Genomic DNA, 57671 nt, shown 5'->3' on the forward strand with positions numbered 1-57671 from the left:
GCGGTCGGTAGGCTCGCAGGATGAGCGCACCCGGGTCTGACGACGGGCGCCCCGGCGGACGAGGCAGCTACGCGAAGGGCATCGCGCGGCGGCAGGAGATCCTCGACCGCGCGATCGAGGTCTTCGCCGAGCGCGGATCCAAGCGCACGAGCCTGCGCGCGATCGCGAGCGAGGTCGGCGTCACGCACGCCGCGCTGACCCACTACTTCGGTTCGCTCGACGAGCTCCTGGTGGCGGTGTACGTGGAGTCGGGACGCCGCTCCGACGCGCACGATGAGCCCGCCGAGGAGTCGACGCCCGCCGCGACCATGCGCCGCTCCGCGCAGCAGAACCGGAGCATTCCCGGCCTCGTGCAGCTGTACTCGTCGCTGGTCGCGGCGGCGCTCGAAGACGGGCACCCCGCTCCGCAGGAGTTCATCACCACACGATTCGCGCGACTGCGCCGCGAGATGGCGCTGCGGGTGTCGCGTCTGCAGGACGACGGCGTCATCCGCCCCGATGTCGATCCCGCCCTCGTCGCGGCCCTCGTGATCGCCGCATCGGACGGCCTGCAGGTGCAGTGGCTCCTCGACCCCGACGTGGATCACGAGGGCGCGCTGGCGATGCTCGACACGCTCCTGTCGCCGCGCGGCGCCTGAGCGGTCGCCTCAGAGGGTCGCGACGAACGGGTCGAAGTCGTCCGAAAGCAGCGGAACGGGCGCGACCGAGCTGGAGACCGCCTCGGTCACGCCCGACTCCGCGGACTCCTGAGCCGACAGCAGCACATCCAGCACGTGCAAGCCGAGCTCTCCCGAGGCCACGTGGGGGCGGCCCGCGGCGATGGCGCGCACCATGTCCAGCGCCCCGAGGCCGCGTCCGACGGTGAGATCGGGGTGGGGGATGTCGATCCACTCCTGTTCCGTCTTCATCCCGTCGCGCAGCACACCGAGGGGCTCGACGTACGCGATGCGCCCCTCGAACCGGTTCGGGTCGGGAAGGACGATCGAGCCCTCGGTGCCGTGGATCTCGACGACGCCGTGACGCTCGAGGGCGGAGTCGAAGCTCAGCAGGCTCTGCGCCTGCTGTCCCGACGCGAACGCGGTCGCGATCTGAATCGTCGAGGGCACCTCGACGGGGAATCGCTCGCCCGCGCGCGGTCCGGTGTGGATCTCGCGCTCCGCACGGGCCTTCGTGCCGACGGCCGAGACCCGGTCGACGGAGCCGAACAGGCTCACCAGGGCCGAGAAGTAGTAGGGACCCATGTCGAGCAGCGGGCCCGCGCCGTGGGCGAACAGGAAGCCCGGGTTCGGATGCCACAGGTCGGGGCCCTGCGTCTGGAAGGCGGTCTGGGCGAAGAGCGGCCGACCGATCAGGCCCTCCTCGATGGCGCGGCGAGCGGCCTGGAATCCCGGGCCGAGCAGGGTGTCGGGGGCCGACCCCACGCGCACGCCCGCGGCCTCGGCCTCCTGCAGCAGCAGCGCGGCGGCCTCCCGGTCCAGCCCCAGCGGCTTCTCGGACCAGACATGCTTGCCGGCAGCCACGGCGGCGCGGGAGATGTCGACGTGTACGGCGGGGATCGTGAGGTTCACCACGAGGTCCACGCCGCGATGCGCGAGCACGTCTTCGGCGCTCCCGTGCCCCGGGATGCCGTACTTCTCGGCCTGCGCGCGGGCGCGCTCGAGATCCAGGTCGCCGAGGATCAGCACCTCGGTGTCGGGGAAGGCGCCCAGATTCTCGAGGTAGGTGTCGCTGATGACGCCGACCCCGATGATGCCGATGCCGACCGCGCTCATCGGACGAACCCGCCCTCGGTGAGGAACGCGAGGCTGGCGGCGATGTCGTCGAACACGTCGCCGGGTGCGTGGTCGTACTCGATGACGGCGTACTCCAGGCCGTGCGCGGCGCGCAGCGCGTCGGCGAGGGGAACGTCGGCCGTGCCGGCGTGACGCTGATCCAGGCTTGACGACGCGAACTCCGGCGCGCCGGGCGCCCAGGGGTTGGATGCGGGGACGACGCCGTCCTTCACGTGCACCGCGACGAGGCGCTCGCCGAGGCGGTCGACGAGCGAGACGATGTCCTGCCCGCCGGTGAGGGCCCAGAACAGATCGAGTTCGAGCGCGACCCGGGGGTCGGTCTGTGCGACGAAGTACTCGTAGGCGCTCTGCCCGTCGATGTCTGCCACGAACTCCTGTGCGTGGTTGTGGTAGCCGACCGAGAGGCCGAATCCCGCGGCGGTGTCGGCGAGAGCGTTGAGGCGGTCGGCGATGTCGGTGACGCCGTCGCGGGTGCGCCAGCGGTCAGCGGCGACGAACGGGTCGATGACGGTCTTCACGCCGATCGTGGCTGCCGCTTCGAAGACCACCTCGGGTGCGGGAGTCGGGATCGAGCCGTCCGGCGTCCAGAGCTCGTCGGACAGCAGCGGAGCGTGACCCGTGGGAGAGGCGAGCCCCGACGCGTCGAGGGCGGCGCGGACCTCAGCGGGTCGGCGCACGAAGTCGAAAGCCTCGACGTTCCGCAGTCCGAGGGCGGCCAACCGGTCGAGCGAGCCTCCCATGTCGGCGGAGAACTGCTCGGCGAGCGTATAGAGCTGAATCGAGGCGAGCGGCAGGGCCACGGTGACCGTCCTTTCCGTCACCGGGCGGTGTCGACGACGGTGACGACGATGAGGATAACAGAAAAACCTCCATCCGGAGGTTTCTGATCGACCGGTCACCGTGCCGACGGGCGATGGGCGGAACATGAGACGATTCCCGCGATGGACAGCGATACCCGTGGCGAGCTGCACCGCCTCCGCGCGCGAGCCTACGGGCACGCCGCCGACATCCACGATGATCCGGTCGCACTCGCCCGGCTGCAGGAGCTCGAGGAGCTTCACGCGAGTTCCTCGCCGATGCATGAGTCCGAGATCGATTCTGAACCCGTGCCTGAGCGGGATGCCGCCGTGTCCCGCGGTGCGGAGACCGCGGCCGCCGTCGTACCGCCGTCGACGGGAGCGGCCGATGACCGGGGCGAGCTCTCCGAGGCGTCGGAACCGGAGCAGCGGGCACGCACACGGCGCGACCGGCGTCGACCGCGAACGCCGCGCCGGGATCGCCTGATCTGGGCGGCATCCGTTCTCATCGCCGGGAGCGCGTCGGCGGCGATCACCTACGGAGCGGTCGCGATCACTCCGGTGCCGGTCTCATCCGGAGCCCCGCAGATCGACGATCTCGAACCGGCCGACGTCGCACTGCCCGCCGGTTGGATGGGCGCGGGGCCGAGTTCGGCGGTGTTCGAGTTCTCCGGACTGACGGCGTTCGAGACGGCGAGCGGCATGGGATGGAGCAGCGGGACCGGCGAGTGCCTGATGATCGTGCGCGACGACCAGATCCCCGCCGACGACGAGGCCGACGGCGGGTCGTACTCCTTCGAGGGGCCGGTGTACTCGGGGTGCCGCGTCGGCGTGTTCCCGGCGACCGTCGAGGTCCCCCTCGATTCGAACGCGCCGGAGGAGCTCGCCGCACGGTTCCCCGACGGTGTCGCCCTGCAGTTCGTGCTTGACGAGGATCGGCTGGGCGTCTACCTCGACGGCGAATGAACCCGCTTGCGACGTCTCAGTGCTGCCCGGCGGGACCCGCGCCGCGGCCCATGCCGCGCGATGCCAGGCCGCGCCGGCGCGCGAGCTTCGCGACTCCCGCCTTGCGCAGGCGGTCGCCGATGACGACCCCCAGGCCCGCGCCGATCAGACACGAGGCCATCGTCAGGGCGAAGAACGCGATCTGCAGGCCCGGTGCCAGCGACCCGAGGTCGAACGACGCCCAGGACAGCAGCGGGTACACGATGCCGACGACGACCGCGCCGGCGAGGTACTGCCACGTCTTCCAGGATCGGTAGAGCACGGCGAGGAACGGCAGCTCGATGAAGAACGCCCACCACAGGCTCGCGCCGAGGAACGGGAAGGCGACGAGCCCCGACAGCAGCCCGACCAGGATCGCGGTTCCCGGGCGCTCGAGCAGGCGCATGCCGACCGCCGCCGGCAGCAGCCACAGCCCGGCGCCGGCCACCGAGAAGAAGGGCGCCACGGCGAAGACGGCGCTCGAGATCCATCCGGCACCCCACAGCAGCACGCCGCCGGCGACCCCGATCGCCGCGCAGGTGAGCAGGTAGACGGTCGAGACGCGGCTCATTCGTGCGCTTCCGCTGCCGACGCGAGCTGCGCCTTGGGGGTGGGTGAGGATGCGCCGACGCGCCAGTATCCGCAGAAGCTCACGAGATCCTTGTCGAGGCCGCGGTCACCGACCAGATGCCGGCGCGCATCGGTCGGCAGCGCCTGCTCGCCGACGACGTATGCGTGGAACGGCGCAGCGAGGTCGCTCTCGGGCAGCGTGCGCAGGGCCGACAGGGCGAGGGTGCCCGGCTTCTCGTCGCCCTCGCGCACGATCCACCGCACGTCTATGCCGGCCGGATGCGGGAACGACAGCGCATCGTCCTCGCCCGGGATCTCGATGAGCGCGATCCCGGTCGCGTGGGCGGGCAACGACGCGCACACGCCGGCGACGGCGGGAAGCCCCGTCTCGTCGGCGGCCAGCAGCACGCGCTCCGTGCCGCGCTCGGGGTTGAAGGCGAGGCCCTCGTCGATGATCACCACGCTCTCGCCCGGCTCGCAGGTCTCCGCCCACCGTGAAGCGGGTCCGGCGGTGCCGTCGGCCGCCGAGCCGTGCAGCACGAAGTCGACGTCGATCTCGGCGCCTGCCGTCGCGGTCGCCGCACGATAGGCGCGCACGGTGTAGTTGCGCATGACCGGGCGCATACCGTCGGGAATCCGCAGGTAACGCAGATACCCGAACAGCTTGTTGGCCTTGGCGGGGATGCGCTCCAGGCCGTCGTTGCCGCCGAGCGGCAGGAAGATGCGGAACCACTGGTCGTAGCCCATCGGCGTGAACCGGTCGATCTCGGCACCACCGAGCGTCACGCGCACCCAGTGCGGCGAGAGCCGCGCGGTGCGCAGCACGGTGAGGCGGATGAGGTCCTGCGAGGCGGGCTTGACGAGGCGGCCGGCGCGGGCCATGGAATGCTCCGTTCGGTCGGGGCGCTCAGGCGAGCGTCCAGGGCGAGGTGGTGGCGAACACGGCGGTGGACACCGCGAGGAAGGCGAGCACGAAGACGATGTCGCGGGCGCGGAACGGCACGAGATGCCGCTCGGTGCGATCCGGATACGCGCCGAAGGCGCGGGCATCCATCGCCAGAGCGACCCGCTCGGCGTGCCGGATGGCCCCCGCCAGAAGCGGCACGATGTAGCCCGCCCAGCGGTGCACGGCGGCGATCGGCCCGCGGCCGCCGTGGCTGCCCCGCACGCGATGCGCCTGGCGTATGATCTCCAGTTCGTAGCCGAACCGCGGCACGAAGCGGAACGCGGCCAGCGCGGTGTATCCGATGCGATACGGCACCCGGAGCTGCTGCACGCCCGCACGCACGAGATCCGGGCCCGTCGTCGAGAGGCCGACGATCAGCGCGAGGGAAACGATCGCGGCGACCCGGGCGCCGGTGGCCAGTCCCACCAGCATCGCGCCGCCGTACATCGTCCAGCCGCCGATCTGCCACAGGACCACGCTCTGATCCACGCCCGACGCGTCGGTCCAGATCGCGAACCCGACGCCCATCACGAGCGCCGCGACCGGAACGAGCACGAGGAGTGCGACCAGCCGCCGCGTGAACCGCACGCCGATCAGCAACACGATCGCGGTGAGGGCCACGAACGCCAGCGGGGTGGCGAGATCGCGCACGAAGACGAGCAGCACCATCGCCGGCACGGGTGCCAGGAGCTTCGCGAGCGGATTGATGCCGTAGAGGAACCGCACCGGCGACGCGGGGCGAAGCGCGGCGTACGGGTCGACCTGCACCGCACCGGTCTGCGCCTGCGGGATCGTGAGCGGCTCGGTCACCTCTCACCCCCGGGCAGGTCGGCAAGCCGGGCCACCCCGGCGAGGTCCGGGTGCGACGCGAGGCCGTGGAGGGCGCGACGCAGCGGCGGCATCCGGAGCCCGGTGCGCTCGAGGAGCGCGTCGTCGGCGAACACGTCGGCGGTGGCGCCGTCGGCGGCGATGCGGCCGGCGTCGACGACGACCATCCGTTCGGCGTGCTCAGCGACCAGCTGCATGTCGTGCGTCACGACGAGGATCGTCGTGCCGTCCGCGCGCAGCTCGGCGAGCAGGCGCAGCAGCTCGTCCGCACGGGCGCGGTCCTGGCCGAAGGTGGGCTCGTCGAGGGCGAGCACGGGGGCACCGCCGATGAGCGCCGTGCCCACCGACAGGCGCCGCTTCTGTCCGCCCGAGAGCAGGAACGGATGCGCATCCGCTCGCTCGCTCAATCCGAACCGGGCGAGCATCTCGTCGACGCGTTCCCGAACCGCCGCTTCGTCCACGCCCGTTCGGCGCAGGCCGTGCGCGAGCTCGTCGTAGACGGTGTGGGCGATGAACTGGTGCTCGGGGTTCTGGAACACGAACCCGATCCGGGAGGACAGCCGCCGCGGGTCGACGCGCGCGATGTCGGCGCCGTCGACGCTCACCGATCGGCGGGGCGGGCGGATGACGCCGGCGATCGCCTGCACGAGCGTGGTCTTGCCGGCGCCGTTCGCGCCGACGATCGCGACGAACTCGCCGCGTCGCACCTCCAGGTCGACGCCGTGGAGCACGTCGGTGCGGCCGCGTCGCACCTCGAGGCCGCGCACGCGCACCACCGGATCCCCCGTGGCGCGCGTCGCGGCGGGAGCGGATGCCTCGCGCGGCGCGGCGACCGGCGGGGTCGCCTCGAGGGCATCGCGAAGTTCCGCGGGCGTCAGGGGAAGGGGGGCGAGCGCGTAGCCCGCGCGGCGCAGGCGCAGCGCCGCGAGCGCGGAATGGGGGAGCCACACCCCGAGGCGGTGCAGCTCGTCGGCGCGGCGGCGCAGCACGTCGTCGACGTGACCGTCAGCGAGGAGGCGCCCTGCCGCATCCAGCACCACGACGCGATCGACGAAGCCGATGGCGGCGTCGAGGTTGTGCTCGACCAGCACGATCGCCCGGTCGCCGGCCGCGACGAGGTCGCCGAGGGCCGCGTAGACCTCGTCGATGCCGCGCGGATCGAGGTTCGCGGTGGGTTCGTCGAGCACGAGCAGCGGCGAGCCCATCGCCAGCGCGCACGCGATCGCCAGGCGCTGACGTCCGCCGCCGGAGAGCCGGTCGGGGTTCTCCCGGCGCCGGTCCCACAGGCCGACGCGGCGCAGGGCCGCCTCCGCGCGGGCGAGCACCTCGGCGACCGGGAGCTTCAGGTTCTCGGGTCCGAACGCCACCTCGTCGAGGAGTGTTCCGGTGACCAGCTGCGCATCCGGGTCCTGGAACACCATGCCCACCCGCGTGCTGAGCGCGGCCACCGTGGTCGCGGAGGTGTCGACCCCCTCGATGCGCACGGTGCCGTCGACGCTTGCCGGCAGCGCGTGCGGGATGAGGCCGTTCAGCGCCAGCGCGAGGGTCGACTTTCCCGACCCGCTCGGACCGAGCAGCAGCACGACCTCGCCCGGGGACACGTCGAACGTGACCGACGCCGGCGTCGCGACGCGCGCCTCGTCGTGCGTGATCGCGACCTCGTCCAGGTGCGCGAGCGGCTGGCCGACGACCTGTCGGACCGCCGGCGCGGCGGACCGGTCGCTGTCGGCACGGACCACGGGCATCCCCTTCGGGATTCGGGACGTCTTCGACCGCTGCACGGCGAAGTGAGGTCTTCCTAACTTAGCTCACCCTCATCCCATCCCGCTGGGTGCCGGCCGGGCTGGCTCGCGCGAGCGGCCCGTCCCGCGCGAGCGGCCGTCGCGCGCGAGCGGCCGTCGCGCGTTCCCGACGTCGGAGATTCGGCCCGATGTCGGAGAGATCTGCCCGAATCCTCCGACATCGGCGCGATTCTCCGACATCGGCGGGGCTGGATGCAGGTGGCCGGGTGGGGTGCGGGTCGGGTGCGGGCTGGGGCTGGATGCAGGTGCCGGGCGGCGTGAGGGAGGGGCAGGTCAGGGGGTGGGGTGGTCGTGGCGGCGGCGTGGCACGCGAGTGGGCACCGACTCCGCCGCGAGCGGGTCGGTGGATGCGCGCTGCCGCGCCCAGCGGTGATACCGGCGGATGAACGGCACCGACGTGAGGGCGTGAAGGGTGATGCTGAGCGCGATCGTGGTCACGATCGTCGGGATGACGACCTCGTCGTCGGGGACCCCCTCGCCGATCGCGATGAGGAGGAACACGAGCGAGGCGAGCCCGCGGGGTCCGAACCAGCCGATGAAGGCCACCGTGGGCAGTCCGACATGCCGGCCGGCGAGCGCGAGGGCGACCGGCAGCATCCGCACGACCGTCAGACTGAGCACCGCGTACAGCGCCACCTGCCAGGTGATCAACGGGAGCGCCAGTGTGACCGCGACGGCTCCGAAGATCACCCAGGTCGCCGCGGCGAGGAGGTCGCCGGCGCTCTCGGTGAACACGCCGACCTCGGTGCGGGGCGATCCGACGATGCGCCCGAAGGTGAGGCCGCCCACGAACGCCGCGATGAAGCCGCTGCCCCCGAGCGCTTCGGCGATCGCGAGCGCGAGGATGGCGGCGACCAGCGGCAGGATCTGCCGCCACCGGCCGTCGATCCACCCCTTGGCCGAGGCGAGGCGGAACAGCGCCCCGCCCGCGACGCCCGCGATCACGCCCGCGAGAAGTCCCCATCCGATCTGCTCGGCGATGCTCACCGCGACGGCGGACGGGATGCTCGACTCCAGCTCGGCGTTGGCCACCGACACCGCGACGAGGAACAGGGGCACGGCGATCCCGTCGTTCAGTCCGCTCTCCACGTCGAGTGCCTGACGCACCCGGGGCGGGACTGCGCTGTCCTCCACCACGCGCTGGCCGAGCGCGGCATCCGTCGGCGCCAGCATCACGGCGATCATGACCACCGAGATCACCGCGATCTGCGGGAAGAGCGCGAGGCCCACGCCGATGCCGGCGAGCACGGTCAGCGGCAGGCCGACCAGGAGCAGGCGGCTCGGCCACTCGAGCTGGCGGCGCAGCGCCCGCAGGTCGATGCGCATCGCGTCGCTGAACAGCAGCAGCACGAGCGCGATCTCGGCGACGCGTTCGGCCCCGGACGGATCGATGTCCAGATCGAAGGCCGAGGGCAGGGTGAGCCCGGTGACGACCCCGGCGGCAGCCAGGAACAGAGCCGCCGTCACGCCGCGCTTCTGCAGCGGCCCCGACAGCGCGCTCCACACGGCCAGGGCCACGAGCACGACGAGCACGGCGATCACCCTCGGACGCTATCGGACCTCGCGGCGCCCGGCCGGCCGCCCCCGCCGACGTCGGAGAATCACGCCGGTGTCGGAGGATTTCGGGCAGATTCTCCGACATCGGGCCGATTCTCCGACCTCCCGGGGTGCGGATGCGCGGGGCCGGCTGGCGAGTGAGGGTGCGGATGCGCGGGGCGAGGGAAGGGAGGGGGGCGTCAGCGGCGGCGGGCGGTGCGGCCGACGCCGGCGCGGCGGAGGGCCTCGCCGATCGCGACGGCAACGGCCGTCCAGGCGACCGGGCCGACGATGAACATCGCGATGTAGACCACCTGGGCCCACGGGGCGAAACGGCCGAGGTCGGCGACCAGCGCGATCGGCACGGCGAGCACGACGCCGACGATGACGGCCGAGACGAAGTAGCGCCACCTCTCCCAGTGGCGGTACCGCCCGATCGCGGCGATGAGCTCCTGCAGCCCCCCGATGAGGATCGCGGTGCCGATGTAGCGCCCGATCCATGGCGGCACGAACGCGCTTGCGACGAGGGCGGCGAGCACGTGGGAGATCAGCGCGACCCAGGGCATCCGCAGCAGCACCTGGGCGATCACGCCGGGCAGCACGTGCACGCCGAGGACGAGTCCGTAGAGCACCGGCACGGCGGCCGACACGAGTCCGCTGACCGCTCCGGCGCCGGCCGAGACGGCACCGGTCGCGACGCCGATCGCGGCGCAGGTGAGCAGAACGCTCGTCGAGATGCCGGATCGGGGGGACACATGCCCAGCGTAGACCTCTCCTCTCATCGGTTTCTCACGCGACGACCGTTCCCTGGGAGGGAACTGTGAGTTACGTTTGTGCGCACTGCGCGCCGACGATGCCGCGCAGTCCTTCCCATCCCTTCCCCGTTGGGAGCTCACTGCATGAGCCGAAACACCCTGAGAGCGGCCGCGGTCATCACCGTCGCCGCCCTTCTCACCGGAACCACCGTCACGACCGCCTTCGGCGCGACCGGATCGGAGGAGGTGAGTCCGCCCACCCCGATCGACTCGCCGACCGGCACCTACATCGTGCTGCTCGAAGAGGATCCCGTCGCCACCTATGACGGGGGCGAGCCGGGACTGCGCGCCACCACGCCCGCAGACGGCGAGAAGCTCGACACGCAGTCGGCCGAGGTGAAGGAGTACGCCGGCTACCTGCAGGAGCGGCAGCAGGATGTCGCGGCCGAGACCGGCGTCAGCCCCGAAGCGACCTACCAGATCACCCTCAACGGGTTCAGCGCCAAGATGTCGCCGCAGGAGGCCGCGAAGGTCGCCGGTGCCAAGGGCGTCGTCGGGGTGTATCCGGACGAGATCCGCCACCCCGTCGCGGTGCCGTCGACGGAGTTCCTCGGTCTCGAGGGGGCCGGTGGCGTGTGGGAGTCGCTCGGGGGAACGGATGCCGCCGGCGAAGGCGTCGTGGTCGGTGTCGTCGACACCGGCATCGCCCCGGAGCACCCGTCGTTCGCGGGTGAGCCGCTGAGCGCGACACCGGGCGACGAGCCCTACCTCGACGGCGACGACGTCGTGTTCGCCAAGGCCAACGGCGACGAGTTCCGCGCCACGCGGGTGACCGGTCAGGACTGGGGCGTCGAGGACTACTCCACGAAACTCATCGGTGCGCAGTACTTCTCCACCGGTGCCGCGAGCGCCGGATTCGACTTCGGCTCCGACTACCTGTCGCCGCGCGACGGCGACGGCCACGGGTCGCACACGGCGAGCACCGCCGCCGGCAACGCCGGCGTCGACGCCTCGATCGAGGGCATCGACTTCGGTGCCGTCTCGGGTGTCGCGCCGGCCGCGAAGGTCGCGGCGTACAAGGCGTGCTACGTCGGGCCCGACCCGCTGGTCACGACCGACGACATCTGTGCGCTGAGCGACCTGCTCGACGCGATCGACACCGCCGTGAACGACGGCGTCGACGTCATCAACTACTCCATCGGAGGTGGCGCGGCCACCACGACGTGGTCACCCGACGACCAGGTGTTCTTCAACGCCGCCGTCGCCGGGGTGTTCGTCTCGGCGAGCGCCGGAAACTCCGGTCCCGACGCGTCGACCGCCGACCACGCCGCCCCCTGGTACACGACGGTCGCCGCGTCGACCATCCCGACCTGGGAGGGCACGGTCTCGCTGCCCAACGGCTTCCTCGAAGCCGGCGCGTCGGTGACGGTGCCCTTCGGCGAGTCGCTCACCGCCCCCGTCGTCTACGCCGGAGACATCCCGGCGGAGGGGGTCTCCGCCGCCGACGCGGCGCTGTGCTACCTCGACTCTCTCGACCCCGAAGCGGCCGCCGGCGCCATCGTGGTGTGCGACCGCGGCGTCATCGCCCGCGTCGAGAAGTCGCAGGCGGTCGCCGAGGCGGGCGGTGTCGGATCGATCCTGGTGAACGTCACGCCGGCATCCCTCGACAACGACTTCCATTCCGTGCCCACGGTGCACCTGCCCGACACCGTGCGGGAGCCGCTGCTGGACTACGTGCGCAACACCCCCGACGCCGAGGCCACTCTCATCGGGGAGAACACCACGGGCGAGGAGACGCCGGTGCCGCAGATCGCAGGATTCTCGAGCCGCGGACCGATGCTCGCCGACGGCAGCGACGTCATCAAGCCCGACATCGCGGCCCCCGGTGTGGCGATCCTCGCCGCCACCCAGAACGGTGCGACCGAGGACCCGACCTTCGGCATCCTCTCGGGAACGTCGATGGCCGCCCCGCACGTGGCCGGCCTCGCCGCGCTCTACCTGACCGCCAACCCCGGTGCGACACCCGACGAGGTCAAGTCGGCGATGATGACCACGGCGTCGAACACCGTGAACGCCGACGGCTCGGCTAACCTCGATCCCTTCGCGCAGGGCGCCGGTCAGGTGGAACCGACCGACTTCCTCGACCCGGGCGTGCTCTACCTGAACGGCCCGGTCGACTGGGCGGGCTTCGTCGAGGGCACCGGCAACTGGGACTTCGGCGGCATCGATCCGATCGACCCGAGCGACTTGAATCTCGCGTCGCTCGCGATCGGGACGCTGTCCAAGGAGCAGACGGTCACCCGCACGCTCACGGCCACGCGTCCGGGCACCTACACCGTCGAGGCCTCGATCCCCGGGGTCGACGTGTCGGTCTCGCCCGCGAGCCTCACCTTCGGCGCCGCCGGCGAGCAGCAGTCGTTCGAGGTGACGATCAGCAACGCTGACGCTCCGGTGGAGCAGTGGGCGACGGGCTTCATGACGTGGACCGGCGATGACGGCACGACGGCGCGCTCGCCGCTGGCCGTGCGTCCGGTCACCGCCGATGCCCCCGCCGAGGTCTCCGGCACGGGCATCGCCGGATCCACCGAGGTCACCATCGACTCGGGCGTCTCCGGCGAGCTGCCGCTGAACCTGTCCGGCCTTGCTCCGGTCGAGCTGCTCACCGACCCGGCCAACCCGGTCGAGGGCCACACCGGAGACGAGAACTCCGGCGACGCCGACGGCAACGTGTTCTGGTTCGCGGATGTGGCCGAGGGCACATCCCTCGCCCAGTGGACGCTCGACTCGTCCGACGACGCCGGGAGCGACCTCGACCTCATCGTGTACCGCGTGGTCAGTCGGGAGGACACCCGCTACTACGAGCAGTTCGTCTCGGCGACCGCGTCGGCCGACGAGCAGGTCAGCCTCATCGCGCCCACCGCCGGAACGTACCTGATCGTGGCCAACATGTACTCGATCACCCAGCCCCTCACGTGGGACCTCACACAGGCGCTGGTCACTCCGGAGGGCGAGGGTTCGCTCACCGCGACACCGAACCCGCTGCCGGTGACCCGCGGCGAGCAGGCGACGTACGCACTGTCGTGGACGGGACTGCAGGCTGAGACGTCGTACCTCGGCGTGGTGCAGTACGGCGAGTCGCAGGTGCGCACGATCGTGTCGGTGGATGCCGGGGCGGCCGCCCCGGAGGCCGTCACGGCGCCCGAGATCACGGGTACCGCGAAGGTCGGACGCACCCTCGAGGTGACGCCGGGCGAGTGGGACCCCGCCGACGTCGAGCTGACGTACCAGTGGCTGCGAGACGGCACGGCGATCGAGGGGGCGACATCCACGACCTACACGGTGACGCGCGACGACGTCGGCACGGCGCTGTCGGCGCGGGTGACGGCCACCGCCGAGGGTAACGCCAACGCGGGCACCGCGCTCAGCAACGAGGTGTTCGTGAAGGTGGGCTCCGACACCGAGGTGTCGATGAACCGCTACATCGGCACGTCGAAGCACGACTACACCGTGACGGTGGAGGTCACGGTCGATGACGGGTCGGTCGCCGACGGCACGGTGGAGGTGTGGGTCGGTTCCACGAAGCTGACCGGCACGCTCGCCGACGGTGCCGTCAGCTTCGACCTGCCGAAGCAGAAGAAGGGCATCAAGGTCGTGATCGCCACGTACACCGGCAGCGACACCGTCGCCCGCTCGGTCGGGGTGAGCGGCTTCCTCGTGCTCCGCTGACGCTGTCGACGAAGCGTCCGGGCCGAGCGTGGTCCGGGCGCTTCGTCGTCTCCGGAGGTCAGAGGCGCCGGCGGCGGCGGGTGAGCCGCACCTTCGGCAGCGGCGGGGCGGGGATGCGCTCGTCGCCGTGGCCGACGACCTCGCCGAAGCGCTCGCCGTGGGCCTCCCACGCATCGCGGGCCTCGACGATCTCGTCATGACTGCGGCCGACGAAGTTCCACCACATGACGATCTCGTCCTCGAACGGGGCACCCCCGATGAGGAACAGCCGCGCCCCCGCCGCAGAGGCGACGCGCACGTGATCGCGCCGGGTGCCGAGGTAGAGCATCCGCTTGTCGTCGAGCGCGACCGTGTCGGCACCGTCGATGCGCGCGGGGGAGACGTGCACGCTCGCGTCGCCGTCGACCGCGATGAGCGCGTGCTCCCACGCCGCCTCGAGGGGGATGCGCACGGTCGCCCCGGCGGGGATATGCAGTTCGGCGCCGACGATCGGCGTGTAGACGGATGCGGGCGAGGCGACATCGCCGAGGCGTCCGAGCACGACCGTCGCCTCGCCGTCGTCTCCGGTCTCGGCCGCCAGCGGCAGCGTCGGCAGATCCTCGTGACGCTCGAACGCGGGAGCACCGTGGCGACGCGACTCGGGGAGGGCGACCCACAGCTGCAGGGCATCGAGGTCGACGGCGTCGTCGCCGTGCGAGTACTCCGAATGGGCGATGCCGGCGCCGCTGGTCATGAGGTTCAAGGCGCCGCGACGCACCATCACGTCGCTGCCGACGGTGTCGCGGTGGCGCACCTCTCCGACGAACGGCCACGTCACGGTCTGAAGCCCGATGTGCGGATGCGGCTCGACGCGCATCCGCGTGCGCTGCGGCCCGAAGCGGTCGAGGAAGCACCAGGCGCCGACCAGTGGCAGTTCCCGCTGCGGCAGCGCCCGGAAGACGGCCATCGCGCGGACCCCGCCCAGCGGCACCTCGCGCGAGGTCATCACGACGGCGCGCGGCCCGTCGCACTCCGCGGCGCTCTCGGCGACGACCTCGCCGGCATCGTCCAGACGCGTCATGGTCTTCTCAGGCGCCGGGCGCGCCGTGCGGCCAATCGACCGACAGCCCCTCGACGGTGTTCTCGCCGAGGTACTTGGTCACGAACGGGCACCGGGGCACGATCGTCTCGTCGCGGGCGGCGATGTCCGCGAGCGCGTCGGCGACGAGGATCGACGCGAGGCCGCGTCCCTTGAACGCGGGGTCGACCTCGGTGTGAACCATCTGCAGGCGACCGCGGTCGTCGGCCTCCCAGCGGGTGAATCCGGCGAGCACGTCGCCCACGTGGATCTCGTAGCGGGATGCGGCGTCGTTTCGGGTGATGCGCGGGGTCTCGGAGGTGTCGGTCACGGGGGTTCCTTCCGTCGCTGGGACAAACGTACGTCCGGTGCACGCGATTCCGCGAGGGTCGAGATCCACCCGTGAAAGAGTGGGGGAATGTCGTCGCTGCTCGAGCTCGTTCCCGTCGGCGCCGATGAGGACACCGTCTACGACGGCTTCGTCTCGTGGGCGGAAGCCCGCGGCATCCGCCTCTACCCGGCGCAGGACGAGGCGGTCATCGAACTCGCCGCCGGGTCGAACGTGATCCTGTCGACCCCCACCGGCACGGGCAAGTCGCTCGTCGCGATCGCCGCGCACGCGGCCGCCCTCGCGCGCGGGGGCGTGACGTTCTACACCGCGCCCATCAAGGCGCTCGTGAGCGAGAAGTTCTTCGCGCTCGTGGAGGTCTTCGGCGCCGGGAACGTCGGCATGGTCACCGGCGACTCGTCGGTCAACCCCGACGCGCCGATCATCTGCTGCACGGCGGAGATCCTCGCGAACCTCGCGCTGCGCGAGGGCGCGGACGCCGACATCGACCAGGTCGTGATGGACGAGTTCCACTACTACGGCGATCCCGACCGCGGCTGGGCGTGGCAGATCCCGCTGCTGCTGCTCCCCCGCGCGCAGTTCCTTCTCATGTCGGCCACCCTCGGCGACGTCACCGACCTCGCCGCCGACCTGGAGCGGCGCACCGGGCGCCCGGTCGCGCGGGTGACCGGAGCCGTGCGGCCGGTGCCGCTGCACTACTCCTATGAGCGCGTCCCCGCCCACGAGCTCGTCACGAGGCTCCTCGACGAGCGCGAGGCCCCGATCTACATCGTGCACTTCTCGCAGGCGGCCGCGGTCGAGCGTGCGCAGGCGCTGTCGAGCGTGAAGGTCATCACGCGCGAGCAGCGGGATGCGATCGCCGACGCCATCGGAGGGTTCCGCTTCACGACGGGGTTCGGCAAGACCCTGTCGCGGCTCGTGCGCGCCGGCATCGGCGTGCACCACGCCGGCATGCTGCCGCGTTACCGACGCCTGGTCGAGACGCTCGCCCAGCGCGGACTGCTGCGCGTCATCTGCGGCACCGACACGCTCGGCGTCGGCATCAACGTGCCGATCCGCACCGTGGTCATCACGGCGCTGGCGAAGTTCGACGGCACCAAGATGCGTCAGCTCAGCGCGCGGGAGTTCCACCAGGTCGCCGGGCGCGCGGGGCGCGCGGGCTACGACCCCTACGGCAACGTCGTGGTGATGGCCCCCGACTGGGAGATCGAGAACGAGGCGGCGCTGCGCAAGGCCGGGGACGACCCCGCCAAGCGCAAGAAGATCGTGCGCAAGAAGGCGCCGACCGGGGTCGTCAACTGGGGCCTCGGGTCTTTCGAGAGGCTGGTCGAAGCCGAGCCGGAGCCGCTCACCTCGCACCTGCAGCTGACGGCGGCGATGCTCATCAATGTGATCGGGCGCGGCGGCGACGTGTTCGGGAACATCCGCTCGCTCGTCTTCGACAACCACGAGGCGCCGGCCCGTCGCTACGCTCTCGCGCGGCGCGCCCTCGCGATCTTCCGCACCCTCGTGGCGGCCGGCATCGTGCAGGTCGACCGCGAGGATGCCGCCGCACCGCGCATCCGGCTCACCGTCGATCTGCAGCCGAACTTCGCCCTCAACCAGCCCCTGTCGCCCTTCGCACTCGCCGCGATCGGCCTTCTCGACCCGGACGACGCACCGGGCGCGGCCGGCACGGGGCACTACGCCCTCGACGTCGTGAGCGTCATCGAGGCGACGCTCGACGATCCGCGGGCGATCCTGTCGCAGCAGGAGTACAAGGCGCGCGGCGAGGCGGTCGGCGCGATGAAGGCCGAGGGGATCGAGTACGAGGAGCGCATGGAGCTGCTCGAGGAGGTCACGTACCCGAAGCCGCTCGCCGAGCTGCTGGGCGAGGCGTTCGAGACGTTCGCGTCGAGCCAGCCCTGGGTGCGCGATTTCGAGCTCGCCCCCAAGTCGGTCGTGCGCGACATGTTCGAGCGCGCGCTGTCGTTCGGCGAGTTCGTCTCGCTCTATCAGCTGGGCCGCAGCGAGGGTCTCGTGCTGCGCTACCTCAGCGACGCCTACCGGGCCATCACCCAGACGGTGCCGATGGATGCCCGCACCGACGCGCTGCTCGACGTCATCGAGTGGCTCGGCGAACTCGTGCGACAGGTCGATTCGAGCCTCGTCGACGAGTGGGAGGCGCTGGTGAACCCCGCCGCCGATCCGGAGGCGCCCGTCGTGCCGCCCGCGCCCCCGTCGGTGCTGGACAATCGTCGCGCGTTCGTGGTGCTGGTGCGCAACGAGCTCTTCCGCCGCGTGCAGCTGGCGGCGCTGCAGCGCGACGACAATCTGGTCGAGCTCGACCCCGAGGTCGGCTGGCCGGATGTGCTCGACCGCTACTTCGCCGAGCACGACGAGCTGCTCACCGGCGGCTCGGCGCGGTCGCCGCGCCTCGTGACGATCGACGAGCAGCCCGCTGAGGGGGTGTGGCGCATCGAGCAGACCCTCGACGACCCCGCCGGCCACCACGACTGGCGCATCCGCGCCCACGTCGACCTCGCCGCCTCCGAGGAGACGGGTTCGGCCGTGGTGATCGTCGACGAGGTCCTCCGCCTCTAGCCCCGTCCCGCCCCGCCCCGCCCCCCGTCCCGCTCCGCCCCGCCCGGGTCCCGCGCCGCCGTCCCACCCCGCCCGGGCCTTGCCCCGTTTCGGTTCGCCTGTCACCGGATGCCGGAAACAGCGCCGGTGGCGACATCCTGTGACAGGTGACCGCGATGTGTGCCCGCTCGCGGGCCGGGGGAGCGCAGTGTCAGAGTGGACGAGTGACGACGTACATGGCGTTCCTCCGCGCGGTGAACCTCGGGGCGACGCGGAAGTTCCCGAAGGACGCGCTGCGCGCCGCCGTCGAGTCGTGCGGCTTCGAGGGGGTCGCCACGCACGGCAACACCGGCAACGTGCGCTTCGGGTCGGGGATGCGTTCGCGGCCGCGCATCCAGGAGCAGCTCGAGCGCGCCTTCCTGGCCGACCGGGGATTCGAGGTGCCGACGATCGTCTTCTCCGTCGCCGAGTTCGCCGCGATCGCGGCCGAGACGGCGAGGCTGTCGGCCGAGAACCCCGGGTTGGCGCGTCACTACGTCTACCTGCTCAAAGACGAGCTCGACACCGCTCAGCTCGAGGCCGTGGCCGCCGCGGCGTCCGACCGGGGCCGGATGGTGGTTCACGGTCGGGTCGCGCACGCCCTCCTCGAACCCGGGTACGAAGACGGCGTGGTGGATCCGCTCGGCGCGGCGAAGCACCTCGGCGTCGGCACCAACCGCAACGCGACGGTCATCGCGAAGCTCGCCTCCCTCTGGCCCGGCTGATCCGCGCGCCCTCCGGAACGCTCGACGTTCACAACTCCTTAGATCCGGCGCCGCGGTGCCGCGAATCGGAGGATTCGGCCGGTTGCCGACGCCTGGTTGAGGAGTTGCGAACGAGCGGGAGGGTGCACCCCCCGCGGCTGTCCACAGCCTCGGCGGACGTCGGATGCCGCGGCTACCCTGGTCGGGTGAGTGATCCGCAGGCCGACCCGTACGCCGCGTGGGATCCCGACGCCTTCGCCCCGCCGCCCGACGACGAGTTCGCCCCGCCGCCGGAGGAGGAGTGGATGCCGCCGCCCGAGCCCGAGGCGACGGTGGCGGCATCCGCGCACCGGGACTTCGCCGGTGCCGACCCCGCCGCGGTGCTGCACGAGGTCTACGGCTACGACGCGTTCCGCGGTGAACAGGCCGACATCGTCTCGCACGTGATCGCCGGCGGCGACGCGGTCGTGCTGATGCCCACCGGCGGCGGCAAGAGCGTCTGCTACCAGGTGCCCGCGCTCGTGCGGCCGGGAACGGGCCTGGTCGTCTCGCCCCTCATCGCCCTCATGCATGACCAGGTGGATGCCCTCGTGGCCAACGGGGTGGCTGCGGCCTACCTGAACTCCACGCAGACCCCGGCCGAGCGGTCGGCCGTCGAGCAGGCGTATCTGCGCGGCGCCCTGGATCTCCTCTACATCGCCCCGGAGCGCCTGTCGCTGCCGCAGACGACGGCCTTCCTGCAGCGCGGCCGCCTCAGCGTGATCGCGGTCGACGAGGCGCACTGCGTCAGTCAGTGGGGCCATGACTTCCGCCCGGACTATCTGGCCCTCGGCGACCTCGACGAGCGCTTCCCGGGCGTTCCGCGCATCGCGCTGACGGCGACGGCCACCCCCGCGACCCATCGCGAGCTCACCGAGCGCCTGCGGCTTCCGCGGGCCCGTCACTTCGTCTCCAGCTTCGACCGGCCGAACATCCAGTACCGCATCGAGCCGAAGGTCGACCCGCGCCGCCAGCTCGTGACCTTCATCCGCTCCCAGCCGGAGGGGGCCGCCGGCATCGTCTACGCCCTCAGTCGCAAGTCGGTCGAGCAGACCGCGGCGTACCTCGCCGGCCAGGGGATCGACGCGCTGCCGTACCACGCGGGCCTCGACGCGTCGGTGCGGTCGGCCAATCAGTCGCGCTTCCTGCGCGAGGACGGCGTGGTCATGGTCGCGACGATCGCCTTCGGCATGGGCATCGACAAGCCCGATGTGAGGTTCGTCGCCCACATCGACCTCCCGAAGTCGGTCGAGGGCTACTACCAGGAGACCGGACGCGCCGGCCGCGACGGCGACCCCGCGATCGTGTGGATGGCGTACGGCCTCGGCGACGTCGTGCAGCAGCGGCGCATGATCGACCAGTCGCCCGGCGACCGCACCTATCGCATGCGACTCGGACAGCATCTCGACGCGATGCTCGCGCTGTGCGAGACGGTCGAATGCCGCAGGCAGAATCTGCTCGGCTACTTCGGCCAGGAGTCGCAGCCGTGCGGCAACTGCGACACGTGCCTCACGCCGCCGGAGACCTGGGACGGACTGGTGGCGTCGCAGAAGTTCCTCTCGACCGTGGTGCGGCTGCAGCGCGAGCGCGGCCAGGCGTTCGGGGCGGGGCATCTCATCGACATCCTGCGCGGCGCGTCGACCGACCGCATCCGCCAGCAGGGGCACGACCGGCTCGCCACGTACGGCATCGGAGACGACCTCAGCGATCAGGACTGGCGCAGCGTCGTGCGCCAGCTGCTCGCGCGCGGCATCCTCGTGGCGCAGGGCGAGTACGGCACCCTCGCGCTGGGTGACCCGGCCGCCGCGGTGCTGCGCGGCGAGGCTCCGGTGCCACTGCGGCGGGATGTGCTCGGTCGCGGCGCATCGGGCGGCGCGTCGCGGCGGCGCACCTCCGCTGCGTCCGACGCGCTCGCCGACGGCGACCGCGGCCTCTTCGAAGCGCTGCGGGCGTGGCGCGCGGGCGTGGCACGCGAGATCGGCAAGCCGGCCTACGTGGTGTTCAACGATGCGACGCTGCGGGCGCTCGCCGAGCACCGCCCGGGCAGCATGGCCGACCTCGACGGCATCACCGGCATCGGCGCGACCAAGCGCGACGCCTATGGCGAGGCCGTGCTCGAGGTCGTCGCCGCCGAGGGGTGACCGTGAATATCGAGTGATGTTCGGTTTATCCTGGTGCGAGACCCGCACGAAGGAGTGGTGACCGTGGCTGCCGAGACCGAACGCCCGTGGCTGAACGCCGACCTGTCCGTCGAGGAGCGCGTCGAGCTGCTCCTGTCGGCGATGACCATGGCCGAGAAGGCAGGACTCTTCTTCCACACGATGATCGCCATCGGCGACCTCGACGAGGACAACCCCGCGTTCGGTCTGCCGGCACCGCGAGAGCTGGTGGCCGGACGGCACATGTCTCACTTCAACCTGCTCGGCGCCGCGCCGACGGGTCGGCAGATGGCCGAGTGGCACAACGCACTCCAGGAACTCGCCGCATCGACTCGTCTCGGCATCCCGGTGACGCTGTCCACCGACCCGCGCCACTCCTTCAGCGACAACCCGGGTGCGGCGATCATGGCGGGGCCCTTCTCGCAGTGGCCCGAGACGATGGGGCTCGCCGCGATCGGCGACGAGGAGCTGGTCGAACGGTTCGCCGACATCGCGCGGCAGGAGTACACGGCCGTCGGCTTGCGGGTCGCCCTGCATCCGCAGGTCGATCTCGCGACCGAACCGCGCTGGGCTCGGCAGACCGCGACGTTCGGTGAGGACGCCGATCTCGCCGGCCGCATGGGCGCCGCCTACATCCGCGGCTTCCAGGGGGAGGCCTTCGGGGTCGGCTCCGTCTCGACGATGACCAAGCACTTCCCCGGCGGCGGACCGCAGAAGGACGGCGAGGATCCGCACTTCGCCTACGGCCGCGAGCAGGTCTACCCCGGCGGCATGTTCGAACACCACCTGAAGCCGTTCGAGGCCGCCTTCCAGGCGGGCACGCGCCAGGTCATGCCGTACTACGGCATGCCGGTCGGCACGGAGCACGAGGAGGTCGGCTTCGGTTTCAACCGGTCGGTCATCACCGGCCTGCTCCGTGAGCGGTACGGCTTCGACGGCCTGGTGTGCACCGACTGGGGTCTCATCACCGACGCCGAGATCCTCGGCACCCCGTTCCCGGCTCGCGCGTGGGGCGTCGAGCACCTCACGCCGTCGGAGCGGATGATGAGGGTGCTGGATGCCGGGGTCGACCAGTTCGGCGGCGAGACGTGCACGGCGCTGCTCGTCGAGCTCGTCGCCGCGGGCGAGGTCGCCGAGGAGCGGCTGGATGTCTCCGCGCGCCGCATCCTGCGTGAGAAGTTCGAGCTCGGCCTGTTCGAGCAGCCCTTCGTCGACGTCGCCGCCGCAGACGAGATCGTCGGCCGGGCCGACTTCCGCGCGGCCGGGGAAGCCGCCCAGCGCGCGGCGATCACGCTGCTCGCCGACAGCGGTGTGCTGCCGCTGCCCACCGGCCGCCGCCTGTACGTCGAGGGCGTCGACCCGGAGATCGCCGCGCGCTACGGCACCGTGGTCGCCACGCCCGCCGAGGCCGACGTGGCGGTGCTTCGCCTCCGCGCGCCGTTCGAGGAGCGCGGGTCGACCTTCGAGAACTTCTTCCACGCCGGCTCCCTCGCCTTCCCCGACGACGTCATCGCCCACGTCCGCGAGGTCGCGCAGGCGGTGCCGACGGTGGTGGATGTGCTCCTCGACCGCCCCGCGATCCTCACGCCGATCGTCGAGGATGTCGCCGCCCTCACCGCCAACTGGGGTGCGAGCGGCGCGGCGCTGTTCGACGTGCTGACGGGAGTCGCCGAACCCCAGGGGCGACTGCCGTTCGATCTGCCGCGCTCGATGGCGGCCGTCGAACGCTCCCGCCCCGACGTGCCCTTCGACACCGTCGATCCCCTGTTCCGGTTCGGCCACGGACTCTCGATCGCGCTGGTCGTCGCGGCTGAGGGCTGACCGCCCGGGTCGCAGGATCGCGGAGGTGTGGGGCGCGCACAATCGTCACGGGTGACCTCGGGCGGTGTCGTTGTGTGGATGCTGCAAGGGGTTTGCCGCATGATTGTGGGACACCTACTGTCAATGGTGTCCGCATCCGATGCGGGCGCCACCCCTCCGACGCCGAAAGGTGATGTCATGGCAGACGTTGCTGTCCGTTCGTCCACGCCCGCAGAAGACAAGCGCACACCCGAGGGCGGTGCGCCGACCGCGCCGCACACCGCGGACGAAGCCCACGAGGCACGGATCGACGTGCCGGCCGTCACGAACGCGCTGCTGGGCACGTGGCGCGAGACCCGCCGGGAGGTGCGCGAGCTGATCAAGGACCCGGTGTTCTGGCAGGAGCCGGGTCAGTCCATGGCGGAGCACCGCGCACGCGTGCTGGAGCAGCTGCACCTCCTCGTCGACAACGACGGCTCGCGCCGTGCCTTCCCCACCGAGTACGGCGGCCTCGAAGACAACGGTGCGAACCTCGCCGGGTTCGAAGAGCTCGTGCTCGCCGACCCGAGCCTGCAGATCAAGTCCGGCGTGCAGTGGGGCCTGTTCGGCTCCGCGGTCTACCAGCTGGGCACCAAGAAGCACCACGATCTGTGGCTTCGCGACATCATCAGCCTCGATCTGCCCGGCGCGTTCGCGATGACCGAGACCGGCCACGGCTCCGACGTCGCCGCCATCGGCACCACCGCGACCTACGATCCCGAGACCGAGGAGTTCGTCATCCACACGCCGTTCCGCGGGGCGTGGAAGGACTACCTCGGCAACGCCGCGCTGCACGGCAAGGCCGCCACCGTCTTCGCCCAGCTGATCACCGGCGGCGTGAACTACGGCGTGCACTGCTTCTTCGTTCCGCTGCGCGACGACGAGGGCGCATTCCTCCCCGGCATCGGCGGAGAGGACGACGGCGTCAAGGGCGGGCTCAACGGCATCGACAACGGCCGGCTGCACTTCGACAACGTGCGCGTGCCGCGCGAGAACCTGCTCAACCGCTACGGCGATGTCGCTCCCGACGGCAGCTACACGTCCGACATCGACAGCCCCGGTCGTCGCTTCTTCACGATGCTCGGCGCCCTGGTCCAGGGCCGCGTGTCCCTCGACGGTGCCGCCACGACCGCGACCGCCCTGGCGCTGAACATCGCGATCACCTACGCCAACCAGCGGCGTCAATTCGACTCCGGCGCCGGAACCGACGAGGTCGTGCTGCTCGATTACGCCAAGCACCAGCGCCGGCTGCTGCCGCGCCTGGCGCAGGTCTACGCCCAGTTCTTCTCGCACGACGAGCTGCTGAGGAAATTCGACGGCGTCTTCTCGGGTCGCACCGACACCCCCGACGAGCGCGAAGACCTCGAGACCCTCGCCGCCGCCCTGAAGCCCCTGTCGACGTGGAACGCGCTGGACACCATCCAGGAGAGCCGGGAGGCGTGCGGCGGCCAGGGGTTCCTCGCCGAGAACCGCATGGTCGACCTGCACCGCGACCTCGACGTCTACGTCACCTTCGAAGGTGACAACAACGTGCTCCTGCAGCTGGTCGGCAAGCGCCTGCTCGGCGATTTCGCCAAGCAGTTCAAGGGTGCGGATGCCGCCACGCTCGCCCGCTTCGCCGTGGGCCAGACCGCGGGCAAGGTGTTCCACGGCGCCGGACTCCGCCAGCTCGGACAGGCGGTCACCGACTTCGGCTCCACCGCCCGCTCGGTGGAGCTCGGGCTGCGGGGCGACCACCAGCAGGAGCTGCTCACCGACCGCGTGCAGCAGATGATCGCCGACATCGCCGGCCGGCTGCGCCCGGCATCGAAGCTGCCGGCCGGCGAGGCTGCGGCGCTGTTCAACGAGAACCAGTCGCAGCTGATCGAGGCTGCCCGCGCGCACGGCGAGCTGCTGCAGTGGGAGGCGTTCACCGACGCGGTGAACAAGACCGCCGATGCGGGCACGAAGCAGGTGCTCACGTGGCTGCGCGACCTCTTCGGACTGTCGCTGATCGAGCGCCACCTCGCGTGGTATCTCATCAACGGCCGCCTGTCCGCGCAGCGCGCGAGCGCCGTCTCGCGCTACATCGACCGGTTGAGCGCGCGCCTGCGTCCGCATGCGCAGGATCTCGTCGACGCGTTCGGGTTCGCCCCCGAGCACGTGCGGGCCCCTATCGCCTCGGGCGCCGAGCAGGAGCGACAGGATGCCGCCGCCGCTCACTTCGCCGCCGAGCGCGCATCCGGTACCGCCCCCGTCTCCGAGAAGTCGCTGCAGAAGAAGAACAAGAAGTAGCCCGGCGCTGTCGTACCCCGAGGCGATACTGGGGGCGTGGCGGAGAGTGTGCGTACCGGTGAAGACGGCATCGTGCGGTGCGGGTGGATCGGCGACGATCCCGAGTACCGTCGCTATCACGACGAGGAGTGGGGCCGGCCGCTGCGCGGTGACCGCCCGCTCTTCGAGAAGATGAGCCTCGAGGGGTTCCAGGCGGGCCTGTCGTGGATCACCATCCTGCGCAAGCGGCCGCGCTTCCGCGAGGTCTTCGCCGGCTTCGACCCGGTCGCGGTGGCGGCGTTCGACGGCGACGACGTCGAACGCCTGATGGCCGACCCCGGCATCATCCGGAACCGCGCGAAGATCCTCGCGACGATCGCGAACGCGGCGATCGTCCGCGACATGGCCGAAGGAGAGTTCGATTCCCTGATGTGGTCGTTCGCGCCGCCTCCGGGTCCTCGCCCGCGGACCTTCGCCGAGGTGCCGGCGACCACGCCGGCGTCCGACGCGCTCAGCCGCGAGCTGCGGCGTCGGGGCTTCCGCTTCGTGGGCCCGACCACGATGTACGCGCTGATGCAGTCGGCCGGCATGGTCGACGACCACGTCGAGGGATGCTTCCTGGCGGCGTGATCCGCGACGCGCCGTGTCGGCCGCATGCGCCACACTGAGGGGGTACCGGGAGGAGCCCGCATGTCCGAGGTCGACGCCACACCGCACATCGCCGACTCCCACGACGTGATCCGCGTCGTCGGAGCGCGGGAGAACAACCTCAAGAACGTCTCGGTCGAGATCCCCAAGCGACGTCTGACGGTGTTCACCGGCGTGAGCGGCTCGGGCAAGTCCTCCCTGGTCTTCGCGACGATCGCGAACGAGTCGCAGCGACTCATCAACGAGACCTACCCGACGTTCGTCCAGCAGTTCATGGGACAGCTCAGTCGCCCCGAGGTCGACGCGCTCGAGAACGTCAGCCCCGCGATCATCGTCGACCAGGAGCGCATGGGGTCGAACTCCCGGTCGACCGTCGGCACGGCCACCGACGTGCACGCGATGCTCCGTCTGCTGTTCAGCCGTCTCGGCACCCCGCACGTCGGCTCGCCGCAGGCGTTCTCCTTCAACGTCCCTTCGGTCTCCGGCGCGGGGGCGGTCACCGTGCAGGTCGGCAAGGACAAGGGCAAGAAGGAACGCCGCTCGTTCGAGATCACCGGCGGGATGTGCCCGGACTGCGAGGGGCTGGGTGAGGTCAGCGACATCGACCTCGACGAACTGTTCGACCGCACCAAGTCCCTGCAGGACGGCGCGATCACCGTTCCCGGATACACCGTCGACGGATGGATGGTGAAGGCCTTCACCGAGTCCGGCTTCGTCGACCCGGCCACGCCCATCCAGGACTACACCGAGACCGAACGGCACGACTTCCTCTACAAGGAGCCGACGAAGGTCAAGGTCGGCGGCATCAACCTCACCTACGAGGGGCTCGTGCCCAAGATCACCAAGTCGATGCTGCAGAAGGACCGCGATGCGCTGCAGCCGCACGTGCGCGCGTTCGTCGAGCGCGCCGTGAAGTTCAGCGCCTGCGCGGCCTGCGGCGGCACCCGTCTGAACGAGGGGGCGCGGTCGTCACGGATCGGCGACGTCAACATCGCCGAGGCGGCGGCGATGCAGATCACCGACCTCGCCGCCTGGCTGCGGACGATCGACGATCCCGCCGTCGCGCCGCTGCTGTCCTCGCTGCGTCAGACGGTCGACTCGTTCGTCGACATCGGCCTCGGCTACCTCTCGCTCGACCGGTCGTCGGGAACGCTGTCGGGTGGGGAGGCGCAGCGCACGAAGATGATCCGCCACCTCGGCTCCTCGCTCACGGACATCACCTATGTCTTCGACGAGCCGACGGCCGGACTGCACCCGCACGACATCGCCCGTACGAATCGGCTGCTGCGCCGGCTGCGCGACAAGGGGAACACCGTTCTGGTGGTCGAGCACAAGCCGGAGGTCATCGAGATCGCCGACCACGTCGTCGATCTCGGCCCCCGCGCCGGGCGAGCAGGCGGCGAGGTGCAGTACACCGGAGATGTTGCCGGCCTCCGGGAATCGGACACCCTCACCGGCCGCCATCTGGATCATCGCGCCGCCCTCAAGAGCACGTCGCGACCCCACCGGGGCGCCCTCGAGATCCGCGGGGCGACCCAGCACAACCTCCGAGGGGTCGACGTCGACATCCCGCTCGGCGTGCTCACCGTCGTCACCGGCGTCGCGGGGTCGGGCAAGTCGTCTCTGATCCACGGCAACCTGCCCGCGTTCGACGACGTGGTCGTGGTCGACCAGACGCCGATCAAGGGGTCGCGCCGCAGCAGTCCGGCCACCTACACCGGCATCCTCGACACGGTCCGATCCGCCTTCGCGAAGGCGAACGGGGTGAAGCCGTCGCTGTTCAGCGCGAACTCCGCCGGCGCCTGCATCGCCTGCAAGGGTCTCGGGGTGATCATCACCAACCTCGGGTTCACGCAGAGCGTCGAGACGCGGTGCGACCTGTGCGAGGGAAGCGGCTTCAGCGACGAGGTGCTCGCCCACACCCTCGACGGCAAGAACATCCACGAGGTGCTGTCGATGTCGGCGGCCGAGGCCGCCACGTTCTTCCCCACGGGCGCCGCCCACACCACCCTCGCGCGCATGGTCGACGTGGGCCTGGGCTACCTGACCCTCGGGCAGGCCCTGAACACGCTGTCCGGGGGCGAGCGGCAACGGCTCAAGCTGGCGATCTCGATGGCGAAGAAGGGAGCCGTCTACGTGCTCGACGAGCCCACGACCGGGCTGCATCTCGTCGATGTCGACACCATGCTCGCGCTGCTGGACCGCCTGGTGGAGGCGGGGAACACCGTCGTGGTGATCGAGCACCACCAGGCGGTGATGGCTCACGCCGACTGGATCATCGACCTCGGCCCGGGCGCCGGGCACGACGGCGGTCAGATCGTGTTCGAGGGGACCCCGGCCGACCTGGTCGCGTCATCGGACACGCTCACCGCACAGCACCTGCGCACCTATGTCGGCAGGTAGCGCCTCCGCGGGATCAGCGTCCGGGCGCGAAAAGGTGGTGACCGCCGTGGCTCAGCACCTTCACGACCACACCGCGGCGATGGAGCTCGGCGACGGTGCGGGTCTCCTCGTCGATGTCGCGGCCGAGGGCGTGCACGTTCGCGACGACGAGCACGTCGCCGCGGGTGAGCGTGCCGAACAGGCGCACGAGACGCTGCTCCCAGCTCTCGAGCGTCTCGGGCGCCGGATGCCGGAAACCTTCGATCGGCACGCCGAAGCGGGTCAGCTCCTCGCGCTGCTCCACGACGGAGGGCATGTCCTCGCGGGAGATGACGAGCCCGACGAGCTTCGAGCCGATCGGCCGCGCCTGCCACCAGTGACGATCCTGCTGCAGCTCGGTGAAGCACTTCGGACACTCCGCGGCCGTGTGCGGCAGGTGCAGCGGTGCCGTGTCGGTCCCGTTCACCGCGGATTCGCGGTGCGGGGGGCGCGACAGTCCGGTCGTCGACGCGTCGGCGATCTCGCTCATGGCCTGCTCCTTCGCGACGTCGCGAAGATGCGCGGCGTCGACATCCATTCTCGCCGATACGCCGCGATTTCGCGCACCGTTCTCAGTCTTCGTCGTCCAGGCGCAGTTCCAGGCTCAGCTGATCGGCGTCGAGTTCGGCGAGCGCGTGGCGGAGCGCTGCGGTGCTGAAGCGTCCCGAGTGCGACATCTGCTCCAGGCGCCGGCGCATCACGTGAATGACGGCCAGGCGCAGTTCGAGCCGGTCAGCCAGGCGCGGAGCGCCGCCATCATCGGGCGGCTGCGCCATGCGCGGTCCCATCTCGGCGAGGAAGGAGTCGTCGAACGGCGTGCCGTCGCGGCGCTTCACGCGGGCGCCGGACACCGCGTCGGCCGCGGCCTCGCGCAGCTCGTCGTCGAGCGCATCCTGCTCCGATCGGGTCACCTGTTCGTCGACACGGGGCATGCGCAGCAGCTTCACGACGCTGGGAAGGGTGAGGCCCTGCAGCATGAGGCTCCCGACGGCGACGAGGAAGGCGACCAGCACCACGAGCGAGCGTTCGTCGGCGTCGCGGGGGAGCGTCTGCGCGGCCGCCAGCGTGACCACACCGCGCATGCCCGCCCAGACGATGACCGTGCCGTGCTTCCACCCGAGCGGAGAGGCGGCGTAGTAGTCCAGGTCGGCGTAGGCGCGGCCGATCCTCGCGCGGGCCTGGGCCACGCGCGAGCGGTGTCGCGGCGAGACCTCGGCTTCCGGCGGCGGGTCGGCAGGATGAAGGAGGTCGATCCGTGCGGTGAGCGCGTCCAGACGTGCGCGCTGGATCCGCCGCGCGCGCGAGCTCTGCAGACCCACGAGAAGCGCGACGTACACCGCGCGCACGGCCAGCACGATCGCCAGGGCGACGGCGGCGAGCGTGGCGGCCGTGCCCAGTCCGTCACCGGCGTTGTCGAGGAGCACGTCCTTCAGCTCCAGCCCCATGAGCAGGAAGACGGCCCCCTCGAGCATCAGCTCGACCGTGCGCCAGTTCAGCTCGTCGGACAGGCGCTGTTCCGGCGTGAAGCGGCGGGCGGCCCCCTGACCGGTGACGATGCCGGCCACGACGGCGGCGACCAGGCCCGAACCGCCAAGCTCCTCGGTGGGGAGGTAGGCGAGGAACGGGACCGTGAACCCGACCGCGGTGTTCGCCGCTGAGTGCGAGATGAACGACCGCACGCGCAGGTTCACCCACCCGATGAGGCCGCCGATGACGACCGCGACGACCACGCCCCAGAGGAAGGACAGCGCGAACTCCCCGAAGTGGAGGGAGCCGACGCCGACCGCGGCGATCGCGGTGCGCAGGAGCACCAGCGAGGTGGCGTCGTTGAGCAGGCTCTCGCCTTCCAGCAGCGTCACGACGCGTCGTGAGATCCCCAGTCGCTTGGCGATCGCGGTGGCGACCGCGTCGGTGGGGCTGAGGATGGCGCCGAGCGCGAGAGCGAGGGGGAACCCGAGCCCGGGCAGAGCCCACAGGAAGAACAGGGCCAGCACGAACGAGCTGATGAGGACGAGCAGCACCGACAGGCCGGCGATCGGCCGCAGATCGCGACGGAACTCGATGGCCGGCAGGGAGACCGCGGCCGAGTACAGCAGCGGCGGGAGCACGCCGACGAGGATGATCTCGGGGTCCACCTCGACCAGCGGCACGAACGGCAGCATGCTCACGCCCAGTCCGATGGCGACGAGGATGAGGGGGCCGGCGATGCGCACCTTGGGGGCCACGGTCGTCGCGGCGGCGATCACCACGATCGCGCCGACCGCGATGACGAGGATCTCCACGCCGCTCACCGGCGCCGTCCAGGAGCGGACGCTTTCGTGCGCGACACGTGCATGCTGCGAGCCTATTCGCGCCGTGATCGTCTCGCCGCACCGCGGTAATGCGCGTCTCGCGGCCCCGCAGGCGCTAGCGTGTGCGCATGGCGTTCGACAAAAGCCCCGGTCGTCGGGGCGAAGAGGCACCCGCGGGGGTCCCCGTCGCGCTCGCCGAGGGGAGGGGATCGGCCATGAACGAACACCTCGACGACATCCTCTATCCCGAGATCGAGCCGTACGCGACCGGCGAACTGATCGCGGGCGAGGGCAATCGCCTCTACTACGAGCAGTGCGGAAACCCCGAGGGCAAGCCGGTCGTGTTCTTGCACGGTGGTCCCGGCGCCGGCACGTCGTCGTGGCACCGCCGCTTCTTCGATCCCGAGCGCTATCGCATCATCCTGCTCGACCAGCGCGGATGTGGCCGTTCGACGCCGCACGCGGCCGATGTGGAGGGCGACCTGCGCCACAACACGACGTGGCACCTGGTCGCCGACCTGGAGCTGCTCCGGCGCAATCTCGGTATCGAGACCTGGATGGTCTTCGGCGGGTCCTGGGGGAGCGCCCTCGCCCTCGCCTACGCCGAGACCCATCCCGACGCGGTGTCCGAGATCGTTCTGCGGGGGATCTTCACGCTCCGCGCCCACGAGCTCGAGTGGTTTTACGAGGGCGGTGCGTCGGCGATCTTCCCCGATCGGTGGGAGAAGTTCCTCGGTCCGATCCCGGTGCTCGAACGCGGGCGCATGATCGAGGCGTACCACCGCCGCCTGGTCGACCCCGATCCGGCCGTGCACGTGCCGGCTGCCGTCGCGTGGACGACGTGGGAGGCATCCACCCTCACCCTGCTCCCGGACGACGACCTCGTGCAGGCGATGACCGATCCGCGGGCGGCGACCGCGTTCGCGCGCATCGAGAACCATTACTTCCTGCACCGCGGCTTCTTCGACGAGGGGCAGCTCATCGCCAACGTCGACGCGATCCGCGGCATCCCCGCCGTGATCGTGCAGGGGCGTTACGACGTGTGCACTCCGCCGATGACGGCGTGGGACCTGCACCGGGCGTGGCCGGAGGCCGAGTTCGTGATGGTTCCCGACGCCGGACACGCCGCGTCGGAGCCGGGCATCGCGCGCGCTCTGCGCGACGCCGCCGACCGCTTCGTCGCCGAGGGCTGACGAGCGCTCAGGCGCGAAACGCCCGCCAGAGCGTCGGGATGAGGGCCCGCAGGCCGCCGCCGGCGCGGTAGCGCGTGAGGCCGGCGCTGACCGATGCCCCCGTGCGCGCCGTGACGAACCACGGTGGCGTGGGCAGGAGGGAGAACCGGCCACGCGACCCGGCGCGCAGCGCGAGGAGCGAGCGCGGAAACGGGCGGAAGGGGCCGCGCACGACCGCACGGTCGATGCGGTCGAGCAGGAGGGCGTTGTGCACGACGCCGATCCCGCTCGGCGCGTCGGAGAGCGTGCCGCCGGGATACGCGCCCCACGGCAGCGCCGGCGGCAGGAAGCCGATCGCGGTCCACGCGTTGACCGCGATCGTGCCGTAGCGCAGTCGCTCGAGGGTGTGCTCGAAGCCGTCGGCGAGGCGTGTCTGCTCCACGGGATCGATGAGGACGTTCGCTCCCAAGGTTCCGATGAGGTGCTCGTTCGCGTAGTCGACCGCGGCGTCGACGAACGCCTGGCCGGTGCCCGGGAGCGAGACCACCCCGAGTACGGGGGCGAACTGCTCGACGACCTCGAGGTCGTGGTCGCCGGCGTCGATCTCGATGACGGCCCGCCGGCCGCCGTCACTCCACGCGGCGTCGGGGTGCGCGGCGCGCACCGCGCTCAGGCGGTCGCTCGACCCCGGGTACCAGACCTCGCGCGAGGGCGTGGCTGCCATCGCACGACGCAGGTGGCCGAGGAACGCCTCGCGCTGCGGCCAGTCTCGGCTCACGACGACGACCTGGCCCGCGACGCAGTTGTGTCCGGCGTTCTGCAGCCGCATGGTCGCGACGTGCTCGGCTTGGAAGGCGAGGTCGGCCTCGGTCCAGGGGCCGGGCACGACGATCACCGGGGACACGCCACCCAGCTCGGCGGTGATCGGCTTCGTCAGCAGCGGCTCGTCGGCCGCCTTGCGACGGACGGCATCGTCTCCGGATCCCCACACGATCGCGTCGAACGTGCGCTCCGAGCCGGTGATGTGCACGTGGTCGATGCGCTCATGGCGTGAGAGGTAGGCGCCCACCTCGCCACCGCCCCGCACGATGCGCAGCAGACCGGCCTCCACGAGCGGGGCGAGTGCGCGCTCGAAGACCGGCACGAGCGCATCCTGCGTGGGGTTCACCTTCAGCAGCGACACCCGGTTGTGAGCGATCAGCTCGGTGAGCACATCGGCGACGGGGATCGACGTCACGTTGCCGGCGCCGAGCACGAGGCCCACGCCGCCCGAGGCCGCCGGGGTGCGCTGGCCGAGCCCGGCGGCGGCTCGGGCACGCGCGACGGTGACGTCGCGGTCGAACCACACCTCGCCGGTGAATCCCGACGCGATGATCCGATCCGACGCGTCGCCGGGGAACACCCGCGCCCGCACCCGGCCGTCGGCGGTGACGTCCATCGGCACCCCGTCGAGGGGATTTCCGCCGCGCGCGAGGTTCCGCATCGTGCGGGCCAGCCACTCGGTCGAGACGAGGGTCATGTACGGACCCGTGAACCACTCCTCGCCGCGAAGGGGATGGCCGGGCGGCAGACTCTTCGAGACAGCCGCCGCGTCGGCCCATTCCTCACTCACCGCGGCGGTGCTCGCGTGGATGCTCTCCAGGAGCGTCGCCCGCTGATCGAGCGAGAGCCGCGTCCACAGCCGCGCGCCGCGGTGCAGTGCGTCGATGTCGGCGTCGAGTGCCTCGCGGGTGTCGGCGGCGAGGTCGATGGGCGCGGTTGTCACGGGGTTCCTCCCGGGGTCAGTCGGCCGGGATGAGGCGAAGGAGCGTGTCGCGCACGGCCAGCAGTCCGGTCAGCGTCTCGGCGAACGACGTCGACAGCGGAGACAGGCCGATGCGCAGTCCGTCGGGGTCGCGGTAGTCGGGGATCACATCTCGCCGCCAGAGCGCTGCGGTCACCTGTCTCATGAGCGGATGCCGCAGCGTCACGTGGCCGCCGCGCGAGGCGGCTTCGATCGGCGACGCGACCTCGACGCCGAGCGGGGCGAGTTCCTCCACGACGACCTCGAGTGCGAACGTCGTGAGCTCGATCGACTTCTCGCGGATCGCCGGCATCCCGGCATCGTCGATGAGGGCCAGCGTGTCCTCGATCGCGAGCATCCCGAGGATCGGCGGCGTGCCCGACAGGAATCGCCGCATGCCGTCGGCGGGGCGATACTCGGGCCCCATCGCGAAGACGTCGGCGGCGCCCATCCACCCCTGGACCGGTTGGGTGAGCGAGGCGTGGTGTCGGTTCGCCACGTAGGCGAACGCGGGCGAGCCCGGACCGCCGTTGAGGTACTTGTACGTGCAGCCGACGGCGGCGTCGAATCGCCAGGTATCGGCATGGATCGGCACCGAGCCCACCGAATGCGACAGGTCCCAGACGGTGAGGGCGCCGGCGGCGTGCACGATCTCGGTGATGCGCGCCGCGTCGGCGAGGTGCCCGGAGCGGTACGCGACGTGGCTGACCACGACGACCGCGGTGGTCTCGCCGACGGCGGCGGCGACACCCTCGGCGGTGACGCCGCCGGCGCGGTCGACGTCGATCCAGCGCACGCGCGCACCCCGCTCGGCGGCGATTCCTTCGACGACGTAGCGATCGGTGGGGAAGTCGTCCGTTCCCACCACGATCTCCACACGGGCGGAATCCCGAGCCATCTGAGCCTCGAGGGCCGCCCGGATCAGCTTGTAGAGCAGCACGGTGGTGGAGTCGCCGACCACGGTCTGCCCGGGAGCGGCGCCCAGCGCGATCCGGCCGATCTCGTCGCCGATCGCGAACGGCAGATCCATCCACGACTCGTCCCAGCCCCGGATGAGCCGACCGCCCCACTCGTCGCGAACGAACCGCTCCAGGCGCCCCGCCGTCGATGTCAGGGGCCGGCCGAGGGAGTTGCCGTCGAAGTACACCAGCCCCGTGCCGGCGGCGACGAACAGATCGCGGAACGCCCGCAGCGGGTCGGCCGCGTCGAGGGCGTCGGCCGTGGCCGCCAGGTCAGGGTTCATCGCGGCTGATCTCGTCGATCGGCACCGTCGAGGCCGTCGCGAGCCATGCGCCGAGGTCGCGCTCGTCGCCGGGCGGACGGCCGGGAACGAAGGTGCACACGCCCGGGACCGCATCCGGGAACGGCCACGGGTCGGCGAGCGCCGCCACGACCGCAGCGGCGTTGAAGCCCGCCGCCACGAGGGCGGAGATCTCGCGGGGGTCGACGCCCACGGGCAGATCGCCGTTCCCGAGATCGGTGCCGTAGAGTGTGCGGCCGCCGGCGGCGTGGAACCTCGCGAGGTTCGTCTCCGCCGTGCGGGCGAGATCCGGTGTGTCGCGGTGGATGTCGAGCGTCGAGATCCAGATCTGTTCCGCCGTGACCGCGCGGGCGATGTCGGCCTCGTCGAGGATTTCGGTGAAGGTGGTGTGGGCCAGGGCGTCGATGCCGGCATCGAGCGCCCGTGCGAACATGCCCGTTCCCTGCACGTGAGCGACGACCGGCACGCCGCGGTCATGGGCGTGCGCCACGATCGCCTCGAGGACCGGGGGCTCCGGAGTCGGACCCGCCTCGGCGTTCAGGGCGACCTTGATCACGCGCGCACCGCACTCGATCTGCTCGTCGACCGCCGTCGCCGCGCCCCCGGCGACACCGGGATGCCGGGACGGGTCCGTGACGTGGCGCACGATGGCGTCGGGTGCCCAGGGGCGTCCGGTCGGATAGCCCCCCGGGGTGGTGAGGAAGGCGCCCGCGTATGCGGGTCGCGGCACGGCGTGCGGATCTCGGCGAGCGAGGGCGTAGGGGTCGCCGCCGAGGTCGACGACGCCGGCGATCCCCCGCGCGGCGAGGGCGTGCTCGGCGAAGAGGGCGAGATGCACGTGGTGGTCGGTGAACGTGGGGAGTACGACGCCGTGTTCTCCTGTGAGGGCGAGGTGGCCGACGTCGGCTCGCGGACCGAAGCGGGCGGCGATCACCGCGGGGTCGAGGTTCGTCATGGCCGTCTCCTTCGGCTTCAGGCTACGCTCCACGCTCGCCGGCGCGCATCCCGCCCACCGCCCATCACGAGAAACGCCGAACGCCGCGAGAAACACCGCAATGCGTGGTGTCCCGCGGCGTTCCGCGTTTGTCGGCGGAGATCGCGACGCCCGCGCTCAGATGAGGGAGAGCTCGCGGAGCTTGGCCTCGACGTCGGCGTTGGTCGGCTCGACGTGGTGGGACGCGTCGGGGTAGACCACGACGGGGATGTTGGTGCGACCCGAGATGTCGCGAGCGACCTCCGCGGCGTCGGGCGTCGCGACGAGGTCGACGTACGTGTACTCGACGCCGAGGCCGTCGAGCTGCGCCTTCGTGCGGATACAGTCGCGGCACCAGTCGGCGCCGAACATCGTGATCGTGGCGGAATCGAGGGGAGAAGTCATGGCATCCAGCGTAATCGCGCGGCAACGCGGGGGCGCCGGCCGTGGGACGATGGACGCCGGATGCAGCTCTCGATCATCGTGCCGACCTTCAACGAGGCGCCCAACATGGCGGAACTCGTGGGGCGCATCGCGCATGCCGTCCGGGGAATCGATGCGGAGATCATCGTCGTCGACGACAGCACCGACGACACCCCCGAGGTCGTGCGCTCTCTCGCCGAGACGACCCGAGTGCCGCTGCGCATCATCCACCGCGACGAGCGAACCGGCGGACTCGGCGGTGCCGTGGTCGAGGGGTTCGCCGCGGCCCGTTCGGATGCGTGTCTCGTGATGGACGCCGACCTGCAGCATCCGCCCGAGGACATCCCGGCGCTGTGGGAGAGGTTCTCGGTGGGGGATGCCGATGTCGTCGCCGCCTCGCGTTACCAGGCAGGTCAGGCCGATGCCGGCTTCGCCGACAAGACCCGCGTGCTGGTGTCGAAGGTGTCGACGGCGGTGACGAAATCGATGTTCCCGGTGCGGCTTCGGGATGTCTCCGACCCGATGACGGGGTTCTTCGTGCTCGATCGGCGCGCGATCGAGGCGGACACGCTGCGTCCGCGCGGGTTCAAGATCCTGCTGGAGATCCTTGCGCGCAAGCCCCTGCGCGTCGCGGAGGTGCCCTTCACCTTCGCCGACCGGCACGCGGGCGACTCCAAAGCGTCGGTGCGTCAGGGCATCCACTTCCTCTCGCAGCTGACGGCGCTGCGCTTCGGCAAGATGTCGCTGTTCGCCATCATCGGCGGACTCGGCGCGATCGCCAACCTTGCGATCGTCTGGGCGCTGACCGCGCTCGGCGTCGACTACCTCATCGCCGCGATCGTCGCCGCGGAGGCGACGATCATCGGCAACTTCCTGCTCATGGAGCGCTTCGTCTTCCAGGACATGAAGGGCGCCGCATCGGGCGGGTGGGTGCGCTTTGCGAAGTCGTTCGGCTTCAACAACGCCGAGGCGATCGTGCGCATCCCCCTCGTCGCGCTGCTGGTGGAAACCGGGCACGTCTCCGCCGTGCTGGCCACGGCGATCACCCTCGTGCTGGCCTTCTTCGTGCGCTTCGTCTTCCACTCGCTCGTCGTCTACGCACCGCGCAAGGCAGGCGAGCCGTCCAAGGCGCGACAGGTCGTCGAGGAGATCGACGACCTCGCGTCCGCTCCCGGCGAGCTGTGAGGACGCACCTCACCCGCAGTTCGGCGGTGTCGGGTCACCCGTTGGGGGAACTCCCTGGATCTCGCCCCACGCGTACCCGCTGACCTGCTCGCCGTCGAGGGTGCCCTCGTAAACGAAGAGCCCCTCGTACACGGCCCTCTTCAATGCGACGAGCTCCTGGTTCTCGCTGGCCGCGCGGAAGGTGAGGTCGGCGGCGGGGCGCGTGCCCGATGCCGAGAGCGTCACGTCGTACTCCAGGTGGTAGAGGTAGCAGCTGCCGGGTGAGGTCCACGTCTTGGCGGTCGGGGTGATCTCGATCGCCCCCTGCGGCCAGTTCGCCGTCGGTCGGAGCGTGCCGTTCGCTGCCTGGGTCGAGCCCGCGCCCCCGATCATCGCGTAGTGGAGGTCGCCGACCTCCGCCTGGCCCGTGGTCGCGATCAGCATGCCCTGGCGGGTTTCGGGCAGCTGCACCGAGAACTCGGTCCACTCGTAGCCGTTCTTCACCACGTACTGCGCCGACTCGTTGTAGGTCTCGGTGAGGTTGTCGAAGAAGAGCCGGCCCTCCGTGCCGCCGGCGACGTAGGAGGCGCCGATCCGGATCGACCACTCGGAGACCTCCACGAGGGGCATGGAGTAATACTGCGATCCCTGGCCGGTCATCGGGTCACCCGTCGCTGCCAGGTAGGAGCCGATGTCTCCGCCGTAGGTGTCGGTGATCGGTGTGCGCTGATCCTGGGTCGGAATGGCACCGCCCTGCGCGGGAAGCGGCTTGCCATCGAACATCCACAGCGGGAAGAACCCGTTCGGGCCGTACCCCCACTGGATGATGCCGGTGCGGTCCTGCGCCGTGACAGAGAGCTCAGCCCACTGCGCCGTGCTCGCGCCCGGCACCTCGACCTCGACCCCGACGGTGAGTTCGTACTCGGCACCGACCGCGCCGACAGTGCCGGAGACCACGCGCATGTCGATGACCTGTGTGGGCTCGTCCGCAGTGGCCTTCTCGACGTGGATGTTCCACGGGTCGTAGGCGATCGAAACGGGTGCCGACAGGTTGGCGAGCCCGTAGATCCCGCCGAAGGCGGGCCCGTCGTCGAGGGACAGGCGGTTGTAGATCAGGCCTGCCTCCTCCACCGTCAACCACGGCACCTGGAGGCCGGGAACGACGGTGTTGCCCTGCGACATCAGCGCGATCGAGTTGACGTCGCCGTCGGCCTCCACGAGGTGTCCGAAGAACTCGAAGGACTGGGAGTCGTACTGCGGGAGACCCGTCGAGAGGAATGCGCGGAAGCCCGTGCAGTCCTCGCCTTGGGCGTTCGGCGTGGTCGAGTACTCGGCGATAGAGCCGAAGTCCATCACGGGGATGCCCGGGTCCGTCGGGTCCGTGGCGCATGCCGGCGGCACGGCTGGGGTCGGGCTCGGTGTGGGTTTCGGGGTCGGAGAGGATGTGGGGTGCACCGTCGGTGCGGGCCGGGACCCACCGCCGGAACCGTGCGTTCCGCCGGAGCCCGTGGAGCCGCCGGCTCCGCCCGATCCGCCCTGAAAGCCGTCGCCAGAACCACCGCTCTCGGCGGCGGGTGGAGCGCTGGAGGGTGACGGTGACGGCGACACCGAGGACCGCGGCGTATCAGTCGGCGTCGCGGAGGACGACGGTGCCGGGGCGGCGGGCGCTGCGGCTGTCTCGGAGGGTTCTGGATCAGGCTCGCCGAACGTGCAGGCGCTCAGCCCGAAGAGGAGCAATGCGGTGACAGGAGGGGCGGCGGGGACTCGGCAGGGCCTCACGCGGGGAGTCTTCCACAGTGCCCGCGAGCGGCGCATCTCGCCGCGGGTGGGCGTGCCCTCCTGCCGAGCCATCCCTCTTTCGCCGAGCAGTCCCTTTCGCGTCCGCAGGAGAGGGGTGGCTCGACGTGAAAGGGGTCGCTCGGCGGACCGGCGGAGACGCGGAAACGGACGCTTGAGGCGGCCTACTCCACGGTCACGAGCACGCGCTGCCACCCGGATGAGCCGTCCGGGGCGATGGGGGCGCGCTCCTCGATCTGCAGATCACCGTCGGCGTTGACCGCGCGCACGGCGACGTAGTGCGTGCCCGGCTCCGCCTCCCACTCGAGGTACCACTGCACCCAGGTGTCGTCATTGATCGGGGGCGACAGCGTCGCCTGCTGCCACTCGCCGTCGTCGATGCTCACCTCGACGCGCTCGATCCCCACCGTCTGCGCCCACGCCATGCCCGCGATCGGCACCGTTCCCGCCGGAACCGGCGTGCCGGTGCGCGGGGTGTCCACGCGCGAGGAGAACTTGATCGGCGCCTTGGCGCTGTACCCGCGCGGTGTCCAATAGGCCTCGTCCTCGGCGAAGGTCGTCACCTTCAGCTCGGTGACCCACTTCGTCGCCGACACGTAGCCGTACAGCCCGGGCACGACCATCCGCACGGGGAAGCCGTGCTCGACCGGGAGAGGCTCGCCGTTCATGCCCACGGCGAAGATCGCGTCGAGACCGTCGTCGGTGAGCGAGGCGAGCGGGGTGGATGCGGTGTAGCCGTCGACGCTGCGCGAGAGCACCATGTCGGCACCGTCCTGCACGCCCGCCCGTGCGAGCACGTCGCGGATCGGCACGCCCAGCCACACGGCGTTGCCGACCAGGCCGCCGCCGACCTCGTTGGAGACGCACGTGAGGGTGACGGCGTACTCGTCGACACCCATCGCCAGCAGGTCGTCGAAGCTCATCTCGATTCGCTCGTCGACCATGCCGTCGATGACCAGCCGCCACGTCGCCGGGTCGACCGTCGGCACCGTCAGGGCCGTGTCGACGCGGTAGAAGTCCTCGTTCGGCGTGATCAGCGGTGACAGGCCGTCGATGTCGAACTCGGCCCCTTCCGGGATCGTCACCGTGCTTCCCGGCTCGGGGAGGGCGAGCTCCTCGCGGATCGCCCCGAGCGAGGAGGTCGCCGCGCTGATCGCGCGAGCCCCCACGCCGACGATGACCGCGGAGACTCCCGCGATCGCGCCGAAGCGAAAGAACCCGCGACGGTCGACGCCTCGCGCATCCGCGGATGCGGGTTCGTCCGTCGCCGAAGACGAGGTGTCGGTGGGGGATGCCTGCAGCGCCCGGTCGGGATTCAGCCAGCGCCGGAGCCGGTTCACGAGGAGCATCAGCATGACGGCGCCGGCGATCGTGCCGACCACGGGCGGCAGGGCGCTGAGCACCGTGGCGCCGGCGCGGGTGACGGTCGCGGCCGTCGCCAGGATGCCCGCGAGCACGAAGGCGGCGACGCCGAGCGGCGCGCGCACGTACTGCAGCACGCCGGCCAGGGCGGCGGCGATGGCGACGGCGAGCCCGATGCCGATCAGCAGCACGAGCTTGTCGGCCTCGCCGAAGGTGGCGATCGCGAACTCCTTCAGCGGCTGCGGCACCACGTCGACGATGAACGAGCCGACCGCGAGCACGGGGCTCGCTCCGCGGGCGACGAGAAGCGCGACGAGTTCCGCCGCGGCGAGAAAGGCCGCGCCGCCGATCAGCCCGGACAGTGCGCTCCACAGCCAGGCGCGCGCCGACATTCGTGTCGCTGCCATGCTCGTCCCCTCATCCCGGGGTCGTTCCCCGCTGAAGGTTGTTCGGAGCGGCGCTCGCCGCGGATGCATCCGGATGTGCGACGCGATCGGGAGCGGGCGACGACGACCTCGGTGTCGCAACCGGCACCCGAGCAGTAGCATCGAGCCCGTGACCGTGCTCGTGCTCACCATCGTCGGCGATGACCGCGCCGGTCTCGTCGCGGCCGTCTCCCGATTGGTCTCCGATCACGGCGGCAACTGGGAGCGCAGCGAACTCGCCGAGCTCGCGGGAACCTTCGCCGGCGTCATCGAGGTCGTCGTGCCAGACTCCGCAGCGGACGGGCTGCGCGAAGCGCTCGCCACGCTCGAGGGCACGCTCGCGGTCGCGGTGCACGAGAACCCGCGCGCTTCCGAGCGCACCGGCGTCGAGCTCGAGCTCACCGTGCTCGGCAACGACAGCCCCGGAATCGTGCGCGAGCTCGCATCGACGCTCGAGCTGCACGGTCTGAGCATCGACCACCTGTCGACCGAGACCCGGGATGCCGCCATGTCGGGCGGGCGACTCTTCGAGGCCACGTTCACGGCCCGGATGCTCGGCGGCGGTGATCCCGGTGATGTGCGGCTCGCCCTGGAGAAGATCGCCGCCGAGCTCCAGGTCGACGTGACCGTCGCTCCGCCCGGTCACTCGTAGCGCAGGCTCGCCACCGGGTCGGCCGCAGCGGCGCGCGCCGCCGGCAGCGTGCCGGCGAGAAAGGCGATGAACATCACCACCGCGGTGGTCAGCACGATCGACAGCGGATCGAACGCGAACAGCTCCAGGCCGGGCAGATCCGCGAGCAGGGTCGCTGCGAGTTGACGGCTCACCGTGGTGCCCAGGGCGATCGCCGCGGCAGCCCCCAGCGCGCTGCCGAGGAATCCGATGAACATCGCCTCGAGGCTGAACAGAGCGAAGACCCGCCCCGATCCCATGCCCATGGCCTTCATGAGCCCGATCTCGCGCGTGCGTTCCTGCACCGACATCAGCAGCGTGTTCACGATGCCGAGCGTTGCGGCCACGAGCGCGATGATCGCGAAGGCGTTGAGGATGAGCACGATGCCGTCGATGACCGCGACGAACGCGCCGAGCTGGTCGGCGATCGACTGGCCGGTGTAGCCGGCATCGTCGAGGCGCTCCTTGAGCGCCTCGACCTCGGCATCCGTTGCCTCGGGGTCGAAGAACACGCTCGCCGTCGCGTATCGGTCGAGGTCTTCCTCGGGCACGCCGGTGTTCTGCAGGGCGAAGAGCTCGTCGGTGGCGGCGGAGTTGGGGATGGTCGTCGTGCCCGCGCTGAAGGTCTCCTCGACGACGCCGGTCACGGTCGCCTCCAGCAGGTGCTGCGTGCGGGAACCGTCGGTCACGGCGATCGTGACGATCTCGCCGATCGCGCTGTCGGGATCGGCGAAGCCGAGCGGCTCGACGAGGGAGACGGGGATCGCGACCTCGGGCTCGTCGGATGAGCCCGACGGCTCCGATCCGGCGGCCATCTGCAGTTTCTGCCCGGGCACGGTGTTCTCGACCGCGGTCACGTACGGGGTGCCGTCTTCGCCGTATCGGATGAAGTCCGCCGAGACACCCTTGGTCGGTTCGACCCGGTCCACGCCCTCGATCTGCTCGAGCTCGGCGATGTCGTCGGGCGTCATCGCCACGACACCGGTGGTGGCCCCGGGTGCTCCGTCGGGTGCGCCGGGCACGGTGGTGTCGACCACATCCGGATCGTATTCCAGCGGCTCGTCACCGAAGCCGGTCGGCGCGGTCTCGCTCGCCTTGGTCGCGGTCAGCACCCCGTCCGCGCCGATCGCCGCGACGGTGTCGTCGATGAACCGGCCGACCCCCGTGCCGAGGCCGTTGGTCACGGTGAGGGTGAAGGCGCCGATGAACACGGCGAGCACCGTGAGCAGCGTTCGGGTCTTGGCGCGGAACGAGTTCTGCACCGCGGACGAGATGAGGCTCGACGTTCTCACGTCATCGCCTCCGCGTCGTCGAAGACCCCGTCGCGGATGTGCAGGCGCCGGTCGCAGCGGGCGGCGAGATCGTGATCGTGCGTCACGAGGATGAGGGTGATCCCGTGCCGCCGGTTGAGGTCGAAGAGGATGTCGGCCACGATCCCGCCGGTCGCCGAGTCGAGGTTGCCGGTGGGTTCGTCGGCGAAGATGATGCGAGGATCGTTGACGAGGGCTCGCGCGATGACGGTCCGTTGCTTCTGCCCGCCCGACAGATCCGTCGCCCGGTTGCGGGCCTTGTCGTCGAGTTCGAGCTGCGACAGTGCGGCCATGCCCCTGCGCCGCCGCTCGCGTGCGCCCACGCCGGCGATCTTCAGGGGCAGGGTGACGTTCTCGAGCACGGAGGCGTTCGGTGTCAGGAAGAACTGCTGGAACACGAAGCCGAAGGTGGTGTTGCGGGTGCGGTTCAGTGCGCGGCCGCGCAGCGCGGCGGTGTCCCGGCCGTCGAGGTGCACGGTTCCCGACGTGGGGGCATCCATGAGGGCGAGCACATGCATGAGGGTGGACTTGCCCGATCCGCTCTTGCCGACGATCGCGACGCTCTCGCCGGCATCGATGTCGAGGCTGACGCCGCGCAACGCCTCGAAGCGTGCGGTTCCGCGACCGTAGGACTTGTGCACGCCGCGGGCCGACACGACGGGCCGACGCTCTGTCATGCAGCCACTCTGGCCGAGTGTGACCGGGCCTGCATTCCCCTTGTGCGAATCCTCAGCGCGGCGTATCCGGGCGATGCGCCGGCGCAGAGGCGGTCCTACGTCGCGGGGTACTCGTAGACGCGCACGAGGTCGCCCTCGTGCACGAACAGCAGGACGCTGTCGGGATAGGCGACGCTGGTCTCGGCGGGAACGGTGGAATCGACGTCCATCGCGACACTCGCCGGGATCGGGCCCGCCGCGCATCCGGTGCGCCAGCGTCCCGTATAGATGCCGTCGTCGCCGTCGACGACTCCCGTGGCGACGATCATCAGGCAGGAATCCGTTCCGAAGCTGGCGGCCCACCGGTCGTCGACGGCGATCGGCGTCAGGCCATGGAAGTCCTCGAAGCCTTGGGCGCCGTAGCCTCGGGTGCCGAAGATCTCCGAGGGGTCGAAGCTCGGGTCGGGAGCCAGCACCGCGACGGGCGTGCCGCCGTCGGGCGCCGCGGTCGGCGGCGAAGATGCGGTCGAGGTGACGATCGCCGCGAAGACGGCCGTGATCGCCAGTGACGCCGCCCAGAGGGCTGGCACGAGCCAGCGGGGTCGCCGTCTCGTATCCGGCGACGATGACCAGACGGCAGGATCGCCGTCGGCGACGGGCGCCGCCTCATCGACGAGCGACGCGTCGATCATCGACGCGTCCGCGGGGGCCTTGGGGCGTGGGTCCGAGGGGTTGTCGCGATGGGGTTCCGGCGCGGGCGTGTCCGAAGCATCCCCCGTGCCGGCGGCTTCGAGTTCGGTCAGTCGAGCCATCGCGGCGGGGTCGCGGTCGATGTCGGCGGACGGTCCGTAGGCGCGCAGACGCAGGCGACGGAGTTCCTCCTGCTCGAGCGGCCCCATGTCCCCAGCCTCACACACTCACGACGTCGTGGCGTCGGGGATGTCCGGGGTTCCATGGCGCTCCGATAGCGCGTGCTCGATGCGTTGGAGGCGCACGATCGTCTCCGCTACTTCTCGGTCGTCGAGAATGCCCTCCAGGAGCCGGTTCCACGCGGCGTCCAGGCGTTCGATGTTGTCGGCCGCCTTGTCCGTGGGGTAGAGGCGCACGGTACGCGCTACCTCGCGCGATCAGACCGGCGCAGCCGCGTCACGTCTCAGCCCGCCGATAGGCGGTGAAGGTGAAGATGACAGGAGATTCTGCCGCGCAGCGGCGGGGTCGCGAGCTTTCGCGGCTTCCGCCGTCGAATCTCCTGTGCTGTTCACGGCCGGCGCGCCCTCTGACCGGGCAAAGCGAAACCCCCGCGATGTAGAAGCTACGCGAGGGTTCCTGGGGTGACTGTAACGATCACCCGTGTGGCTCCGACCGGCATCGATCCGGTGACCTTTCGATTTTCAGTCGAACGCTCTACCAACTGAGCTACAGAGCCGCGCGACATGTCTGCCGCGTCCTAGACGAAAGGCCTCCTCGAAAGAAGGCCCGTCGCTCGGAGCGACCCTGACGGGACTTGAACCCGCGACCTCCGCCGTGACAGGGCGGCACGCTAACCAACTGCGCTACAGGGCCATGATTGTTGAGTTGTGTCGGAAAGAGTGACCCCAACGGGATTCGAACCCGTGCTACCGCCGTGAAAGGGCGGCGTCCTAGGCCGCTAAACGATGGGGCCGAATGAACCCCTGATCTTGCGACCCGGTGCTCACGCTTACCGACGCTCAAGCATAAGAGAGATTCCGTGGAAACGCCAATCGGCCCCCGTATGACCGTTCTCGCGGCGCGCCGACGGCGAACAGCCCATCGGGGAGGGGATCGTTCATCGTGCGGAAATCGGTCCGCACCTGTTGCGGTTGTGACTCGTGTTGCTACTGTGATCAACGTTGACTGCCCCTGCGAGGAGGATCCGTGGACGCCCAGCACAGCGACCTCGATTGCGGCTGCGCGCCCACCGAAGCGGAGAAGAAGCGGCTCTGGCCGTCGGTGAACCGCCGCTCGGCGATCGGCATCGGCGCACTCGGCGCCCTGGGATTCCTGACCTTCTCGTCGCTCGCCTACTCTCCGGGTGCGATCGCCATCGAGGGCTACCCCTCGTGGGATGAGGTCGAAGCCGCCAAGGCGAACGAGGCGGCGAAGGCCGCCGAGGTCTCCAAGATCCGCAACCTCATCTCGAGCCTGCAGGCCGAGGTCGCGCGCACGCAGGCAGAAGCCGAGGCCGCATCGAACGAGTTCTACGAGGCGCAGCAGGCGTTCTTCGAGGCGTCGTTCAAGGCCGACGAGCTTCAGGCACAGGCCGACGAGCAGGCCGAGGCCGCCAACGAGGCGGCGAACAAGGCCGGGCGCGTGGCGGCGCAGCTGTATCGCAACGGCGGCGACGACACCTCGCTGGAACTGTTCTTCTCGGGCTCGGCGGCGACCGCCGACGACCTGCTGTCGCGCCTGGGCACGATGGACAAGCTGCTCGAGCGGAACCAGACCGTCTACAGCGAGGCCGTCACGGCGCGCGACGCCGCGCAGAGCCTCTCCGACCAGGCCGAGGTGGCTCGCCAGGAGCGGGATCGTCTGCAGAAGATCGCCGAGGAGAAGATGGTCGAGGCGCAGGAGAAGGCAGAGGCCGCTCAGGCCGCCCTCGCCGCGCAGGAGTCCAACCTCTCCACCCTTCAGGCTCAGCTCGCGGCGCTCGAAGACGAGACCGCCCAGACGATCGCCGACTACAAGGCGGGCGTCGAGGAGGAGAAGCGCCGCAAGGCCGAAGCCGCCGCCCGGGCCAAAGCGGAGGCCGAGCGCCTCGCCCGCGAGGCCGCCGAACGTGCGAAACAGGAGCAGCAGAGCTCCGGCGGCGGATCCTCCGGCTCCAGCAGTGGCGGGTCGTCCGGTTCCAGTGGCGGCAACGGCGGTGCCGTCGTCGGATCCGGATGGGCGCGGCCCGGTTCGGGGTACCGATCCTCGGGCTACGGATGGCGCACGAGCCAGTGCGGCCCGAGCTACTGCTCCTCCAGCTTCCACGCGGGCGTCGACCTCGCGGCCGGCTGCGGTTCCGCGATCTACGCCGCATCAGCCGGAACGGTCGTCTACGCCGGATACAACGGCGGCTACGGCAACTACATCAAGATCGACCACGGCGGTGGCATCGGCACCGGGTACGCCCACATCCAGAACGGTGGGATCTGGGTGGGCTACGGCCAGCGCGTCAGTGCGGGGCAGGCCATCGCCGCCGCGGGCAACACCGGCAACTCCTTCGGCTGCCACCTGCACTTCGAGACCTACATCAACGGCTCTCCCGTGAACCCGATCAACTTCATGGCGGCGCGCGGCGTCAGCGTCTGAGCGCCGATCAGGCCGACGACGCGCGTTCGAGCGTGGCCCTGGCCTGCTGAGCGGCCGCGGCCAACCGGTCGCGTTCGACCGCATCGAGATCGGATGCCTCGAGCGACGCCTCGATGCGCTCCAGCTGCTGCGAGAGGGCGTCGCGCTGCGCGGCGTGCTGCACGTGCCACGCCACGTCGTCGATCGTCCAGAGCAGCCGCTCCAGCACATCCGGTGCGCCGGCGCCGTAGCGACGGATCGGTGAGATCGCGACATCGAGGAGTTCGGCGAAGTCGTCGCCGCACGGGACCAGGCGCGCGACGCCGTCTCGCGATGCGTACGCCTCCGGGCGCGGAGGCTGGGCCGCCAGGTCGCACAGGAGCGCGGAGATGTGGCTGAGCGCGTGGACGGCTGTCGTCGGATCGTTGACGCCCGGGGACAGGGCGCGACTGGCGACGTCGACGAGCTGCCGCAGCCCGAACCCGACATCCTGCGCGGGCGTGCGTTCGTAGTCGGCGCTGAAACACGCGGCGATCTCATCCGCGATGCGCTCGTCGGTTCGCCCGGGGCCGTCGATCTGGGCGGGATGCCACCATCGTGCGAGCGGCGTGCCCGCGATGATGCTGCAGCCCACGGGGCGCAGCTCGCGCACCACGATGTCGTGCGCGACGGCGAGATCGATCAGCTCGCCGCGGTCGACGCCGGAGACGAACCCCGACGTGCGCGCGAACACCGTGTGCCCGCGGTCGGGCTCGATCGGTGCCGGGGCGGGGGTTCCGGGTGGCGCATCCGCGAGCAGCGCGATGGTATGCGCCGCCTCACGGTGCACATCGCGCATCATCGTCTCCACCCGGAGCTGACGGGCGAGATGAGCGAGGAAGAAGGTCAGCACCACGACGCTCACCAGGGTGAGCACCGAAGCGACGGTCACCGCGATGCGCGGCACGAAGGCGTCTGCCTCGTCGGTGGCGTTCTCGACCGTGCGCAGCACCGTGAGCGCATACGCGAACGTGCCGAGGAAGACCGCGAGCGTGCCCTGGACCATGGGATCCGAGGCGAACATGCGCAGGAGCCGCGGAGACGCCTGGCTGCTCGCCAGCTGCAGGGCCACCACCGTCAGCGAGAACGTCAGCGACGTGGCCGTGATGAGGGATCCGGCGATCGCGGAGAGGACGGCGCGCGCCGCATCGGTCCCGCCGGAGAAGATGAACGCCGTCACCGTGTCGGCGAGGGACGCATCGACGGAGCGGTCGAGCTCCGGCAGCGCCAGGCCGATGAGCACGGCGCCGATCACCGCGATGAGCGGCACGGGCCACAGGCGCGACGCGACCGCGTCGCTGATCACGGCGATGCGCCGTCGCACCGCACCGCGTCGCGCCATGTAGTTCCCCGTCCGTATCAGCGGGTGCTGGGGGCTTCGCCCTCACCCTGCGTGCGGGTCTCGCCCTCGTGCTCCTCGAACCGTGCGAAGGCCTCGTCGACGAGGCGTTCGGCCTCGGCGGCATCCGCCCACTCGTCGACCTTGACCCACTTGCCGGGCTCGAGGTCCTTGTAGTGCTCGAAGAAGTGGTTGATCTCGTTGCGCGTCCACTCGTCGATGTCGGAGACGTCCTGGATGTGGTTCCAGCGGGGGTCCTTCGCGAGAACCGCGACGACCTTGTCGTCGCCGCCGGCCTCATCCGACATCTTCAGCACGCCGACGGGCCGCACCTTCACGAGCACGCCCGGCATGATGTCGCGGTCCAGCAGCACGAGCACGTCGAGCGGGTCGCCGTCTTCGCCGAGGGTGTTCTCGAAGAACCCGTAGTTGGAGGGGTATCCCATCGAGGTGTACAGGATGCGGTCGAGGTAGACCCGGCCGGTGCCGTGGTCGACCTCGTACTTGATGCTGCTGTTGCGAGGGATCTCGATGACGGCGTCGTACGCGCCCATGCTTGCTGCTCCTTCGGAAGACGTGCGGATGCGCGACCAGCCTAGTTGCACGCCGGCTCCCCGTGAGGCGCCCCGATGCGCGCGGTACCGTGGCCGCATGCCGCACCGCCCGAGTCTGGATCCCGCCGTCGCCGACGTGCGTCGCGCGGTGCGCGGCGCCCTGGCCCGCCTCGCCGCCGACGCTCCGCTCGTGGTGGGCCTGTCCGGTGGCGCCGACTCCCTCGCCCTGGCCTCGGCGGTCGCCTTCGAGACCCGGGGTGCGGATGCATCCGCGACCGCCGTCGTGGTCGACCACGGGCTGCAGGAGACCTCCGCCGTGGTCGCACGGGGCGCGGCCGCCGCCGCGTCGTCGCTGGGACTGGCCGCCCGCGTGGTCGAGGTGGATGTGGACGCCGGCGGCGGACTCGAAGCGTCGGCCCGCGACGCGCGATACCGGGCGCTGCGTGCCGTCGCGCGCGAGACCGGCGCGGCGGCCGTGCTCGTGGGGCACACCCTCGACGACCAGGCCGAGACGGTCCTGCTCGGACTGGCACGCGGATCCGGTGCGGCGAGCCTGCAGGGCATGTCGCCGGTGTCGGACCTCGACGGTGTCGCGCTCGTGCGGCCGATGCTGGCGCTGCGGCGTTCCACCACGCGCGCAGCGTGCGCGGCCGAGGGACTCGAACCGTGGGACGACCCCCACAACGACGATCCCCGCTTCGCGCGAGTGCGCACCCGCAACACCGTGCTCCCGATGCTCGAGCGCGAGCTCGGACCGGGCGTGGCGGAGGCGCTCGCGCGCACGGCCGAGCAGCTGCGGGAAGACGCCGAGGCGTTCGACGAGATGATCGAGGAGACGATCGAAGACATCGTCGAGCACGCCGAAGCCGGCATCTCCGTCTCGGTGCCGGCCCTCGCAGCGAACCCCGCGGCGGTGCGGCACCGCATCATCCGACTCGTCGTGTCGAGCGAGTTCGGCGCGAGCCTCACCCGCGTGCAGACCCTCGAGGTCGCCCGGCTCGTGACCGACTGGTCGGGTCAGGGGCCGATCGATCTGCCCGGATGCCGCGCCCGCAGGGTCGGCGCGCGCGTGGAGTTCACCGCCGCGTCGTGAGCCTGCGCACGACCGAACCCGTGACGGGAGGGGGCCGCGCTCGTTAGGGTGGCGCACGTGAAGGTCATCGCGGTGTACAGCGTCAAGGGCGGAGTGGGCAAGTCCACGACGGCGGTGAACCTGGCCTACGAGGCGGCGAAGGACCAGCGGGTTCTGCTGTGGGACCTCGACCCGCAGGCGGCCGCTACCCACATGCTCGAGGTCAAGCCGAAGCTCAAGGGCGGCGCCGAATCGATCATCGGCGGCAAGGGCAAGATCGGCCGGGCTGTGCGGGAGACGGCCTATCAGGACCTCCACGTGCTGCCCGGAGACGACAGCTACCGGGATCTCGAGCTCGCCCTGGATGCCGCCAAGCACTCCACGCGCCGCATCCAGCGTGCCCTCGGGCCGCTCTCCGACAACTACGACGTCGTGATCCTCGACTGCCCTCCCGGTGCGTCCCTTCTCGCGCAGAACGTCATCCGGGCCGCCGATCTCGTGGTGCTCCCCGTGGTCCCGACGCCGCTCGCGCTGCGATCGCTGCAGCAGGTGCGCGATGTCATCGCGGCGGAGTCGAAGCCGGCGAAGATCGTGTCGTTCCTGTCGATGGTCGATCGCCGCAAGAAGACCCACCGCACCGCGGTCGAGGAGCTTCCGACCGACGAGCCCGACATGTGCAAAGTCGTCATCCCGGCGACGGTCGTCGTGGAGCGCATGGGATCGGAGCGCAAGCCCGTCGCGGCATATGCGCCGTCGTCCGAGGCTGCGCGGTCCTTCGCGACGCTGTGGAGCATCGCATGGGTGGCGGCGCGAGACCGCAAGAAGTGATTCGCCGCCGACGCTCCTAGACTTCCCCCATGCGCGCCGCCGACATCAGAGACGACCTGACCGACATCCTCGTCACCGAGGAGCAGATCCAGGAGAAGCTGCAAGAGGTGGCCGCGCAGGTCGCGACCGACTACGAGGGCAAGGACCTGCTGCTTGTCGGTGTGCTCAAGGGCGCCGTCATGGTCATGGCCGACTTCGCACGCGCACTGCCGATGCACGCCGCGATGGACTGGATGGCGGTGTCGTCCTACGGTGCGTCGACGAAGTCGAGCGGTGTCGTGCAGATCCGCAAGGATCTCGACACCGACCTCCACGACAAGCACGTGCTGATCGTCGAGGACATCATCGACTCGGGCCTGACCCTGCACTGGCTGCTGGCGAACTTCGCCTCTCGCGGCGCCGCGTCCATCGAGATCTTCTCGCTGCTGCGCAAGCCGGATGCGGCCAAGGTCGAGGTGCCCTGCAAGTACGTCGGCTTCGACATCCCGAGCGACTTCGTCGTCGGTTACGGCCTGGACTACGCCGAGCGCTATCGCAACCTGCGCGACGTGGCGGTGCTCGCGCCGCACGTGTACGCCTGAGCGCGCGCGTCGGCGTGCATTCCGCCGTGGGCGAATGCACAGTCGGGGCATAGCCGGCCCGCGATACCCTGTTCGGACCGCCTTGGCGGCGCTGCGCCGCCCGGTGGCCGCTGACGAAAGGGATCGGGCCGCGCCCGCACCATGAACATCAAGAAGATCACTCGGAACCCGCTCTTCTACATCGTGCTGATCGGCGTGATGCTGATCGTCGGGTTCTCGTTGATCTCGAGTCTCGGCGGCGCGAAGCAGGTCTCGACCCAGGAGGGTCTCGAGCTCCTCGACGGCGGCACGGTCACCGAGGTGACGAACACCGACGGCGACCAGCGCGTCGACCTCACGCTGTCGGAGGCGTACGAGGGCGCGACCGACGTGCAGTTCTACTACGTCGACGCGCGCGCGGAAGAGGTCGTGCAGGCCATCGACGCGGCGAACCCCGCCGACGGGTTCAACGACGTGGTGCCGCAGCCGTCGTGGTTCGACGGGTTCCTCTCGCTGATGATCCCGCTGCTGCTGTTGGGCCTGCTGTTCTGGTTCCTGCTCTCCTCGGCGCAGGGCGGCGGCAGCAAGGTCATGCAGTTCGGCAAGTCGCGGGCGAAGATGGTCACCAAGGAGACCCCCACGGTCACCTTCCAAGACGTCGCCGGCTCCGATGAGGCCATCGAAGAGCTGGACGAGATCAAGGAATTCCTGAAAGACGCCGCCAAGTTCCAGGCGGTCGGCGCCCGCATCCCGAAGGGCGTGCTGCTGTACGGCCCTCCCGGCACGGGAAAGACGTTGCTCGCACGCGCGGTGGCCGGCGAAGCGGGCGTGCCGTTCTACTCGATCTCGGGATCCGACTTCGTCGAGATGTTCGTGGGCGTCGGCGCGAGCCGCGTGCGCGACCTGTTCAACCAGGCCAAGGAGAGCTCGCCCGCCATCATCTTCATCGACGAGATCGACGCGGTCGGCCGCCATCGCGGCGCCGGCATGGGCGGCGGGCACGACGAGCGGGAACAGACGCTGAACCAGATGCTCGTCGAGATGGACGGCTTCGACCCGAAGGTGAACGTCATCGTCATCGCGGCGACCAACCGACCCGACATCCTCGACCCTGCGCTGCTGCGCCCCGGCCGCTTCGACCGTCAGATCGGCGTGGACGCGCCCGACCTGCAGGGCCGCAAGCGCATCCTCGAGGTGCACGGCCGCGGCAAGCCCCTGGCCGACGGCGTCGACCTCGAGGTCGTCGCCCGCAAGACCCCGGGCTTCACCGGCGCAGACCTCGCCAACGTGCTGAACGAGGCGGCCCTGCTCACCGCTCGCTCGAACGCGCAGCTGATCGACAACCGCGCGCTCGACGAGGCCATCGACCGCGTGCTGGCCGGTCCCCAGCGTCGCACGCGCGTGATGAAGGACAAGGAGAAGCTCATCACGGCCTACCACGAGGGCGGTCACGCCCTCGCCGCGGCGGCGATGAACCACACCGACCCCGTCACGAAGGTCACGATCCTCCCGCGCGGCAAGGCCCTCGGCTACACGATGGTGCTGCCGCTCGATGACAAGTACTCCGTCACCCGCAACGAGCTGCAGGATCAGCTGACGTACGCGATGGGCGGCCGCGTCGCCGAGGAGATCGTCTTCCACGACCCCACCACCGGTGCCTCCAACGACATCGAGAAGGCCACCGACATCGCCCGCAAGATGGTCACCGAGTACGGCATGACCACCGATGTCGGCCCCGTCAAGCTCGGTCAGTCCTCCGGCGAGGTGTTCATGGGTCGCGACATGGGTCACGGCCGCGACTTCAGCGAACGGGTGGCGGAACGCGTCGACCAGCAGGTGCGCGGCCTCATCGAACAGGCGCACAACGAGGCGTACCAGGTCATCAACGACAACCGCGACGTGCTGGACAAGCTCGCCCTCGCCCTTCTCGAGAAGGAGACCCTCGACCACCTCGAGCTCGCCGAGATCTTCACCGACGTCAAGAAGCTCCCGCCGCGCCCGCAGTGGCTCTCCAGTGAAGAGCGCCCGGTCTCGCAGCTGCCTCCGGTCGACGTGCCGGTGCGTCAGCCCGCCGTCGGCGTGGCGGCGGCCACCGCCGCCGACGCGGAGACGGTGACCGAGTCGGCGCCCGAGCGGCGCCCCTCCGGGCGCGCGCGGCCCGCAACCGCGTAGGCTCTCGTCCGTGGCCGTCGACCGTGATCGTGTCGCCGCGCTCGTGCGACAGTTGCTCGAGGCGATCGGCGAGGACCCCGAGCGTCCGGGATTGAAGCTCACCCCGGACCGGGTCGCCGACGCGTATGTCGACTTCTTCGCGGGGGTCGGCGAAGACGCCTCGGCGCCGCTCGCCCACACGATCAGCGTCTCGCAGGGTCCGGCGCCCGAGACGCTGCCGTCGGGCGCTGTGATGCTGCGCGACATCCGCTTTCGCTCGATGTGCGAGCATCACCTGCTGCCGTTCCGCGGACACGCCCACATCGCCTATCTGCCGGGCGAGCAGGTCGTCGGTCTCGGTGCGCTGCCGAAGGTCGTCGACGTGCTCGCGGCACGACCGCAGGTCCAGGAGCGGCTCGGCGAGCAGATCGCGGACGCCATCGACGACGCGCTCGATGCACGCGGTGTTCTGGTGGTGCTCGACGCGGTGCACGAGTGCGTCACGATGCGCGGGGGTCGGCAGCCCGATGCGGCCACGCTGACCGTAGCCGCGCGCGGCGCCTTCACCGACCCAGCGCAGCGGGCCGAGCTGTTCGCGCTCCTCGGAGGACCGCGATGACGGCCGTCATGGGCATCGTCAACGTCACGCCCGACTCGTTCAGCGACGGCGGCAGATACATCGACCCGGATGCCGCGATCGCGCATGCGCGATCGCTCCGCGCCGCCGGCGCCGACCTGCTCGACGTCGGCGGCGAATCCACGCGGCCCGGCGCCGAGCGCATCGATCCCGACGAGGAGCGCCGCCGGGTCATCCCCGTCGTCACGGCGCTCGCGGCGGAGGGACTCGCCGTCAGCATCGACACGATGAACGCCGCCACGGCCACCGCCGCCGTCGAGGCCGGCGCGGTGCTCGTCAACGACGTCTCCGGCGGACTGGCCGACCCCGACATGCTGCCGGCCGTCGCCGCATCCGGAGCGGACATCGCCCTCGGCCACTGGCGCGGCCCCTCGTCCGACATGTACGCCCGAGCACATTACGGCGACACCGTGCGCGAGGTCGTCCGCGAGCTGGCGGACCGCGTGAGCGCGGCGAACGCGGCCGGCATCGCCCCCGCGCGCATCATCGTGGACCCCGGCTTCGGGTTCGGCAAGCAGGGAGCGCAGAACTGGGCGCTGCTGCGCGGCCTGTCGCACGTCGTCGACCTCGGGCCTCGAGTGCTCGTCGGCACCAGTCGCAAGCGATTCCTCGCCGAGGCCCTCGGCGAAGGCGATCCGGCGCGACGCGACCTCGCGACGGCCGTGACGAGCGTGCTGGCGGCGCAGGCGGGTGCCTGGGCGGTCCGCGTGCACGACGTCGCCACGACCCGCGATGCCCTCCGCATCGCCACCTACCAAGGAGAGTGACCGGCATGGATGCCCCCACCGACCTCAGCGGCACCGACGAACTGACCCTCACCGGGCTGCGCGTCTTCGGTCACCACGGCGTGCTCTCTCACGAGCGGCGCGACGGCCAGGAGTTCATCATCGACGTCGTCATGCACCTCGACGTGCGCGAGGCGGCCGGAGCCGACGACGTCGACAAGACCGTGCACTACGGCGAGGTGGCCGAGCATGTCGCCGGCCTCGTCGCGCACGACCCGGTGGATCTCATCGAGACGGTGGCGGCGCGGATCGCCCGCGATCTTCTGGCCCGGTACTCCCGTCTGCGCCGCGTGACGGTCACGGTCCACAAGCCGAACGCCCCGATCCCCGTGCCCTTCTCGGATGTCTCGGTGCGCGTGACCCGTGCGCGGTCGGGACGATGAGCCGACGACTGGCGCAGGGGATCGGCGATCCGCCGTCGCGCGAATCGCGCGCGACGGTCGAGGCCGTCGTGGCGCTCGGGGCGAACCTCGGCGACCGGGAGGAGACGCTGCGGGAGGCCGTGCACGATCTTGCGCGCCTGCCGCTGGTCGACGAGGTCCGCGCCGCCGAGCCGATCGAGTCGGTGGCCGTGAAGCCGACCGGACCCGACGAAGACGCCCCGGCCTACCTCAACTCCGTCGCTGTGCTCACTACGCGCCTCTCGCCGGCCATCCTCCTGTCCTACCTCCACGCCATCGAGGCGCGGCACGGTCGGGAGCGCCACGAGCGCTGGGGTGACCGCACCCTCGATCTGGACCTCGTCTCGTACGGCGACCTGGTCTCGCGCGAGCCTGCCCTCACCCTCCCGCACCCCCGCGCGGCGGAGCGGGAGTTCGTGCTGGCGCCGTGGCTGGCGATCGATCCCGACGCCGAGCTGGCCGGGCACGGCCGGGTGGCCGACCTGCTCGACCGGCTGCGGGGCCCCTCGTGAGGCGCACCGGCGCGGGCGTGCTTCTGGTATGCGCCGTTCTCGGCGTCGGCGCGGGGTTCCTCGTCGACCAGGTGCTGACCGCGTCGGGGCGGCCGACCTTCACCCCCGCGGTGATGCTGCCGATCCTCCTCGTGCTGCTGGGCGGCGCGGTCGTGGCCCTCGCCGTGCCGGTGCGCCGCGCCACACGTGGCACCGGCGCCTCGCCGAACCCGTTCCAGGCACTGCGGATCGCGATGCTCGCCAAGGCCTCCTCGATCGTGGGCGCCCTCACCGCCGGATTCGCCGTCGGACTCGCACTGTTCCTCCTCACCCGGCCGGTCTTCCCCTCGGTAGGCTCGTTGGGGGTCGTGCTGGCGACCGTCGGCGGCGGGGCGGCACTCGTCGCCGCGGGCCTGGTCGCCGAGCACCTGTGCACGATCCGGAAGGACGACGATGACGAACACCCCGGAGGTCCCGACACCGGAATCGGAGCCGGCGGCGTCTGAGGCGACGCTCCCGACGACCGGGACCGGCGACCACGCGGCCGCCGCGAGCCCGCACCGCGTCGCCGCGCTCGACGACGGCACGTTCGCGCACATCCGCGAGCCGAAGGGCGAGGCGCGCCTTCCCCTCGGCGACGGCACGTGGCACCAGCTCGCACGGCCGTACGTGTGGGTCCAGCTCATCTCCGGCGGCTTCTTCTTCGCCCTCGTGCTCGCGGTCGCCGTCGTGATGACCGTCGTGCTCGGACAGTGGTGGATCTGGATCCCGGCCGGCGTGGTCCTGGTGGTCACCGGGATCGGCCTGATCATCACGCCGCGCCAGGCGCGCGCCGTCGGGTATCAACTGCGACGCGATGACCTCGTCTTCCGCAAGGGCATCCTGTGGCAGCGCGTGGTGGCCGTGCCTTACGGGCGCATGCAGCTCGTGGACATCACCCACGGTCCGCTCGACCGGGGCTTCGGCATCGCGCAGCTGAAGCTCGTCACCGCCGCGGCTTCGACGGGCGTCGTCATCCCCGGGCTCAAGCAGGCGTCGGCCGAGGTGCTGCGCGACACGCTGATCGACGTCGCCGAGACCCGTCGGACGGGACTGTGACCGAGCTCCCTCCCACCTCCCCCGTTCCCGGGGGACCGCATCCGGCGACCGGAGCCACGCGATCGCCGCTGAGTGACGGCGACTGGCACCGGATGCATCCGCTGACCCCCGTGTTCCGGGGCGGCCTCGTGCTCGTGGTGGTGGTGGGCATCATCGTCGCGAACCTGCGCGACCGGGTGATCGCGTTCTTCTTCGACGGCGTGATCCCAGGTGGCTACAACGCCGGCCAGGATCCGGTGGACTACGTGCTCGGCCACGGGCTGGTGCTGGTCGTGCTGCTCGGTGTGCTCGGCGTGCTCCTGGTCGTGCTCGGGATCTTCTACATCACGTGGCGGTTCCACACGTTCCGCATCACCGGCGACGACGTCGAGGTGCGCTCCGGCGTGCTCTTCCGCACCCACCGCCGTGCACCGCTGGACCGCGTGCAGGGGGTCAACCTCACGCGGCCGATGATCGCGCGGCTGGCGGGCATGGCCAAGCTCGAGGTGGTCGGGGCCGGTCTCGACGCGAACGTCAAGCTCGAGTACCTCTCGACGACCAACGCCGAGGAGGTGCGCGCCGACATCCTGCGCCTCGCGTCCGGGCGGCAGCTCGCCGAGGCGAGCGTGCGGGCTGAGCGTGTGCACGGCCGCGCGGCGAGTGATCTGGCAGCCACGGCGGCGTCCACGGTCTCATCCGGCATCGACGGGCTCGTGCACGGGGCGGAGGACCCTGCCGACGAACCGGAGTCGGTCGTGCGCATCCCGCCCGGCCGGCTGATCCTCTCGCAGCTGCTCAGCGGATCGACGATCGCCCTGGTGCTCGGCATCGTCGCGGTCGTGCTGGGCGGTGTCTACGGCACGCCCTGGGTGCTGTTCGCGATGCTCCCCGTGCTGCTCGGGTTCGGCACCTACGCCTTCCGGCGGATCACCCGTTCGCTGCGGTACTCGATCGCGCCCACCCGCAGCGGCGTGCGCATCACCTTCGGGCTGTTCACCACCGTGACCGAGATCGTGCCGCCGGGCCGCGTGCACGCGGTCGAGGTGTCGCAGTCCATCTTCTGGCGACCGCTCGGCTGGTGGTCCGTGTCGCTCAACCGTCTGTCGGGTCGAGGGGCGACCGACACGAGCACGGATCAGTTCGCCACCGTGCTGCCCGTCGGTGACCGCGACGACGTCGCCCGCGTGCTCGGCCTCGTGCTGCCGCACCTGACGCCGGAGCAGTGGCGCGCGATCTTCGAGGACGGTGTGCTCGGGCCGCAGTCCGAGGATCCGTACACGACCACGCCGCGTCGCGCGCGCCTGTTCCGCCTGCTCTCGTGGAAGCGCAACGGCTTCCAGCTCACCGAC

Annotated in this window: 49 protein-coding genes and 3 tRNA genes (1 of these 52 cut by a window edge); 25 read left to right on the forward strand and 27 right to left on the reverse strand. The window is 70.8% G+C overall.

What is annotated here, in order from left to right:
- Window positions 1–20 precede the first annotated feature (20 nt).
- The gene (locus B3S45_RS04055) at window positions 21–638 is read left to right on the forward strand and encodes a TetR/AcrR family transcriptional regulator (protein ID WP_286717529.1); all 618 of its coding nucleotides are present in this window, start codon (window positions 21–23) and stop codon (window positions 636–638) included.
- Between the two features lie 9 nt (window positions 639–647).
- Here the strand turns inward: B3S45_RS04055 and B3S45_RS04060 are convergent, their stop codons facing one another.
- Both B3S45_RS04060 and B3S45_RS04065 read right to left on the reverse strand, forming a co-directional pair.
- Window positions 648–1772 carry a Gfo/Idh/MocA family protein gene (locus tag B3S45_RS04060; protein WP_194384336.1) on the reverse strand — a complete coding sequence of 375 codons (1125 nt, stop codon included), beginning with the start codon at window positions 1770–1772 and terminating at the stop codon, window positions 648–650.
- The gene (locus B3S45_RS04065; RefSeq protein ID WP_194384337.1) at window positions 1769–2593 is read right to left on the reverse strand and encodes a sugar phosphate isomerase/epimerase family protein; all 825 of its coding nucleotides are present in this window, start codon (window positions 2591–2593) and stop codon (window positions 1769–1771) included. Before B3S45_RS04065 ends, B3S45_RS04060 begins: the two co-directional genes overlap by 4 nt.
- Before the next feature lie 141 nt (window positions 2594–2734).
- Here B3S45_RS04065 and B3S45_RS04070 point away from each other — a divergent pair, with 141 nt between their 5' ends.
- Window positions 2735–3556 carry a hypothetical protein gene (locus tag B3S45_RS04070; protein WP_194384338.1) on the forward strand — a complete coding sequence of 274 codons (822 nt, stop codon included), beginning with the start codon at window positions 2735–2737 and terminating at the stop codon, window positions 3554–3556.
- A 16-nt stretch (window positions 3557–3572) separates the two neighbouring features.
- On the opposite strand, the gene B3S45_RS04075 is transcribed toward B3S45_RS04070, so the two are convergent.
- The 6 genes from B3S45_RS04075 to B3S45_RS04100 form a co-directional block, all read right to left on the reverse strand.
- Window positions 3573–4145 (reverse strand): ECF transporter S component, encoded by a 573-nt coding sequence (locus B3S45_RS04075; protein ID WP_194384339.1) that lies wholly within the window; start codon window positions 4143–4145, stop codon window positions 3573–3575.
- Window positions 4142–5026: a siderophore-interacting protein gene (locus B3S45_RS04080; protein WP_194384340.1), complete on the reverse strand. Its 885-nt coding sequence runs from the start codon at window positions 5024–5026 to the stop codon at window positions 4142–4144. The genes B3S45_RS04075 and B3S45_RS04080 overlap by 4 nt, the downstream gene beginning before the upstream one ends.
- Before the next feature lie 25 nt (window positions 5027–5051).
- Window positions 5052–5900, reverse strand: a complete 849-nt coding sequence (locus B3S45_RS04085; RefSeq protein ID WP_390178590.1) for an energy-coupling factor transporter transmembrane component T — start codon at window positions 5898–5900, stop codon at window positions 5052–5054.
- The gene (locus B3S45_RS04090; RefSeq protein ID WP_083336657.1) at window positions 5897–7663 is read right to left on the reverse strand and encodes an ABC transporter ATP-binding protein; all 1767 of its coding nucleotides are present in this window, start codon (window positions 7661–7663) and stop codon (window positions 5897–5899) included. Before B3S45_RS04090 ends, B3S45_RS04085 begins: the two co-directional genes overlap by 4 nt.
- 330 nt (window positions 7664–7993) lie before the next feature.
- Window positions 7994–9262, reverse strand: a complete 1269-nt coding sequence (locus B3S45_RS04095; RefSeq protein ID WP_286717532.1) for a cation:proton antiporter — start codon at window positions 9260–9262, stop codon at window positions 7994–7996.
- 194 nt (window positions 9263–9456) lie between these two features.
- Window positions 9457–10011, reverse strand: coding sequence for an ECF transporter S component (locus B3S45_RS04100; RefSeq protein ID WP_071045840.1), 555 nt, complete (start codon window positions 10009–10011; stop codon window positions 9457–9459).
- A 144-nt stretch (window positions 10012–10155) separates the two neighbouring features.
- Between B3S45_RS04100 and B3S45_RS04105 the strand changes: the two genes are divergently transcribed.
- Window positions 10156–13737, forward strand: coding sequence for a S8 family serine peptidase (locus tag B3S45_RS04105; RefSeq protein ID WP_286717534.1), 3582 nt, complete (start codon window positions 10156–10158; stop codon window positions 13735–13737).
- A gap of 58 nt (window positions 13738–13795) precedes the next feature.
- On the opposite strand, the gene B3S45_RS04110 is transcribed toward B3S45_RS04105, so the two are convergent.
- Window positions 13796–14797 (reverse strand): pirin family protein, encoded by a 1002-nt coding sequence (locus tag B3S45_RS04110; RefSeq protein WP_286717536.1) that lies wholly within the window; start codon window positions 14795–14797, stop codon window positions 13796–13798.
- A gap of 7 nt (window positions 14798–14804) precedes the next feature.
- Window positions 14805–15125, reverse strand: coding sequence for a GNAT family N-acetyltransferase (locus B3S45_RS04115; RefSeq protein ID WP_071045834.1), 321 nt, complete (start codon window positions 15123–15125; stop codon window positions 14805–14807).
- Between the two features lie 87 nt (window positions 15126–15212).
- Here B3S45_RS04115 and B3S45_RS04120 point away from each other — a divergent pair, with 87 nt between their 5' ends.
- The 7 genes from B3S45_RS04120 (at window position 15213) to B3S45_RS04150 (ending at window position 27789) form a co-directional block, all read left to right on the forward strand.
- Entirely contained in the window at window positions 15213–17726 is a 2514-nt protein-coding gene (locus B3S45_RS04120; RefSeq protein ID WP_286717538.1) for a DEAD/DEAH box helicase, read from the forward strand.
- A gap of 203 nt (window positions 17727–17929) precedes the next feature.
- On the forward strand, window positions 17930–18469 hold the full coding sequence (locus B3S45_RS04125) for a DUF1697 domain-containing protein (RefSeq protein WP_286717540.1): 540 nt from the start codon (window positions 17930–17932) through the stop codon (window positions 18467–18469).
- 185 nt (window positions 18470–18654) lie between these two features.
- Complete coding sequence (gene recQ, locus B3S45_RS04130) at window positions 18655–20628, forward strand: DNA helicase RecQ (RefSeq protein WP_286717542.1); 1974 nt, start codon at window positions 18655–18657, stop codon at window positions 20626–20628.
- 63 nt (window positions 20629–20691) lie between these two features.
- On the forward strand, window positions 20692–22467 hold the full coding sequence (locus B3S45_RS04135; protein WP_286717543.1) for a glycoside hydrolase family 3 protein: 1776 nt from the start codon (window positions 20692–20694) through the stop codon (window positions 22465–22467).
- Between the two features lie 177 nt (window positions 22468–22644).
- On the forward strand, window positions 22645–24759 hold the full coding sequence (locus tag B3S45_RS04140; RefSeq protein ID WP_286717544.1) for an acyl-CoA dehydrogenase: 2115 nt from the start codon (window positions 22645–22647) through the stop codon (window positions 24757–24759).
- 36 nt (window positions 24760–24795) lie between these two features.
- The gene (locus B3S45_RS04145) at window positions 24796–25368 is read left to right on the forward strand and encodes a DNA-3-methyladenine glycosylase I (protein WP_071045152.1); all 573 of its coding nucleotides are present in this window, start codon (window positions 24796–24798) and stop codon (window positions 25366–25368) included.
- Between the two features lie 60 nt (window positions 25369–25428).
- A complete protein-coding gene (locus tag B3S45_RS04150) occupies window positions 25429–27789 on the forward strand; it encodes an excinuclease ABC subunit UvrA (RefSeq protein WP_286717546.1) in 2361 nt (786 codons plus the stop codon).
- Window positions 27790–27802: 13 nt separating this feature from the next.
- Here B3S45_RS04150 and B3S45_RS04155 read toward each other — a convergent pair whose 3' ends face one another.
- Window positions 27803–28297 (reverse strand): recombinase family protein, encoded by a 495-nt coding sequence (locus B3S45_RS04155; RefSeq protein ID WP_143003741.1) that lies wholly within the window; start codon window positions 28295–28297, stop codon window positions 27803–27805.
- A gap of 82 nt (window positions 28298–28379) precedes the next feature.
- Window positions 28380–30098: a cation:proton antiporter gene (locus tag B3S45_RS04160; RefSeq protein ID WP_228480900.1), complete on the reverse strand. Its 1719-nt coding sequence runs from the start codon at window positions 30096–30098 to the stop codon at window positions 28380–28382.
- Window positions 30099–30313: 215 nt separating this feature from the next.
- Here B3S45_RS04160 and pip point away from each other — a divergent pair, with 215 nt between their 5' ends.
- Window positions 30314–31291 (forward strand): prolyl aminopeptidase, encoded by a 978-nt coding sequence (pip, locus tag B3S45_RS04165; protein WP_071045149.1) that lies wholly within the window; start codon window positions 30314–30316, stop codon window positions 31289–31291.
- Window positions 31292–31298: 7 nt separating this feature from the next.
- Here pip and B3S45_RS04170 read toward each other — a convergent pair whose 3' ends face one another.
- The 4 genes from B3S45_RS04170 to B3S45_RS04185 all read right to left on the reverse strand — a co-directional run bounded on the left by B3S45_RS04170 (window position 31299) and on the right by B3S45_RS04185 (window position 35692).
- Entirely contained in the window at window positions 31299–33035 is a 1737-nt protein-coding gene (locus B3S45_RS04170) for an aldehyde dehydrogenase family protein (protein ID WP_286717548.1), read from the reverse strand.
- A 16-nt stretch (window positions 33036–33051) separates the two neighbouring features.
- Entirely contained in the window at window positions 33052–34296 is a 1245-nt protein-coding gene (locus tag B3S45_RS04175) for a kynureninase (RefSeq protein WP_286717549.1), read from the reverse strand.
- Window positions 34286–35269, reverse strand: coding sequence for a hypothetical protein (locus tag B3S45_RS04180; protein ID WP_071045146.1), 984 nt, complete (start codon window positions 35267–35269; stop codon window positions 34286–34288). The genes B3S45_RS04175 and B3S45_RS04180 overlap by 11 nt, the downstream gene beginning before the upstream one ends.
- Window positions 35270–35425: 156 nt before the next feature.
- Window positions 35426–35692 carry a glutaredoxin family protein gene (locus B3S45_RS04185; protein WP_194384353.1) on the reverse strand — a complete coding sequence of 89 codons (267 nt, stop codon included), beginning with the start codon at window positions 35690–35692 and terminating at the stop codon, window positions 35426–35428.
- A gap of 60 nt (window positions 35693–35752) precedes the next feature.
- Here B3S45_RS04185 and B3S45_RS04190 point away from each other — a divergent pair, with 60 nt between their 5' ends.
- Complete coding sequence (locus B3S45_RS04190) at window positions 35753–36895, forward strand: glycosyltransferase (protein WP_286717550.1); 1143 nt, start codon at window positions 35753–35755, stop codon at window positions 36893–36895.
- A gap of 9 nt (window positions 36896–36904) precedes the next feature.
- Here the strand turns inward: B3S45_RS04190 and B3S45_RS04195 are convergent, their stop codons facing one another.
- A complete protein-coding gene (locus B3S45_RS04195; RefSeq protein ID WP_286717551.1) occupies window positions 36905–38227 on the reverse strand; it encodes a hypothetical protein in 1323 nt (440 codons plus the stop codon).
- A gap of 608 nt (window positions 38228–38835) precedes the next feature.
- Complete coding sequence (locus B3S45_RS04200; protein WP_286717552.1) at window positions 38836–40440, reverse strand: molybdopterin-dependent oxidoreductase; 1605 nt, start codon at window positions 40438–40440, stop codon at window positions 38836–38838.
- A 148-nt stretch (window positions 40441–40588) separates the two neighbouring features.
- On the opposite strand from B3S45_RS04200, the gene B3S45_RS04205 reads away from it, so the two are divergent.
- Window positions 40589–41110, forward strand: coding sequence for a glycine cleavage system protein R (locus B3S45_RS04205; protein ID WP_286717553.1), 522 nt, complete (start codon window positions 40589–40591; stop codon window positions 41108–41110).
- Here the strand turns inward: B3S45_RS04205 and B3S45_RS04210 are convergent.
- The 7 genes from B3S45_RS04210 to B3S45_RS04240 all read right to left on the reverse strand — a co-directional run bounded on the left by B3S45_RS04210 (window position 41101) and on the right by B3S45_RS04240 (window position 44757).
- Window positions 41101–42420: an ABC transporter permease gene (locus B3S45_RS04210; protein ID WP_286717555.1), complete on the reverse strand. Its 1320-nt coding sequence runs from the start codon at window positions 42418–42420 to the stop codon at window positions 41101–41103. The two genes, B3S45_RS04205 and B3S45_RS04210, sit on opposite strands and share 10 nt — an antisense overlap.
- Window positions 42417–43115, reverse strand: a complete 699-nt coding sequence (locus tag B3S45_RS04215; protein ID WP_194384357.1) for an ABC transporter ATP-binding protein — start codon at window positions 43113–43115, stop codon at window positions 42417–42419. Before B3S45_RS04215 ends, B3S45_RS04210 begins: the two co-directional genes overlap by 4 nt.
- A gap of 95 nt (window positions 43116–43210) precedes the next feature.
- A complete protein-coding gene (locus B3S45_RS04220) occupies window positions 43211–43993 on the reverse strand; it encodes a hypothetical protein (RefSeq protein WP_286717557.1) in 783 nt (260 codons plus the stop codon).
- Between the two features lie 18 nt (window positions 43994–44011).
- On the reverse strand, window positions 44012–44200 hold the full coding sequence (locus tag B3S45_RS04225) for a hypothetical protein (protein ID WP_194384359.1): 189 nt from the start codon (window positions 44198–44200) through the stop codon (window positions 44012–44014).
- Window positions 44201–44447: 247 nt separating this feature from the next.
- A tRNA-Phe gene (locus B3S45_RS04230) sits at window positions 44448–44520 on the reverse strand.
- A 63-nt stretch (window positions 44521–44583) separates the two neighbouring features.
- A tRNA-Asp gene (locus B3S45_RS04235) sits at window positions 44584–44657 on the reverse strand.
- Window positions 44658–44684: 27 nt separating this feature from the next.
- Window positions 44685–44757: transfer RNA gene (locus B3S45_RS04240), tRNA-Glu, on the reverse strand.
- Between the two features lie 233 nt (window positions 44758–44990).
- Between B3S45_RS04240 and B3S45_RS04245 the strand changes: the two genes are divergently transcribed.
- Window positions 44991–46409: a M23 family metallopeptidase gene (locus B3S45_RS04245; RefSeq protein WP_286717559.1), complete on the forward strand. Its 1419-nt coding sequence runs from the start codon at window positions 44991–44993 to the stop codon at window positions 46407–46409.
- A 7-nt stretch (window positions 46410–46416) separates the two neighbouring features.
- On the opposite strand, the gene B3S45_RS04250 is transcribed toward B3S45_RS04245, so the two are convergent.
- On the reverse strand, window positions 46417–47769 hold the full coding sequence (locus B3S45_RS04250) for a DUF2254 domain-containing protein (protein ID WP_286717560.1): 1353 nt from the start codon (window positions 47767–47769) through the stop codon (window positions 46417–46419).
- Between the two features lie 17 nt (window positions 47770–47786).
- The gene (gene ppa, locus B3S45_RS04255; protein WP_286717562.1) at window positions 47787–48320 is read right to left on the reverse strand and encodes an inorganic diphosphatase; all 534 of its coding nucleotides are present in this window, start codon (window positions 48318–48320) and stop codon (window positions 47787–47789) included.
- A 97-nt stretch (window positions 48321–48417) separates the two neighbouring features.
- Here ppa and tilS point away from each other — a divergent pair, with 97 nt between their 5' ends.
- From tilS to B3S45_RS04310, 11 genes are all read left to right on the forward strand, one after another.
- The gene (gene tilS / locus B3S45_RS04260; RefSeq protein WP_286717564.1) at window positions 48418–49413 is read left to right on the forward strand and encodes a tRNA lysidine(34) synthetase TilS; all 996 of its coding nucleotides are present in this window, start codon (window positions 48418–48420) and stop codon (window positions 49411–49413) included.
- Window positions 49414–49470: 57 nt separating this feature from the next.
- A complete protein-coding gene (locus B3S45_RS04265) occupies window positions 49471–50220 on the forward strand; it encodes a ParA family protein (protein ID WP_286717565.1) in 750 nt (249 codons plus the stop codon).
- 29 nt (window positions 50221–50249) lie between these two features.
- Entirely contained in the window at window positions 50250–50801 is a 552-nt protein-coding gene (hpt, locus tag B3S45_RS04270) for a hypoxanthine phosphoribosyltransferase (RefSeq protein WP_194384374.1), read from the forward strand.
- Between the two features lie 141 nt (window positions 50802–50942).
- The gene (gene ftsH, locus B3S45_RS04275) at window positions 50943–52952 is read left to right on the forward strand and encodes an ATP-dependent zinc metalloprotease FtsH (RefSeq protein WP_194384375.1); all 2010 of its coding nucleotides are present in this window, start codon (window positions 50943–50945) and stop codon (window positions 52950–52952) included.
- A 10-nt stretch (window positions 52953–52962) separates the two neighbouring features.
- On the forward strand, window positions 52963–53550 hold the full coding sequence (folE, locus tag B3S45_RS04280; protein ID WP_071045132.1) for a GTP cyclohydrolase I: 588 nt from the start codon (window positions 52963–52965) through the stop codon (window positions 53548–53550).
- On the forward strand, window positions 53547–54335 hold the full coding sequence (folP, locus tag B3S45_RS04285) for a dihydropteroate synthase (RefSeq protein WP_286717568.1): 789 nt from the start codon (window positions 53547–53549) through the stop codon (window positions 54333–54335). The genes folE and folP overlap by 4 nt, the downstream gene beginning before the upstream one ends.
- A gap of 5 nt (window positions 54336–54340) precedes the next feature.
- Window positions 54341–54736: a dihydroneopterin aldolase gene (gene folB / locus B3S45_RS04290; RefSeq protein ID WP_194384377.1), complete on the forward strand. Its 396-nt coding sequence runs from the start codon at window positions 54341–54343 to the stop codon at window positions 54734–54736.
- On the forward strand, window positions 54733–55266 hold the full coding sequence (gene folK / locus B3S45_RS04295) for a 2-amino-4-hydroxy-6-hydroxymethyldihydropteridine diphosphokinase (protein ID WP_286717570.1): 534 nt from the start codon (window positions 54733–54735) through the stop codon (window positions 55264–55266). Before folB ends, folK begins: the two co-directional genes overlap by 4 nt.
- Window positions 55263–55751 carry a DUF3180 domain-containing protein gene (locus B3S45_RS04300; protein WP_286717572.1) on the forward strand — a complete coding sequence of 163 codons (489 nt, stop codon included), beginning with the start codon at window positions 55263–55265 and terminating at the stop codon, window positions 55749–55751. The genes folK and B3S45_RS04300 overlap by 4 nt, the downstream gene beginning before the upstream one ends.
- Complete coding sequence (locus tag B3S45_RS04305) at window positions 55699–56343, forward strand: PH domain-containing protein (RefSeq protein WP_349675981.1); 645 nt, start codon at window positions 55699–55701, stop codon at window positions 56341–56343. The genes B3S45_RS04300 and B3S45_RS04305 overlap by 53 nt, the downstream gene beginning before the upstream one ends.
- Window positions 56340–57671: the 5' portion of a PH domain-containing protein gene (locus B3S45_RS04310; protein WP_286717574.1), read on the forward strand. Its footprint extends 375 nt past the window's final position; 1332 of the gene's 1707 nt are visible here — the first part of the coding sequence; it begins with the start codon at window positions 56340–56342; its stop codon lies off the right edge, out of view. The genes B3S45_RS04305 and B3S45_RS04310 overlap by 4 nt, the downstream gene beginning before the upstream one ends.

Origin of the sequence: Microbacterium sp. UBA1612 (assembly GCF_002321605.1) — a bacterium.
Lineage (GTDB): Bacteria > Actinomycetota > Actinomycetes > Actinomycetales > Microbacteriaceae > Microbacterium > Microbacterium luteum.

What these genes read in the sequence shown, in the direction of transcription:
- ppa (WP_286717562.1), bottom strand. Translation starts at nt 48,320, where the DNA reads ATGGGCGCGTACGACGCCGTCATCGAGATCCCTCGCAACAGCAGCATC.
- B3S45_RS04075 (WP_194384339.1), bottom strand. Translation starts at nt 4,145, where the DNA reads ATGAGCCGCGTCTCGACCGTCTACCTGCTCACCTGCGCGGCGATCGGG.
- B3S45_RS04150 (WP_286717546.1), top strand. Translation starts at nt 25,429, where the DNA reads ATGTCCGAGGTCGACGCCACACCGCACATCGCCGACTCCCACGACGTG.
- folB (WP_194384377.1), top strand. Translation starts at nt 54,341, where the DNA reads ATGGATGCCCCCACCGACCTCAGCGGCACCGACGAACTGACCCTCACC.
- ftsH (WP_194384375.1), top strand. Translation starts at nt 50,943, where the DNA reads ATGAACATCAAGAAGATCACTCGGAACCCGCTCTTCTACATCGTGCTG.
- B3S45_RS04185 (WP_194384353.1), bottom strand. Translation starts at nt 35,692, where the DNA reads ATGACTTCTCCCCTCGATTCCGCCACGATCACGATGTTCGGCGCCGAC.
- B3S45_RS04090 (WP_083336657.1), bottom strand. Translation starts at nt 7,663, where the DNA reads ATGCCCGTGGTCCGTGCCGACAGCGACCGGTCCGCCGCGCCGGCGGTC.
- hpt (WP_194384374.1), top strand. Translation starts at nt 50,250, where the DNA reads ATGCGCGCCGCCGACATCAGAGACGACCTGACCGACATCCTCGTCACC.
- B3S45_RS04200 (WP_286717552.1), bottom strand. Translation starts at nt 40,440, where the DNA reads ATGGCAGCGACACGAATGTCGGCGCGCGCCTGGCTGTGGAGCGCACTG.
- B3S45_RS04215 (WP_194384357.1), bottom strand. Translation starts at nt 43,115, where the DNA reads ATGACAGAGCGTCGGCCCGTCGTGTCGGCCCGCGGCGTGCACAAGTCC.
- B3S45_RS04060 (WP_194384336.1), bottom strand. Translation starts at nt 1,772, where the DNA reads ATGAGCGCGGTCGGCATCGGCATCATCGGGGTCGGCGTCATCAGCGAC.
- B3S45_RS04155 (WP_143003741.1), bottom strand. Translation starts at nt 28,297, where the DNA reads ATGAGCGAGATCGCCGACGCGTCGACGACCGGACTGTCGCGCCCCCCG.
- B3S45_RS04140 (WP_286717544.1), top strand. Translation starts at nt 22,645, where the DNA reads ATGGCAGACGTTGCTGTCCGTTCGTCCACGCCCGCAGAAGACAAGCGC.
- B3S45_RS04110 (WP_286717536.1), bottom strand. Translation starts at nt 14,797, where the DNA reads ATGACGCGTCTGGACGATGCCGGCGAGGTCGTCGCCGAGAGCGCCGCG.
- pip (WP_071045149.1), top strand. Translation starts at nt 30,314, where the DNA reads ATGAACGAACACCTCGACGACATCCTCTATCCCGAGATCGAGCCGTAC.
- tilS (WP_286717564.1), top strand. Translation starts at nt 48,418, where the DNA reads ATGCCGCACCGCCCGAGTCTGGATCCCGCCGTCGCCGACGTGCGTCGC.
- B3S45_RS04305 (WP_349675981.1), top strand. Translation starts at nt 55,699, where the DNA reads ATGACGAACACCCCGGAGGTCCCGACACCGGAATCGGAGCCGGCGGCG.
- B3S45_RS04250 (WP_286717560.1), bottom strand. Translation starts at nt 47,769, where the DNA reads ATGGCGCGACGCGGTGCGGTGCGACGGCGCATCGCCGTGATCAGCGAC.
- B3S45_RS04055 (WP_286717529.1), top strand. Translation starts at nt 21, where the DNA reads ATGAGCGCACCCGGGTCTGACGACGGGCGCCCCGGCGGACGAGGCAGC.
- B3S45_RS04080 (WP_194384340.1), bottom strand. Translation starts at nt 5,026, where the DNA reads ATGGCCCGCGCCGGCCGCCTCGTCAAGCCCGCCTCGCAGGACCTCATC.
- B3S45_RS04120 (WP_286717538.1), top strand. Translation starts at nt 15,213, where the DNA reads ATGTCGTCGCTGCTCGAGCTCGTTCCCGTCGGCGCCGATGAGGACACC.
- folK (WP_286717570.1), top strand. Translation starts at nt 54,733, where the DNA reads ATGAGCCGACGACTGGCGCAGGGGATCGGCGATCCGCCGTCGCGCGAA.
- B3S45_RS04195 (WP_286717551.1), bottom strand. Translation starts at nt 38,227, where the DNA reads ATGGACTTCGGCTCTATCGCCGAGTACTCGACCACGCCGAACGCCCAA.
- B3S45_RS04070 (WP_194384338.1), top strand. Translation starts at nt 2,735, where the DNA reads ATGGACAGCGATACCCGTGGCGAGCTGCACCGCCTCCGCGCGCGAGCC.
- folP (WP_286717568.1), top strand. Translation starts at nt 53,547, where the DNA reads ATGACGGCCGTCATGGGCATCGTCAACGTCACGCCCGACTCGTTCAGC.
- B3S45_RS04220 (WP_286717557.1), bottom strand. Translation starts at nt 43,993, where the DNA reads ATGGGGCCGCTCGAGCAGGAGGAACTCCGTCGCCTGCGTCTGCGCGCC.
- B3S45_RS04105 (WP_286717534.1), top strand. Translation starts at nt 10,156, where the DNA reads ATGAGCCGAAACACCCTGAGAGCGGCCGCGGTCATCACCGTCGCCGCC.
- B3S45_RS04175 (WP_286717549.1), bottom strand. Translation starts at nt 34,296, where the DNA reads ATGAACCCTGACCTGGCGGCCACGGCCGACGCCCTCGACGCGGCCGAC.
- B3S45_RS04190 (WP_286717550.1), top strand. Translation starts at nt 35,753, where the DNA reads ATGCAGCTCTCGATCATCGTGCCGACCTTCAACGAGGCGCCCAACATG.
- B3S45_RS04180 (WP_071045146.1), bottom strand. Translation starts at nt 35,269, where the DNA reads ATGACGAACCTCGACCCCGCGGTGATCGCCGCCCGCTTCGGTCCGCGA.